Source organism: Glaciibacter sp. 2TAF33 (assembly GCF_052114945.1).
In the GTDB taxonomy this organism is placed as follows: domain Bacteria; phylum Actinomycetota; class Actinomycetes; order Actinomycetales; family Microbacteriaceae; genus Cryobacterium.
Map to the genome: position 1 here is coordinate 1 of NZ_JBFRFS010000017.1, position 57671 is coordinate 57671.

Consider the following 57671-nt stretch of genomic DNA (forward strand, 5'->3'; position numbering starts at 1 on the left):
GCGACGGGATCCTCGACTGGACCTCCCCGACCGGGAAGACCTACACCACCTACCCGGCCACCACCATGCCCCACCCGCCGCCACCGCGAGCCACACCAGAGGCGACCAGCGCGCCACCCGATCCGCTCGACCAAGCAGCACAATTCTGATCTGGAGACATTGTTCTCCGATCCGAAGGCCATTGTTTGCAGGCTGCGTCCACCTCAGCCGTAGCCGCCGACCCGGGGTGCCTTCTCCGACCAAACCGTGAGCGCGCCGCGCCCGCGGGGCGCCGGAGCGACCACCGTCATCCCGCCCCGGTCGGTGCCAAGCGCCGCGGTGCCCGCCGCAGCAAGGATGCCGAGCAACCGCCCGGTGGGGTGGCCATAGCCGTTGTCCACACCGACCGAGATCAGGCCGACGCTGGCGTGGAGTCGCTGGTACAGTTGCGCACTCTGGTCGGCCGACCCGTGGTGGGCTACCTTGACTACGTCCACCGACCGTGGGTGGGACACGCCCAGCATGGCGTTCTGCGCCTCTTCGCCGAGGTCCCCGAGGAACAGGGAACTGATGCCCCGGCCGTCGAACCCGATCGTCACGCTGCCCGGATTCCCGACCTGCATCACCGTCCATCCCCGTACCGGCCAGAGGATGTCCCATCGCAACGCCCCGAGGGTGCCGTTATCGCCCGCGTATGCCAGCCGCACGCGGGCGCCGCCCGCCGTGAGGCGGTCGTGGAGGCGCTGGTCCTGGGCGTTCTCCGGGTGGCCGACCAGGGCGGTGTCGACCACCCCGATGACCGCGTCGATCCCTCCGATATGGTCCATGTCGTAGTGGGTGAGCACGAGCAGGTCGATCCGGGTGATGCCGAGGGTCCGCAGGCAGGCGGCCAACGGCTTCGGGTCCGGACCAACATCGACGAGGGCGTGCAGGTCCCCGTCGCGCACCACGACGGCATCACCCTGGCCGATGTCACAGGCGGCGATCTGCCAATCGGCGGGAAAGCTGAGCGCCCGGCCGAGTCCCGCGCCGACCAGCGTCCCGGCGTAAGCGCCGGTGAAGCCGATCAGCAACACGGCGGCAGCGAGCCGCGCGATCGCGCGCGGCGAAGGAACGGCACCCGAGCCCTCGCGGCGCGGCCGCCGGATCACGCGGCGCGCAGCACCGGCATCCGCACGGGCACCGGCATCCGCACGGGCACCGGCACCCGCACCAGCGCCGGCGCCGGAGTTCGCGGCCACGGCGCTCGAATCGCCGGGTCGAGACCATCCGGGCAGCAGCAGGGCAAGGGCCGCAGCGGTGAGAACCACGAGACCGAGGACTCCGACGCCGCCGGACAGCCACGGCAGCTGACTGCCGGGCAGATCGGCGCACGCCGTGGCGACCATGGCGATCCAGGCGGACGGCAGCCACGCCAGTTGGAGGCATCCGGCAGCCACGCCGGGCAACCACGGCAACAACAAGCAGCCGACCAGACCGACAATGGTCGCCACCGGGGCGGCCGGCGCTGCCAGCAGGTTCGCCGGGACCCCGTAGAGCGGAAGCGACGGGTTGAGCAGCAGCAGCACCGGCTGGCACGCCAGCTGGGCTGCCAGCGGGATGGCGATGACCAGCGCCAGCCAGGCCGGCATCCATCGCGCGAGCGTGCGCCCGAGCGGGCCGGCCAGCAGCAGCAGGCCAGCGGTCGCGAGCACCGACAGCGCGAATCCGTAGTTGCGCGCGAGCCAGGGGTCGGTCACGAGCAGCACCAGGACGGCGAGGGAGAGAGCCGGCACTCCGCGGCCCGGGCGGCCGGCCCCGAACGAGAGCATCACGATGACCGCCATCACTGCCGCGCGAAGGACGCTCGGGTCCGGCGTCACGAGCACGACGAAACCGGCCAGCACCCCCAGGGAGACGGCGATCCGCACCCCTCTCCGCAGCCGGAGGCGCCCGCCGAGCAGCATCACGGCGGCGATCACGATGGCGCAGTTCGCGCCGGACACCGCGGTCAGATGACTGAGCGAACTCAGCTTCATCGCGGAATCGAGGTCGCTGTCGACCGCGGCCGTGTCCCCGATCGCCAGGCCCGGCAACAGGTCACCTCCGGCTCCGGGCAGAGCGGATGCCGCAACGGCGAATTGGCCGCGCAGGTTCGCCGCCCAGCCCAGCCACCAGGGAGGAGGCTCGACGAGTTCGGGAGCGGACTGCCCGAAGAATTGCGCCGCCGCAGCGTCGCCAGGGACAGCCGCCCGGAGGGTGCCGCTGATTCTGAGCACGGAACCGATGGCGAGGTACGCCCGTGAACCGGCAGTTGCCCCGCCGCGTAAGACCCCGGAACCACCGGAACCACCGGAGTCGCCGGAGCCGCCGGGCGGCGCCTCGCTATAGACGATGACGGGGACCGACATGCCCGTCACTGCCCTGCCGCTGCCCTCCGGCCCCAGCGCCGTGACCGTGGCTCGATACCGCAGCCGGTTCGACGATCCGAACGAGGACGACCCGAAGGAGGCGGCCGACACCGGTGTCTGGCCCACGCTGAGCAACACCGTCACTGTGGTCCGCGCCTCGGCCGCCTCCCGGACGACCGGCGGGAAGCGATGCGACTCGGCGACGACGACCATGGTCGCCGCGAGGGCCGCCGCGGCGAGGCAGACGGCGGCCAGGCCGGCCCCGGCGCGACGGTGACGCACACGGTGGTCAGTGCGCCGTCGATCGCGCAACACCGCGAACGCGAGAAGCGCCGCGGCTGCCGGCCACAGCGCGACGGTCGTCGGCACCGCCGCTGCCGGCACACCGATCAGAATCCCGGCGCTCCCCCACGCCGCCAGGGCTGGCAGCGCCAGGCGCAGGTCGGGTGCGGCGCCGCTCACACCGTAACCAGGTCTTTCAGGCCGTCGAACGTCTTCTCGCCGATGCCGGTCACATTCCGCAATTCCTGGACGCTGGTGAACCTGCCGTTGGCCTCGCGGTAGTCGATGATCCGTTGCGCCATCGCCGGACCGATCCTCGGCAGCAATTCCAGCTCAGCCGCCGCGGCAGAATTGAGGTTGACCTTCGCGATCTCCGCCGCACCTCTACCGGCTGCGCCGCCCGTCCCGCCGCCCGGCACACCCGGCGCGGCCCCCGGAGGGGCACCCGGCTGGGCCTCGCCGAGTGCGGGCACATAGAGCTGCTCGCCGTCTGCAACCAGCCTGGCCAGGTTGACGCCTGCGGGGTCCGCCGTCTCGCTGAGGCCTCCGGCCGCGGCCACGGCGTCCATCACCCGGGCCCCCTCGCGGAGTTCGAACAGACCGCCCCGGCGCACCGCACCAAGCACGTGGACGAAGATGATCGCACCGGCGGCATTCGTGGCGTCGGCGGACGCTCCAGGGTTACCGGCCGCGCCCGGGTCGGCGCCGCCGAACCCCGGGCCGATCGTTGCGGCATCCGTTGCGGCATCCGTTGCGGCAGCGGCCGGAGCGATGACCTGTCGCCCGGCCTGTTGCCCGACGGCGGAGACGATGACCGCCGTGACCAGCGCCAGGATCAGCAGCACGACCGCGGCACCGACACCGAGTCGGAGCCGCGGCCGGCCACCCGGAGCACCGGCAGGCGTCAGCCGCGCGGCGGGATCGAGCCGCGCCAGTACGTCCTCCGGCGCCTCCATCCCAGCAGGCTAGGCAGGATCAGACGCCGGATGGGCGCGGTCCAGTGCGATCGGTGGACAACCTGTGCAACCACTCGGCTGTGAGGGAGCCGACGAATCCGCGTGACGCGGGACGCTACGCCTTGGTGACGAAGCTGACCAGGCGCGGCGCCCGCACGATCACGTTGACGATTTCCCGGTCCCCGATCGAGCGGATGACGGCGGCCGACGACCGGGCGAGCTTCTCGAGGTCGTCCGCGGCGATCTTCGGTGAGATGTCCAAGCGGTCGCGCACCTTGCCGTCGACCTGGACGACGGCGGTGACCGACTCCTCGACCAGCAGCGTCTGGTCCGGCTTCCGCCACGGCACCAGGGCGACGGTGGGTTCGTAGCCCAGTCGCGCCCACATGTCCTCCGCCGTGTACGGGGCGAACAGGTTGAGCGCCAGGGCCGTGGTTTCCGCGGCTTCACGCACTGCGGCATCCGCTGGGCCGGCACCGGTGTCGATCACCTTGCGGGTGGCGTTCACCAGTTCCATCAGGCGGGCAACGACCACGTTGAACTTGAACGACTCGGTCAGCGCCGGGGCGTCGGCGAGGAACCGGTGCGTGATCCGGCGGAGGCCGATGTCGCCGGTCGACCAGTCCACGTCAGGGCTGCTCGTGACATCCCTGGCGACCCGCCAGGCGCGGGCCAGGAACTTGGCCGAACCAACCGGTGACACGTCTGCCCAGTCGATGTCGTCCTCTGGCGGTCCGGCGAACGCCATCGTGAGGCGCACCGCGTCGACGCCGTGCCGGTCGACCTCCTCGGTGAAGTAGACCAGGTTGCCCTTGCTCTTGGACATCTTGGCGCCGTCCAGGATCACCATGCCCTGGTTGAGCAGTGCGGTGAACGGCTCAGTGAACGTCACATAGCCCAGGTCGAACAGGACCTTGGTGATGAACCGCGCGTAGAGCAGGTGGAGGATGGCGTGCTCGACTCCGCCCACGTACTGGTCGACCGGAGCCCACTTCTCGGCTTCCTTCGGGTCGAACGCCTGGGTGTCGTCGGTCGGGTTCAGGAACCGCAGGAAGTACCAGGAACTGTCGACGAACGTGTCCATGGTGTCGGCGTCGCGGCGCGCCGGGGTGCCGTCGACCGGGTTGGCGACGTTCACCCAGTCGGTGGCCCCGCCGAGCGGCGAGGTGCCCTTGGGCTTGAGGTCGAGGCCCTCGGTGGGCGGCAGCAGCACCGGCAGCTGGTCCTCGGGCACCGGGATCTCGCTGCCGTCCTCGCCGTGGATGATCGGGATCGGCGTGCCCCAGTAGCGCTGGCGGGAGATCAGCCAGTCCCGGAGCCGGTAGTTCTTGGCGGCCCGGCCGGTGCCGGCCGCTTCCAGTTGCTCGGTGATGCGCTTGATCGCGGTGCTCTTGCTCAGCCCGTTGAGCGCGCCGGAGTTGACCAGGCGGCCTTCCCCGGCCAGCGCGATGCCGGTGGATGCGGGGTCGAGTTCCGCGCTGTCGACCGGCGGGAGGTCGTCGGAACCGTCGATCATCGCATCCGTTATCACCGGAACGGTCCCCGTCACCGGAGCAGTGGTGTCGACGACGACGCGCACGGGCAGGTCGAAGGCGCGGGCGAAGTCGAGGTCGCGCTGGTCGTGCGCGGGGACGGCCATCACGGCGCCATGGCCGTAGTCGGCCAGCACGTAGTCGGCCGCCCAGATCGGGAGGCGCTCCCCGTTGACCGGGTTGACGGCGTAGCGGCCGAGGAAGACGCCGGTCTTCTCACGGTCGGTGGTCTGGCGTTCCATTTCGGTGCTCTTCTGCACCTGCACCAGGTAGGTCTGGAAGGCGTCCTTGATCTCCGGCGCGACGTCGGCGACGAGCTCGGCGGCCAGGTCGGCGTCGGGGGCGACGACCATGAAGGTGGCGCCGTGCAGGGTGTCCGGGCGGGTGGTGAACACGGTGACCGGTTCCTCACGGCCCTCGATCACGAAGTCGACGTCGGCGCCGATCGAGCGGCCGATCCAGTTGCGCTGCATGTTCAGCACCTTGGCCGGCCAGCGGCCCTCGAGCTGGTTCAGGTCGTCGAGCAGGCGGTCGGCGTAATCGGTGATCTTGAAGTACCACTGGGTGAGCTTCTTCTTGACCACGACGGCGCCGCTGCGGTCGCTGGTGCCGTCGGCGAGCACCTGCTCGTTGGCCAGCACCGTCTGGTCCACCGGGTCCCAGTTGACCCAGCTGTCCTTGCGGTAGGCCAGGCCCTTCTTGTACATCTGCAGGAACAGCCACTGGTTCCACTTGTAGTACTCGGGGTCGCTGGTGTGCAGTTCGCGGTCCCAGTCGAAGGAGGCCGCGTAGAGCTTCATGCTCTTCTTCTGCTGCGCGATGTTGTCGTAGGTCCAGCCGCGCGGGTCGATGCCGCGCTTGATGGCGGCGTTCTCGGCGGGCAGGCCGAAGGAGTCCCACCCGATCGGGTGCAGCACGTTGAAACCCTGGTGGCGCCAGTAACGGGCGACGATGTCGCCCAGCGCGTACACCTCGGCGTGGCCCATGTGCAGGTCGCCGGACGGGTACGGGAACATGTCGAGGATGTACTTGCGCGGCCGGGCGTCGTCGGGGTCGCCGGTCGCGAACGGGCGCAGGTCCTCCCAGATCGGCTGCCACTTGGCCTGCATGGACGCGAAATCGTAGACCTCCGCGTCGCCCGCGGTGGTGTCGGTAACAGAGGCGTCGCCCGTGGTTGCGGTCGGTGTGCTGTCGTGCTCGTGTGCCACGTGACTCTCATTCGGTGTGGTGTCGGGAGAGCGTCTCTGCTCGAGGCGGGCACCGAATGGCGCCGTCCAGACTTCTAGGGTACTAAAGCTTTCCGGCCGCCGGATTTTCGGCCGATGGGTCGAGCGCCGCCAGGAGCGCGGCAGCCTTCAGCCGGGTCTCCTCGACCTCGTCGAGCGGGTCGGAGAGCGCCGTGATGCCCCCGCCGGTGCCGATGCTCGCCCCGTCAGGCCCGAGGACGATGCTGCGGATGACCATGGCCAGGTCGACAGCGCCGTCCCGTCCGAGGTAACCGAATGCGCCCGAGTAGACGCCCCGGGGTCCGTCTTCCAGCCCGTCCAGGATGGTCATGGCGCTCATTTTCGGCGCTCCCGTCATCGACCCCGCCGGGAAACACGCGGCGATGGCCCGCACCGGGCTGGTGCCCTCGGCCAGTTGCGCCTGGATCGTGCTCACCAACTGGTGCACGTGACGGTAGCTCTCCACCGCGAGCAGGCTGGTGACTGCCACCGTGCCGGGGATGGCGATCCGGCCGAGGTCATTGCGCATCAGGTCGACGATCATCAGGTTCTCGGCGCGTTCCTTATCACTGCCGACCAGTTCGGCCCGGAGTTGCTCATCGCGCGCCGGGTCGCTCGACCGCGGCCGCGTGCCCTTGATCGGCTTGGTGACGATCCGGCGTCCAGGGGTGACCACGACGAACTGCTCCGGCGAGGCGCTGAGCAGCGAGTGGTCGCCGAAGCGCAGCAGCCCGCCGTGGTGGCTGGGGCTCCCGTTGCGGAGCGCCAGGTACGCGTCGAGCGGATGCGGGTGGGCGCCACCCGCGAACGCAACCCTGATCTCGTTGGTCAGGCAGACCTGATAGGCATCGCCGCGCCCGATGTACTCCTGGCAGCGCCGGACCAGGTCCGCGTAGTGCGCGCCTGGGTGACGCCAGGACACAGTGGCTGGAGGGACATGGAGCGGTGACGGGGACGGCGAGGTGCGCGCAGGACCGGCCCGGAGCATCCGCTCGACCGATGCGGCCCACTCCGCGACCTCACCCTGGTCGTCGCTGGACTCCAGCGCGAGGAGTGACACGGTGTGTGCCGCGTGATCAACGCGGATGGCGCGATCAACGTGCAGGAGGGCAGCGTCGGGGTAGCGCGACGGATGCGACGGGGTGCCAACGGTCTGCGCGCCGAGTTCGTAGCCGAGCCACCCCACCCAGCCCAGCCGGAAGCCGGTTTCGCCGTCCTCCGCGCTGGTATCGTCCGGGACGGCGGATGCCCGGAGATCGTCATCGAGAACGTCGAAGATCGTGCCGGCCACGGTCTCGGCGCCCCTGTTCCCTGGCTCCGATACGGTGACCGTGCCGTGTGCCACCGACGCCGTGAGGAACCGGGACCGATCGGTGCCGGCGCCGAGGTAGCTGGCACCCGAGTCGGCGTCGACACCGGCGTCCAGCCAGAACGCGTGGCTGCTGTCGCGGTAGAGGGTATCGAACAGGTACGCCGGGTCCCACCATTCCGTCAGCGGAATACATCGGAATCGCGAGGGCACAGGGACAGCCTAGGCCGCGCGGGATCCAGCGCTTAGGCTGTGCCCTGTGAACGACATCCTCAACTGGATCCTCGAGACTGTCTCGAGTGTGGATCCCATCGTTCGCACGGCACTCGCCGGGCTCGGCATCCTGCTGGAGACCTCGGTGCTGGTGGGCCTCATCGTTCCCGGTGACACCATTGTCATCGTCGCCAGCACCGCAGTGGAGAACCCGGTGCAATACGTTGCCCTCGTGCTCACCGTCATCGCGGGCGCGCTGGCGGGTGAGAGCATCGGCTTCGCCCTGGGGCACTACTTCGGCCCTCTCATCCGGCGGAGCCGCCTGGGCCGCTGGATCGGCGAACGCCAATGGGTGCGCGCCGAGAACTATCTGCGCAGACGGGGCGGCATCGCGGTATTCCTGTCCCGGTTCATCCCGGTGTTGCACTCGCTGATCCCGCTCACCGTGGGCATGAGCGCGATGCGCTATCGCCGGTTCATGAGGTGGACCGTTCCGGCCTGCGTGATCTGGGCGGTCGCCTACGTCAGCGTGGGTTCGGCCGCTGCGGGCGGGTACCGCGAACTCTCGCAGCAGTTGCACTTCGCCGGGTACGTGTTCGTCGGCGTGATCGCCCTGTTCCTCGTGCTCGTGCTCGTGGTGAAGAAGTGGCTGGCCCGGCGGGAGGCCAAGCACATGGAGCAGGAGGACCCGCCAGAGGTCCGGGCCGATTGAGATTGGACCCGGCTGGTTAGACTCGGCGCATGTCCCGATTCGTCGTCGTGCTGCCGCTCGCGCCGCTTCGCACCGGCGAGAGCTTTCTCGTGACGCACTGGCCGCTGCATGTCACGGTGCTGGCGCCTTTTTCAACGGATGCCGCCGCCTCCGAGATCACCGACGCCATCGCCCGCACGATCCACCACCAGCCAGCGCTGACCGCCGTGGCCGGGCCGCTGGAGATGTTCGGGCGCCGGGAGAACATCCCGGTGACCGTGCTGGCCGAGAACCCGGCAGTGACCCGGCTGCACCGGACCCTGGTGAATGCCATCCGGCCGTTCGCCACCGACCCGGACGAATCGGCGTTCACCGGCCGCGCCTTCCGGGCCCACGTCACCGTCAAGCACCACGCCCGGATCCACGACGGCGACGAGCTCTCCCTCAACCAGGTGGCCCTGGTCGACATGGCGCCGCGGTCGGCTCCGGGGGGACGGATGGTTCTCTCCACCCTGCCGCTCGGAGCGTTGCCGGGCGCCGAGGGCGCGGCGTAAGGTCACCGCATGGACATCATCCTGGTTCCCGGATTCTGGCTTCAGGCCTCGTCGTGGGCGAAGACCACGCCATCGCTGCGGGCCGCGGGGCACCGGGTGCATCCGCTGACCCTGCCCGGGCTGGAGGACGCCGACGCCCCGCGGGCCGGCATCGGCCTGCAGGACCATGTCGACGCGGTGGTGAAGGCGATCGACGCCATCGACGAGCGGGTGGTCCTGGTCGGGCATTCGGGCGGCGGGGCCATCATCTACGGGGCGCTCGACGCGCGCCCCGACTGGGTCGAACGCATGGTGTATGTGGACTGTGTTCCGGCCGGCGAGGGCGACTCGGTCTTCGGCGGGCAACCGCCGGACGGCGCCGACCTGCCGATGCCGCCGTGGGAGGAATTCGACGATGCCGACCTCACCGACCTGGACGACGAGCTGCGCGCCGAACTCCGCGCCCACGCCTTGCCTGAACCACGCGACGTGGCCTACGGGAAGCTGCACCTCCACGATGAGCGCCGCCTGGGCGTCCCATCGACGGTGATCGCGTGTGAGTACCCGGCGTCCCAGCTGCTCAGCTGGATCGCAGAAGGCCAGCCGTACGCGGCGGAGCTGGCACGCCTCCACGACGTGGAGTACGTGGACCTGCCGACGGGGCACTGGCCGCAGTTCACGAAACCGGCGGAGCTGGGCGACGCGATCCTCGCCGCGGTCGAGCGCACCCGGTAGCCCGGCGTCAGCCCCCCAGGCTCAGCCGGCCGGTGATCAGCTCCGGCGGCACCGGCGTGTGCGAGATCAGCAGCACCGCCCTGTCCGCGTCGGCCGCCGCGGCGAGGATGTCGCGCACCAGCGCCTCACCCTGCTGGGGGTCCACGTTCGCGGTCGGCTCGTCGACGACCAGCACCGGGAAATCGGCGAGCAGCGCCCGCGCCAGCGCGATCCGCTGCGCCTGCCCTCCGGAGACCAGCCCGCCGCGTTCACCGACCTGCGCGTCAAGGCCGCCGCGAGCCGCCACCCAGTCGGCGAGACCGACGCGGCCGAGCACCGCGGTGAGGTCGGCATCCGTCGCGTCCTCGCGGGCGAACAGCAGGTTCTGGCGGATGCTGTTGTCGAACAACCATGGGTCCTGCTCGCACAGTCCGACCGTGCGTCGCACCGCGTCCTGCGGCAGGTCGCGCGCCTCTCGCCCCCCGATCCGGTATGAGCCGCCGTACTCGAGGAAGCGCACCAGCGCGTAGGCGAGGGTGGTCTTGCCGGTGCCGCTTCCGCCCGACAGATGCACCCGGTCGCCGGGGGCGAGTCGCAGGGTGACCGCGGACACCGCGGGGGTGCCCGCGCCCGGCCAGGTGGCGGAGAGGTTGGAGAGCTCGACCACCGGGAACAGGGTCTCGACAGGCTCGACCACCGGGTCCACCGGGATTTCCGCCGGAACGGCGTCCGGCACTGCTGTCGCCACCCGCTCGGCGCTCGAGCGCACCTGCCGCCAGGCGGCCAGGGCCGCCGGAATCGCGCCGACGACCTCGAACACCGCCATCGGAACCAGCACGATCACGGCGAGGGCCGGCCCGGACAACCCGGTGAGAACGCCGGCGCCGGCACCATCGGCACCGAGCGCCGGGATGCCGACCCCCAGCGCGGCGACGGTGGCCGCCCCGGCGAACAGCGCGGTCACGGCGGTGTGCACCCCGGTCCCGAGTGATCGGCGCAGGGTCGCCCGGCGCAGCCGGTCGTCGACCTCCCGCAGCTCCCCCAGCCGCCGCTCGAGGGCGCCGAAGGCGATGAGGACGTCGAGGCTCTGCACGGTCTCGAACACCCGGTCCGCGAGCTGCCCGCGCAACGGTGCCAGCATCCGCTCGCTGCGTGCCGCCAGCGCACCGGAGCTGAGCGACCCGCCGACGACGGCGATGACCAGGCAGATCGCGAGGGTCACCGCGGCCGCCGGCAGTACCAGCCAGACGGCGGCGACGCTCAGCACCGCGACCGAAACCGCGGTCACCAGCGGCTGGACGACCCGCAGCGGCAGGTCCTGCAGGTCGTCGACGTCGCGCACCAGCCGGGTGAGCAGCTCTCCCCTGCCCGTGCTGCCGAGGCCGGCCGGCGCCAGCGGCAGGATGCGCCGGAACACGCCTTGCCGGAGCTCCGCGAGCTGACGGAACGCGGCATCGTGGCTGGCCAACCGCTCGAGGTAACGAAAGGCGGCCCGGGCGAGCGCGAACGCCCGCACCGCGACGACCGCCATCGACAGGAACATCACCGGCGGCTGCTCTGCCGCGCGGGCGATCAGCCAGGCCGAGGCCGCGAGCAGCGCCACAGTGGACATCGCTGAGAGCAGTCCGGCGGCGAGCCCAGGCGCGAACCGGCGGACCGGGGGCTGGGCGAGCCGCAGGATCTGCGGGGTGTCAGGCCGGGACATCCGCGAGCACCTCCCCCACCCGTAGGATCCGCGTTGCAGCGGCGAGCACCGCCGTGCGGTGGCTGACCACGACCACGATCCGGCCCTCGTCGGCGAGGGTGCGGAGGCCGCCGACCAGTGCCGCCTCCGTGGATCCGTCGAGCGCCGCGGACGGTTCGTCGAGCGCGATCACCGGGCAGCCATGGACCAGTGACCGATAGACCGCCCTGGCGACCGCGACGCGCTGGGCCTGGCCGCCCGACAAGCCGGCGCCGCCGACCCCGAGCGCGGTCGCCGGGTCGAGTTCGCCCGCACCGGCCAGGCTCAGCGCGCGCTCAAGCAGAAGCGGGTCGACGGATGCGTCGCCGAGCGCCACATTGTCAGCGATCGTTCCCGACAGCAGTCCGGGGCGCTGCCCGGACCAGGCCAGCCAGTCGCGCGGCCCGCCGGTGACATCGCGGCCGTCGAGGATGATCCTTCCGTCGAACCGGAGGAATCCGGCCAGGGCGCCCAGGAGCGTCGACTTGCCCGCGCCGCTCGGTCCGGACACCGCGACCACATCGCCGGGGCGCCAGCTCGCGCTCACGGCCGGCAGTCGCGGCGCCCCGGCATCCGTCGTCGGCACGGCGACGCCCTCGAGCCTCAGCACCCCGCGCTCGGTCGAGCCTGTCGAAACCGTCGAGCTTGTCGAGGCAGGGAGTGCGTGGCCTCGACGAGCCCGACCATCGAAGGACGGGCCGCCCGGTGAATCGTCGAGGATCCCGAACACCTCATCGGCGGCGGCGACGCCGTCCGCGGCAGCGTGGAACTGCGCACCGACCTGGCGCACCGGCAGGAACACCTCGGGGGCGAGCAGCAGCACGAACAGCCCGGTGGCGAACCCCAGGCTGCCGTCGACCAGGCGCAGTCCGATCGACACGGCGACCACAGCCACCGACAGGCTGGCCGCGAATTCCAGCACGAAGCCGCTGAGGAAGGAGACCCTGAGCACGCTCATGGTGCGGGTCCGGTACTCGTCCGTGATGGCGCGCAGCCGTTCCGGCTGGCGCCGCTCCCGGCCGAAGATCTTGAGGGTGGCCAGTCCGCCGACGACGTCGAGGAAGCCGGCGCCGAGCCGTTGCAGCGCATCCCACTGTCGCTGCTGCGCGGCGCGGGTGGCCCAGCCGATCAGCACCATGAACACCGGGATCAGCGGCAGCGCCAGGATCACCGTGATCCCGCTGGGCAGGTCCTGGCTGGTCATCACGAGGATGAGGACCGGTGTGGCGATCACGGTCAGCAGCAATTGCGGCAGATAACGGGCGAAGTAGGTGTCGAGCGCGTCGAGGCCGGAGGTGACGGTGGTGGTGAGCCGGGCCCGGTTGTGCCCGGCGGTCCAGTCCGGCCCCCTGGCGGCCAATGCGGCCAGCACCGCGGCGCGCAACTGGCTCTTGACGTGCGCGGCCCCCCGCGCCGCGTTGAGCTCCTGCAGCCACGACAGGGCCGCCCGGGCGATCACCGCACCGGCCAGCGCACCGACGGTCCCGGCCAGCTCCGGCAGCGGATGCCCTCCGATGGCCAGCACGATCCCCTGGCTCAGCAGCCAGGAGAATGCGATCACCACCAGGGTCTGGGCCAGTCCGATCGCCGCACCGGCCGCCAGGAACCGGCGCGCCGCCCTGGCGTGGCGCAGGAGCCGCGGATCGAGTGGTTTCACGGTCAGCCCGCCGCCGGTTCGAGCGCGGTCCCGGCGGCATCCGCTGCACCGTCGATGTGGCGGCGGGTCACGCGTTTCCGGAAGACCCAGTATGTCCAGCCCTGGTAGAGCAGGATCACCGGCATCGCGAACAGGGCGGTCCAGCTCATCACCTCGAGCGTGTACGGGGTCGACGACGCGTTCTCGATGGTCAGGCTGTTTGCCGGGTTGTTGCTGGCCGGCATCACATCGGGGAACAGCGACGCGAACAGCGCGAGGACCGCCAGCCCGATGGTGGCAGCCATGAACGTGAACGCCCAGCCCTCGGCTCCGCGCAGGTTGGCGAGGAAGGACAGCACCAGGGCAACGGCTGCACCCCCGGCGAGCACACCGGTGGCGACTGAGCCGTAGGCGAGGGTCGTCCAGGCCAGGAACCCCGCGGCGACCACGATGGTCACGACGCCGCTCCGGGTGGCCAGCCGGCGAGCCCGCCGGCGGATGTCCCCGGCGGTTTTCAGGGAGACGAAGACGACGCCGTGGGTGAAGAACAGCAGCAGGGTGGTGAGGCCGCCCAGCAGCGCGTACGGGTTCAGCAGGTCGAACAGGGTGCCGGTGTAATCGTGGTTCGCGTCCAGCGCGACACCCTGCGCGACGTTCGCGAAGGCGACCCCCCACAGGAACGCGGGCACCGCCGAGCCGATGACGATCATCCGGTCGAATCCGGCCTTCCATCTGGCGCCCGGCCGCTGGTGCCGGTACTCGAATGACACTCCGCGCAGGATCAGGGCCAGAAGGATGAGCAGCAGGGCGAGGTAGAAGCCGCTGAACATGGTGGCGTACCACTCCGGGAACGCCGCGAACAGGCTCGCCCCGGCCACGATCACCCAGGTCTCATTGAGGTCCCAGACCGGACCGATCGTGTTGATCAGCACCCGCCGGTCCACGTCGTCCTTGCCGAGGAACGGCAGGCTCATGCCCACACCGAAGTCGAAACCGTCGAGCACGAAGTAGCCGATGAAGAGCGCGGCGATGATCCAGAACCACAGCGTGTTGAGATCCATCATGTCCTCCTAGTAGACCGTGACCTGGTGTTGGATTTCGCCGCCGCGTTGATTCGACCCAGCCGTGTTGGCCGGCGGCGGGGCATCCGGTCCCTTCTTCACGGCCCCCAGGATCAGGCGGAACTCCACCACGGCGAGGCTGCCGTAGATGAGGGTGAAGGCGATAAGGGAGATCAGAACCTCCACGCCGCTGACCCCGGGCGAGACGCCGTCTTCGGTCTTCAGCAGCCCGAACACCAGCCACGGCTGCCGGCCCATCTCGGTGAACACCCAACCGACGATCATCGCGGCCAGCGACAGCGGGAAGGACCAGATCGCGGCCTTCCAGACCCACGTGTTGCGGGGCATCCGTCCCTTGCGGGTCAGCCACAGGCCGACAACGGCGACCATGATGTGCAGGATGCCGAGGGCGATCATCCAGCGGAACGACCAATAGGTGACCCAGATGATCGGCGTGTAGTCGCCGGGCCCGTACAGCTGCACGTACTGCGCCTGCAGGTCGTTGATGCCCTCGACGGTGCCGTCCAAACTGTGCGTGGAGAGGAACGAGAGCAGGTACGGGATGCGGATGGAGAACAGCTCGTGCACACCGTCCGGGGTGCCGAGGGTGAAAATCGAGAAGGACGCGTTCGCCCCGGTGGCGGTGTGGTACAGCGCTTCGGCCGCAGCCATCTTCATGGGCTGTGCGTCCACCATGGCCAGGCTCAGCTGGTCGCCCATCAGCGTGGTGCCGATGCCGGCGATGACCATCATCCACAATCCGAACTTCAGCGCCGGCCGCATGGTGTCCAGGTGCTGGTTGCGGGACAGGTGCCAGGCGGCGACCGAGATGATCAGGCCGGCCGAGACCATGAAGCAGGCGAAGATCGTGTGCGGGAAGGCAGCGACGGCGATCGGGTTCGACAGCAGTTCGCCGATGGAGGTGAGTTCGGCGCGGCCCTTGGCCTCGTTGATGCGGAACGCCACCGGGTTCTGCATGAAGGCGTTGGCGGCGATGATGAAGTAGGCCGAGGCGGTGCTGCCGATCGCGACCAGCCAGATGGTGGCGAGGTGCACCTTCTGCGGCAGCTTGTCCCAGCCGAAGATCCACAGGCCGATGAACGTGGCCTCGAGGAAGAACGCGACGATCCCCTCGAACGCGAGCGGCGCCCCGAACACGTCGCCGACGAAGCGCGAGTAGTCCGACCAGTTCATGCCGAACTGGAACTCCTGCACGATCCCGGTGACGACCCCCATCGCGAAGTTGATCAGGAAGATCTTGCCGAAGAAGTGGGTGAGCTGGAGGTACTTCGCCCGGCCGGTGCGCACCCACGCGGTCTGGAACAGTGCCACAGTGAGCGAGAGGCCGATGGTCAGCGGAACGAACAGGAAGTGGTAGATCGTGGTCAGGCCGAACTGCCACCGGGACAGCAGCAGCGGATCCAGCCAGTCGTTCATCGTACCTCCCGTGCGGTTTTCTACGTCACGTAGAACACTACTCTTCTACGACACGTAGAACGCAATCCGGAATTCGGATAGGCTGGCCCCATGGCAAGTTTGGGCGAACTGGAACGATCCCTGATGGATGTCCTCTGGGACACCAGCGGGGCGCTGTCGGCCAACGAACTGCGCGACCGCCTGGCCGCCGCCGGCGCGGAGACCGGACGGAAAGAACTCGCCACGACGACCGTGCTGACCGTGCTCTCCCGGCTGGAGAACAAGGGGTTCGTCTCCCGCGACCGGGGTGCCCGCCCGCACCTGTACCGCGCGGTCACCTCCCGCGCCGAACACACCGCCGAGCTGATGCACGAGGTCCTCGGCTCCTCCCCCGACCGGGAGGCGGCGCTGGCCCGCTTCATCGGCAACGTGAGCCCCGACGAAGCGCAGACGCTGCGTGAGCTCCTCGGCAACGCTCCCGTCACGTCCTCCTGACCGTCCGGATGCGGCAACGGTAACGACGTGTTGATCGCCGCGTGGGCCCTGCTCGTCGTCGCGGTCGCCCTGGCCTGGCCGGTCCCGATCCTGCTCTCCCGTGCCCATTGGCCCACGCGAGCCCCCGGCACCGCACTCGTGCTCTGGCAGTCCATCGCCCTCACCGGCGGGCTGTCGATGATCGGCGCCCTCCTGGTGTACGGGCTGATCCCCTTCGGGAGCACCCTCCCCACCGCGGTCGTCGCTCTCGCGCGCACCCTGCTCGGCGAACCGCTGCCGACCGGCACCGGCATCGACCACGTCTTCGGGCTGAGCTCGGCGTTCGTGCTCGGGGTGCACCTGGTGCTCAACCTGATGGCGACGATCGTGCGCTCCGAGCGGCAACGCCGCCGGCACCGCAACCTGGTCGAGCTGCTCAGCCGGCCGCTGCACGGCCGGCCGGACACCCGGGTGATCGACCACGCCGCCCCGGTCGCCTACTGCCTGCCCGGGGCTGCCCGCTCGGTGACCGTGCTCTCCAACGGCATGCTCGACCTGCTCGACGCGGACGAGTTGCGCGGCGTGATCGCGCACGAGACGGCGCACCTGCGGCAACAGCACCATGTGGTGCTGCTGGCGTTCAAATCCTGGCACAGCGCCCTGCCCTGGTTCCCGATCGCGAACCGGGCCGAGAACGCGGTGGCGTTGCTGGTGGAGATGCTGGCCGACGACCAGGCCAGGCACGTCGTCGACGATCGCACCCTGGCGCGCGCGATCGTGTTGGTCGGAACCGCGGGCGAGCCGCCTCTCGATCCGCCCAGCGAGCCGGACGTCGACGCGCCCGACGGCGCAGTTCGGGCTGCCCTGGGCGACCGCCCCTTCGACATGGTCACGCCGCGGGTGCAGCGATTGCTCGGGCATCCGTCGCCCATCCCGCTGCCCGCGCGCGTCGGCCTGCTGCTCGGTGCGCTCGGGTTACTCGCCCTGCCCACTGTGCTGCTCCTTATCACCTGAGCGCGACCCGAACGCGGCCGGAGCGCGGCCAGCCAAACGGCCAAGACGCCACGCCCGAGGCACCCCTTTCCGTGCCCGGCGCACCCCAATTTCCCCTGCGCGGGTTGAACGCCGCTACGCGGGTCGAATTCAACGCGCGCAGCTGCGTTCAACCCGCGCCACGCGATTCGGCCCGTCGGCGCCACGCGAGACGCGGGTTGAGCGCCGTGACGCGCGGCGAACGCGCCCGAGGCATCCGTCGCCCGCTCCGACTCCGGCCCGCGTTGGGGCCTTGCCGGTCTGGGGCCTTACCGGTCGCGCTGGCGCTCCGGGCCGTCCCGACCCTGTCCCTGCTCCTGATCGGTGCCTGGCGCCCCCGCGAACCCGCACTTGTTGGGGTTATCAGGGCCTCTTAGCCCCAACAAGTGCGGGTTCGCGGGGTGGTGGGGGTTAGAAGAGGTTGGCCTGCTTGAGCCAGGCGGCGGCGATCTTGTCTGCCGATTCCTTGTCGTTGACGCTCTTCGCGTTCAGGTCGACGAGGTCCTTGGCGGAGAGCGCACGCTGCACCTTGTTGATCACGCCGGCCGCCTTGTCGTCGACCTTCTTCGAGACGACGGGCACGACGTTGTCCGGGAAGAACAACCCGTCCGGGTCGTCGAGGGCGACGAGGTCGTTCGACTTGATGTTGGGGTCGGCGGTGTAGATGTTTGCCAGCTGGATCTGGTTGTCGACCAGCGCCTTGACCGTCAGCGGTCCGCCGCTGTCCTCCACCGGCGTGAAGCCGGCGATGGTGACGCCGTACTTGTCCTTGAGCGCGGTCGGGCCGTACGGCCGCGTCTCGAGCTCGGAGTTCCCGCCGACCGTGATCGGCTCGGTCACGTTCTTGAGCGAGGCGATGTCGGTGAGGTTGTACTTCTTCGCGAACGCCTGGGTGACCGTCCAGGAGTTCTGGTCGGTGGCATCCGCTTTGTCGAGCACGCTGAGGTTGTCGGGCAGCGCGTCCTTCAGCTCCGCGTAGGTCTCGTCGGCGGTGCCGCCCTTTGCGCTCTTGTCGAGCGCCTGCAGCAGGCTTCCGGTGTACTCCGGGAACACGTCGATCTTGCCGTCCTTGATGTCGGGCAGGTAGACCTCGCGCTGGCCGATCCGGAACTGTCGGTCAACGGTGAAACCGTTGGACTCCAGCGCCTGGGAGTAGATCTCGGCGATGATCTCGTTCGAGTAGTAGTCCTGCGACCCGACCACCAGGGTCTTCGAACCGCTGGACGCGGTACTGCCGCCGCCACCCAGCGGGTCACCGGATGCGCACCCTGCCAGGGCTACGACGGCCCCGACCGCGACCACGCCGATAAGCGCGAGCCGGCCTCTTTTCGCTGCGAACATTATTTTCTTCCTTCCTCGATGGGGGATCCCATCACCGGGCGAGATCTGGTTGACCTCACCCGGACATCGTCGGGGCGCCCGGCCAGGACGCCGCGTGGCACTACGAAGCGCTGGACCAGCGCGAAGATGCCCTCAAGCACGAGGGCGAGCAGGATCACCAGGATCGATCCACCGAGCATCTCGCCGTAGTCGCGGATCTTCAGGCCCTCGAACAGGTACCGGCCGAGGCCGAAGTCGGCGATGTAGGCGGCGAGCGTCGCGGTGGCGACCACCTGCAGGGTCGCCGAGCGGATGCCGCCGATCAGGAGCGGCAGGCCCAGCGGGATCTCGACTTTGGTGACGATCTGCCATTCCGACATGCCCACCGCCCGCGCGGCGTCGACGGTGGCACGGTCGATCGCTTCAAAGCCGGTGTACGCCCCGGCCAGGATGGGCGGGATCGCCAGGATCGTGAGCGCGACGTACGGGGCGCCGAGGCCGATACCGATCCACAGGCCGACCAGCGTCAACAGGCCGAGCGTTGGCAGTGCGCGCAGTCCCCCGGCCGTCGCCACCGCAACCACTCGGCCGCGGCCGGAATGCCCGATGAAGAATCCGAACGGGATGGCGATGACCGACGCCAGCACCAACGTGACGAAGGTGAACAGCAGGTGTTCCGCCACCCGGGCGGGGATGCTGCCGGGTCCACCGTAGTGGGCCGGGTCGAAGATCCAGTTGATCGCCTCGATGAGGAAGTTCATGCTGCAACCTCCGAGCGGAGCACTGCCGCGCCGGGAGCCTGGGCCCGTCCGAGCCGGGTCCACGGCATCAGCAGGCGGCCGAGTTGCACCAGCACCGCATCGAAGACGAGGGCCAGCGCCACGGTGACCACGATCCCGGTGACGATCTCCTCCTGGATGTTGCGCTGGAATCCGTCGGTGAACAGGCTGCCGAGGCTCTGCACGCCGATCACGGCGCCCACCGTCGCGAGGCTCACCGTGCTGACGGCGACCACCCGCAGTCCGGCGAGCAGCACCGGGCCGGCCAGCGGCAGGTCCACCTGCCAGAAGGCGCTCCATGCGGAGAACCCGACCGCGCTGGCCGATTGTCGCACGTCAGGGTCGACGGAGGCCAGCGCATCCGCCACCACTCGCACCATCAGCGCGATGCCGTACAGGGTCAGTGCGATGATCAGGTTCGCCGGTGACCTCGTGCTGGTGCCGACCAGGATCGGCAGCACGATGAACAGGGGCAGCGATGGGATGGCATAAAGCAAGCCGCCGAGGGTGAGAATGACGCCCCGGGTGAACCGGTAGCGGTTTGCCAGCCAGCCCAGCGGGAGGGCGATCAGGAAGCTGAGGATGATCGGCGGCACGCTGAGGACCAGGTGATCGACCGTGCGATCCCAGATCAGGTCGAGGTTCGACCAGATCCAGTTCACGCTGTGACCTCACCCTGCGCCGAAGCGCCAGCACCCGCGGGGTGTGCCTCATCCAGGACGCCGGCGAGCCGCCCCGCGCTGTCGACCAGGATGCTCGAGCCGCCCCGGCTCTCCAGGTGCAGTGATCGCTTGCCGCGCTCGGCGCCGACGAAGCTGGCGACGAAGTCATCGGCGGGGTTGGCCAGGATGTCGGAGGGAGTGCCGACCTGCGCGATCCGTCCGCCGGTGCGGAAGATCACCACCTGGTCGCCGAGTAGGAACGCCTCTTCGATGTCGTGGGTGACGAAGACGACGGTCTTGTCCAGCTCCTTCTGCAACCGGATCAGTTCCTGCTGGAGTTCGGCGCGCACGATCGGGTCGACGGCGCCGAACGGCTCGTCCATCAGCAGGATGTTGGGGTCGACCGCGAGTCCGCGCGCCACGCCGACGCGCTGTTGCTGGCCGCCGGAGAGCTGGCTGGGGTAGCGGTCGGCGAGTTTCCGATCGAGGCCCACCGTGTCCAGGAGCGCGAGCGCATTGGCCCTGGCGGTGCGTTTGGGCACCCCGCGGAGCAGGGGCACGGTGGCCACATTGTCGATGACCTTGCGGTGCGGCAACAGCCCCGAGTTCTGCATGACGTAGCCGATGCTGCGGCGGAGCTTCACCGGTTCGAGCGTCGAGATGTCGACTCCGTCGATCTCGATCGTGCCTCGGCTGGGGTCGACCATCCGGTTGATCATCCGCAGGAGCGTGGTCTTGCCGGAGCCGGAGGTGCCGACGAACACGGTGGTCTTGCGGGACGGCAGGGCCAGGCTGAAATCGTCGACCGCCAGAGTACCGTCGGGGAACTGCTTGGAGACCTCGCGGAACTCGATCATAGGGGTGGCTCATTCCTCGAATGGGGTCGGATCAACACGTGCCAGATGACAACCCAATCACTGTTCGGAGCCGCAGGCAAAGTGGATTGCAAAATAATACGAGACCGTGATCTCGATCCCGGGGTAGGCTCCCGCGCATGGATAACCTCGCACCGGTCGGCGTCGGCCGGCTCGACCTGGTCGTACTGGACTGCCCGGAACCACGGGACCTGGCCGCGTTCTACGCCACCATCCTCGGCTGGCTGCTCGAACCGGACTCGGATGATTCCTGGGCGACCATCCGGCCGCCGGGAGACGACCGCCGCCGGAGCACCGGGATGGCGTTCCAGCGGGCGCCGGACTTCATCCCGCCGACCTGGCCGGACAATACGGTGCCGCAGCAGTCGCACCTCGACATCGACGTACCGGTGCTGGACACCGCTGAGACGGCTGTGCTCGCGGCCGGGGCCACGAAGACCGGACTGCCGCGACCGGACACACCCGACGGGCTGCGGGACAGCTTCCGCGTCTACCTCGACCCGGTGGGGCATCCGTTCTGCCTCTGCCGGGAAGCCTGAGCCAGACCGCGCAGGCGAGGACCGCGCAGGACCATACCGCTCAGGCTCGTTCTGGCGCGGTGGGGCTGGAACTCGGGCCGTAATAGCCGACGAGGTAGTCGTGCACGATGTGGCGGCACTCGGTGATGAACCGCTCGTCGCCCCGCGGGTCGGAGTAGAACGCCCGCGACAGCAGCGCGTCCGCCATCTCGACGGCCACTTCCAGGCGGAACGCGAGGTCAGGACCGCCGGGGAGGCCGAATTCCTCGGCCAGTACGTCGGCCATCCGCTTCGCGAAGAAGCCGTACTCGAGCTCGTTCGATGCATCAAGCCCGCCGGTTTCATCCAACGCGGTGCGCTCGCGATCGGCGAAATGCATGATGCGGAAACCGGGCTCCGAGCGGTAGAGGCCGACGAAGGCCGTGACGGCGCAGTCGACGGCGTCCCACCAGTTCTCCGGTGCGCGGGCCTTCAGCTCATCGGAGACCCGGGCGCGGAAACGCTGGACCGCCCGCTCCCGGAGCCCGTGCAGCACGGCAACGCGGTCAGGGTAGTAGCGGTAGACGGTGCCGATGGATGCGCCCGCCCGCTCGGCGATCATCGCTGTGGTGATCCGGTCGAATCCGACTTCATCGACCACCGCGGCAGCGGCGTCAAGCAGGGTCGTCAACCTGTCAGCACTGCGCTGCTGGACGGGTTCGGTGCGAATCTGTCCCGAGGCGTCAGAATCGGACCCGAATACATCGTCAAGCGACAAAGTTCCTCCTGAAGTCAAGTGTCGATTCTATCGGGCGGCGGGCCATCCGCCGCCACCGGACGGCGCTCCGGCCAGGGCGTGACAGACTGGGGGGGTGCCAGAGTCCGCAGACGTTTCGCCGACCGGGGCCGCTCCCGCGCGAATCATGCACCGTGCGGCGCGTATCGAAGACTGGCTGCATGACCGTCGGGAGCGTTTCGCCCGCCGCCGCGGCCACGTGCCGGTGATCATTCCCTACGCCGGATACGGGTCCACCGAGTGGGTGCGCATCCTCTGTCGCGTCCTGCTGACCAAGCCCGACAAACCGGGCGGCTCGGCGCGCACGAAGGCGAAAGCCGCGGCGCGCGACGCCGGGATCCGGGGATGGCGCAGCTTCACCAGCGTCCCGGTGAACGACGTCACCGTCACCATCGAGATCAACGGCCGGCAACACCGGGTGCAGGCAGACCGCGGAGGCGTCGTCGACACCGTCGTGAGCGCGTCCATGCAACCCGGCCGGCACGTCATCCGCTTGCACACCGAGAACTCCGACCCGGTCGACGCGCCGATCTTCGTGGTCCCGCCCGGGGTTCAACGGGGCATCATCTCCGACGTCGACGACACCGTCATGGTCACGGCCCTCCCCCGCCCGCTGCTGGCGGCCTGGAATACGTTCGTGCTCGACGAGCATGCCAGGGTGCCGACCCCCGGGATGGCGGTGCTGCTCGAGCGCCTTGCCTCCACCGTGCCCGGTGCGCCGATGATCTACCTCTCCACCGGAGCCTGGAATGTGGCACCCACCCTGACCCGGTTCCTGTCCCGCAACCTCTATCCGGACGGCGCCCTCCTGCTCACCGACTGGGGGCCCACCCATGACCGCTGGTTCCGCAGCGGGCTCGACCACAAGCGGGCGAACCTGCGGCGCCTCGCCGAGGAGTTCCCCGACGTGCGCTGGATCCTCATCGGAGACGACGGCCAGCACGATGAAGCCATCTACAGCGAGTTCCAGGCCGACTACCCGGGGAGCGTGGCCGCCGTCGCGATCCGGCAGTTGTCTCCCGGGGAGGCCGTCCTGGCCGGCGGGCGGTCCAAGGATGAGGCCCGCGGCACGCCGGACTCGCCCTGGGTCTACGGGCCGGACGGTTCCGTGATCGCCGACCAGCTGGCGGCGCTCGGCATTCTCTGACCGCGAGACAGCGGATGCCACTCGCCGGTTGCCGACTCCGTCCGGGTCAGGCGGCGCGGCGGGCGAGCAGGCGGTCGAGGCCGCGGTTCACCTGCCGGGCCCAGAGCGGCCCGAGGTAGAGGAACGCGGTGTAGCCCTGCACCAGGGTGGCGCCGGCGGCAAGGCGCTCGGCGACCTGTTCGGCGGTTTCGACGCCGCCGACCGAGATGACGCACAGGTCCGGCGGCACGCTCGCGCGGATGAGCCGCAGGACGGCGAGGGAACGCGCGGCCAGTGGCGCCCCGGAGAGCCCGCCGGCGCCGGCGGCGTCGATGGTGGCGGCATCCGTCGCCAGGTCGGAGCGCGAGAGGGTGGTGTTGGTGGCGATGATCCCGTCCAGCCCGAGTCGCACGACCAGCTCGGCGATGCGGCTCACCTGCTCGTCGCTGAGGTCGGGGGCGATCTTCACCAGCAGTGGCGTCGTGCCGGCCGCGCGCTTGACCGATTCGAGCAACGGCGCGAGCTGGTCGAGTTCCTGCAGGCCGCGGAGGCCGGGGGTGTTCGGCGAGCTGACGTTGACGACCAGGTAGTCGGCCAGCGGGGCGAGGACCGCCGTGCTGGCGAGGTAGTCGGCGGCCGCGTCGGCGACGTCGACGACCCGGCTCTTGCCGATGTTGATGCCGAGCACCGGCCGGTCCGGTACCTCGCGCACCCGTGCCAGCCGGGCCACGGCGGCGGCGGCACCGCCATTGTTGAATCCCATCCGGTTGATCACCGCGCGGTCCGGTACCAGCCGGAACAGTCGCGGCTTCGGGTTGCCGGGCTGGCTGAGCGCGGTGAGGGTGCCGACCTCGACATGGCCGAAGCCGAGCCGCCCGAGGCCGATCACGGCCTTGCCGTCCTTGTCGAATCCGGCGGCCAGGCCGAACGGCGACGGGAAGGTGAGTCCCAGCGCCCGCACGCTGAGGTCGGTGCGGGGCCGGGTGACGCGGTGCACCAGGCGGCCGACGCCGAGCGCGGGCAGGGCCCGGATCACATCGAAGGCGAGGTGGTGGGCGCGCTCCGGGTCTAGCCGGGACAGCACGGTGGTGAAGAAGAAGCGGTACATCCCGGCGGGCTACAGCTCTGACCTGGTGGAGGCCGATGATTCCGCGGTGCGCCCGGAGCGCAGTTGCGTGATCGCGGTCTCGAAGTCCTCCAGCGAGTCGAACGCCTGGTAGACGCTGGCGAAACGGAGGAACGCGACCTCGTCGAGTTCCCGCAGCGGCGACAGGATGGCCAGTCCGATGTCATTGGCGTCGACCTGGGAGGCGCCGGTCTGGCGGATGGTCTCCTCGACTTTTTGGGCGAGCAGGGCGAGATCGGCGTCGCTGACCGGCCGGCCCTGGCAGGCTTTCCGCACACCGGAGACGATCTTCTCCCGGCTGAACGGTTCGACCACGCCGCTGCGCTTGATGATGTTCAGGCTCGCGGTCTCCGTGGTGCTGAACCGGCGTCCGCATTCCGGGCACTGCCGGCGGCGGCGAATCGAGAGGCCGTCGTCGCTGGTGCGCGAATCGATGACCCGCGAGTCCGGGTGGCGGCAGAACGGGCAGAACATTGTGGCTCCAGCCTACCGTGCGGGGTTGTCGAACCGGGCCGTGACAGCGTCGCCGTGGGCCGGCAGCGCCTCCGCAGCGGACAGGGCAGCGATGTGGCCGGCCACCTCCTGCAGCGCGTCCCTGCTGTACCGGACCACCTGCTGCGGGCGGAGGAAGGTGTACGCGCCGAGACCGGAGGAGAATCGCGCCTGTCCCCCGGTGGGCAGCACGTGGTTCGACCCCGCCGCATAGTCGCCGAGGCTCACCGGCGCGTATGGGCCGAGGAAGATGGCGCCGGCGTTCTCGATCGACGCGAGCACGGCATCCGGTTGATCGGTCTGGATCTCGAGGTGTTCAGGGCCGAACGCGTTGCTGAACGCCGCGGCCTGGGCGAGGTCGTCGACGAGCACGATGGCGGACTGGGTGCCGCCGAGCGATGCGCTCACACGGATGCTGTGGGTGGTCGATGCGGCAAGCTCGCCCAGGCGTGATTCCACCGCGTCGGCGAGCTGCTGCGAATCGGTGACCAAAACCGCGGCGGCCAGTTCGTCGTGTTCGGCCTGGCTGACCAGGTCAGCGGCGACCAACACCGGGTCGGCCGCGGCATCCGCGATCACCAGGATGTCTGTCGGCCCGGCCTCGGCGTCGATGCCGGTCACCCCGCGGACCAGGCGCTTGGCCGCCGCGACGTAGACGTTGCCGGGGCCGGTCACCAACTGCACCGGGTCGAGGCCGATACCGGCCACCCCGTATGCGAAGGCGCCGATGGCGCCGGCGCCGCCCATGGCGTAGATCTCGTCGACGCCGAGGAGCCCGGCCACGGCCAGGATGGTGGGGTGCACCCGGCCGCCGAATTGACTCTGCGGCGGCGAGGCCAGGGCGATCGAGGTGACGCCGGCGACCTGGGCCGGCACCACGTTCATCACGACACTGGAGGGGTAGACGGCCTTGCCGCCCGGAACGTACAGGCCGACCCGGTTGATCGGCTGCCAGCGCTGGGTGATCTCGGCGCCGTCGGCGACCGTCGTGGTGACGCGCGGCGGAACCTGGGCGGCGCTGGCCAGCCGCACCCGGCGGATGGTCTCCTCGATCGCCGTGCGCACGGCCGGGTCCAGCTTCTCAACCGCCTCCGCGATGTCGCCGGCGGGCACCCTCAGGTGCTCGGGCCGAACCCGGTCGAGGCGCTCGGACTGGTCGAGCAGGGCGAGTTCCCCCCGCGCGCGCACGTCGGCGATCAGCTCGGCCGCGACGTCGCTGGCCACTCGGACGTCGGTGCGGGCGCGGGGAACAGTGGCAAGGAGTTCGGCCGGGCTGAGCCGGCTGCCCCTGAGGTCTATGGTCTGGATCATCGCCAGACCAGCCTAGCCGTCACGCCTCCCCCGCCGTGTAGGGCAACCCGGCGGCCGCGACGGGTCCCCTCCGGCCCCTACTCCCAGCCGAGCGCGAAGACCGTCGCCGGGCCCGTTCCGTCGTGGGTGTCCAGGTCAGGCCGTCGTTCCAGCCCCGCTTTGAGCGCGGTGCGCTGGGAGGGAACGTTGTCGGGGGTGGTGTACGCCACGATGGGGTCGGCGGTGAGCCCGGCCGCCCACAGGTCGACGGCCTCCCTGGCCGCCTCGGCTGCGAAGCCGCGGCACCACACCGACGGCGTGAACCGGTAGTACAGGTTCAGCACGGTGCGCTGTCGCCAGCCGCCGTAGCGGATGCCGGCGAACCCGATCACCGGACCGTCGGCATCCGTGATCTCGACGACCGCCCAGTAGCCGAAGCCGTGGCCCTGCCACTGGTGGTCCCAGTCGCGGAACCGGCGCGCGGCCTGCTCGATGCCCGTCATGGGCCCCCCGGCGTTGAACACGTTGGTGGCAGGGTCGGCGTGGATGGCGAACAGGGCGTCAATGTCGCCGGGGGTCGGGCGCCGGAGGATCAGCCGTGCGGTGCGGCGCTCGGCTCGGGGAACCAGGTCGGTCATGGCACCAGAATGGCACCGGAACCGACTTTCCGCGCGGATATCCCCGCCGGCGCCATCCTCATGCTCAGCTCAGGCAGTACGGCCCGAGGAGGCTTTTCAGTTCGCCGAACAGGTCGGCGCTCACCCTGACCTGGTACGGCAGCTCGAACACCCGCGCCGAGTCGCCCTTCACCAGTTTCAGCCGCACCTCGGACGAGCCGCTGTGGCGGATCAGCACATCACCCAGGGCCTGGACGGTGTTGGTCGTGGCCCGGGACTCGAACAGCGTGATCGCCAGGGTCCCGGTGTCAGACGCCTGGCCGAGCTCCGGCGCGAAGACGCTGAAGGCGTGCAGGTTCATCCCGTCGTCGCGCAGGCTCACCCGGCCGCGCACCACCACGATGGAGTCGTTGACCAGCGCCGGGGCGAACTCGGTGTACGCCTTCCCCATGAACATGGCGGTGATCTCGCCGCTGAAGTCCTCGACCTGGATCATCCCGTACTGGTTGCCCGACTTCTTCGCCACCCGGTGCTGCACGCTCGTGATCAGTCCGGCGATGGTGACGGTGTCGCCGTCCTGGGTCGACTCGGAGGCGATCAGGTCGGCGATGGTGGTGCTGGCGTGTTTGGCCAGCGGGATCTCCAGCCCGGCCAGCGGGTGATCGGAGACGTAGAGCCCGAGCATGTCGCGCTCGAATGCGAGCTTCTCTTTCTTCGACCACTCCGGCCGGTCCGGCACCCGCTCGGCTCCCTGTGGCTCGTCGAACAGGCTGTCGAAGTCGAAGCCGACGTTGCCGTGGGCCTCGTCGCGCTTGATCTTCACGGCCGAATCGACGGCGCCCTCGTGGATCTCCACCATCGCCCGCCGGGTGGCGCCGAGGGAGTCGAACGCCCCGGCCTTGACCAGGGACTCGATGGTGCGCTTGTTGGTGACCTGCAGCGGTACCTTGCGCAGGAAGTCGTGGAAGGACTCGAAGCGTCCCTTCGCCTCGCGCGCGGCGCGGATCGCGTCCACCACGTTGAAGCCCACGTTCCGCACCGCGCCCAGGCCGAAGCGGATGTCGGTGCCGACGGCCGCGAAGAAGCCGATGGACTCGTTCACGTCGGGCGGCAGCACCTGGATACCCATTCTGCGGCACTCGTTGAGGTAGATCGCGAGCTTGTCCCTGGCGTCGCCGACGCTGGTCAGGAGTGCCGCCATGTACTCGGACGGGTAGTGGGCCTTGAGGTAGGCGGTCCAGTACGACAGCACACCGTACGCGGCGGAGTGCGCCTTGTTGAACGCGTAGTCGGAGAAGGGAAGCAGGATGTCCCAGATCGTCTTCACGGCCTCCGCAGAGTAGCCGTTGGCGTGCATGCCCGCCGAGAAGCCCTCGAACTGCTTGTCGAGCTCCGATTTCTTTTTCTTGCCCATCGCGCGGCGCAGCAGGTCGGCCTGGCCGAGCGAGAAGCCGGCCAGCTTCTGCGCGATCGACATCACCTGCTCCTGGTACACGATCAGGCCGTAGGTGCCGCCGATGATGTCTTTCAGCGGTTCCTCGAGCTCGGCGTGGATCGGCGTGATCTCCTGCTGGCCGGTCTTCCGCAGCGCGTAGTTGGTGTGCGAGTTCGCGCCCATCGGGCCGGGCCGGTACAGCGCGATGACGGCGGAGATGTCTTCGAAATTGTCGGGCTTCATCGAGCGCAGCAGCGCGCGCATCGGCCCGCCGTCGAGCTGGAACACGCCGAGGGTGTCGCCGCGGGCGAGCAGCTCGTAGGCGAGCGGGTCGTCGAGCTCGAGGTCTTCCAGTATCGGCCGGTGGCCGCGGTTGGCCTCGATGTTGTCGAGGGCGTCGTCGATGATGGTGAGGTTTCGAAGCCCGAGGAAGTCCATCTTGATCAGCCCGAGTGCCTCGCAGGCCGGGTAGTCGAACTGGGTGACGATCTGGCCGTCCTGCTCCCGCTTCATGATCGGGATGATGTCGATCAGCGGGTCGCTGGACATGATCACGCCGGCGGCGTGGACGCCCCACTGCCGCTTGAGGTTCTCGATGCCCAGGGCGGTGTCGAAAACCGTGCGCGCCTCGGCATCCGTTTCGATCACGGCCCGGAAGTCGACCGCCTCGCGGTAGCGCGGGTGGTCCTTGTCGAACATGCCGGTGAGCGGCACGTCCTTGCCCATGATCGCCGGCGGCATCGCCTTGGTGAGCTTGTCGCCCATGCCGAAGGGGAAGCCGAGCACCCGCGAGGAGTCCTTGAGCGCCTGCTTGGCCTTGATCGTGCCGTAGGTGACGATCTGGGCCACCCGCTCGTCGCCGTACTTGTCGGTGACGTAGCGGATGACTTCGCCGCGCCGACGCTCGTCGAAGTCGACGTCGAAGTCGGGCATGGAGACCCGGTCCGGGTTGAGGAAACGCTCGAAGATGAGGCCGTGGCGGAGCGGGTCGAGGTCGGTGATGCCCATCGCGTACGCGGCCATCGATCCGGCGCCGGAGCCGCGGCCGGGACCGACCCGGATGCCGTTCGCCTTCGACCAGTTGATGAAGTCGGCGACGACGAGGAAGTAGCCGGGGAAGCCCATCTGGGTGATCACGCCGACTTCGTAGTCCGCCTGTTTGCGGACGTCCGCCGAGATGCCGTTGGGGTAGCGCTTGACCAGGCCGGCCTCGACCTCCTTGATGAACCAGGTCTCCTCGTTCTCCCCCTCCGGCACGGGGAAACGCGGCATGTAGTTGGCATGGGTGTTGAACGCGACCTCGCAGCGCTCGGCGATGAGGAGGGTGTTGTCGCATGCCTCCGGGTGGTCGCGGAACAGGTGGCGCATCTGGGCCGCGGTCTTCAGGTAGAACTCGTCGGAGTCGAACTTGAACCGGTTGGGGTCGTCGAGGGTGGACGCGGACTGCACGCACAACAGCGCCGCGTGGGCGGTGGCGTCGTGGGCGTGGGTGTAGTGCAGGTCGTTGGTGGCGACCAGCGGCAGGCCCAGCTCCTTCGCCAGCCGCAGCAGGTCGCTCATGGTGCGGCGCTCCACGTCGATGCCGTGGTCCATGACTTCGCAGAAGTAGTTCTCGGCGCCGAAGATATCGCGGAACTCGGCCGCGGCCTTCTTCGCCTCGTCGTACTGCCCGAGCCGCAGCCGCGTCTGCACCTCGCCGCCGGCGCACCCGGTGGTGGCGATCAGGCCGGTGGAGTACTGGGCCAGCAGTTCGCGGTCCATCCGCGGCTTGAAGTAGTATCCCTCGAGCGAGGCCCGGGAGGACAGCCGGAACAGGTTGTGCATGCCCTCGGTGTTCTCCGAGAGCAGCGTCATGTGGGTGTATGCGCCGCTGCCGCCGACGTCGTCGCGGCCCTCGCCGCTGGTCCCCCAGCGCACCCGGGTCTTGTCGCCCCGGTGGGTGCCGGGGGTGATGTATGCCTCGGTGCCGATGATCGGCTTGATCCCGGCATCCGTCGCGGTTTTCCAGAAGTCGAACGCCCCGAAAACGTTCCCGTGGTCGGTCACCGCGACCGCGGGCATCCCCTGTTCCACCGCCGCAGCGATCAGGGGTTTCACTCGTGCCGCACCGTCGAGCATGGAGTACTCGCTGTGCACGTGCAGGTGGACGAACGAATCAGTCGATGTGGACGAGGACGGTGTGGACAACGACTGCTCCGATGGTGCGAGGGACGGACAGAACCAGCCTAATCGCCGCGGAGGACATTCAAGGCGTGCGCGAGGTCTGTCGGGTATTCAGTGGTGAACGTGACCCAGGCCCCGGTGTCCGGGTGCGCGAACGCCAGCTGTTTGGCGTGCAGCCACTGCCGGGTGAGGCCGAGCCGGGCGGAGATGGTGGGGTCGGCGCCGTACATGGCGTCCCCGACGCACGGATGCCGCTGGGCGGCCATGTGCACCCGGATCTGGTGGGTGCGCCCGGTCTCCAGGTGCACCTCCAGCAGGGAGGCGTACGGGAACGCTTCCAGTGTTTCGTAGTGGGTGACCGAGTGCTTGCCGTCCGCGATCACCGCGAACTTCCAGTCCGCGCGGGGGTGCCGTCCGATCGGCGCGTCAATGGTGCCGGCCAGCGGGTCGGGGTGCCCCTGCACGACCGCGTGGTAGATCTTCTCCACTTCCCGGTCGTGGAAGGCGCGTTTGAGCGCGGTGTACGCCGTCTCGGACTTCGCAACGACCATCAGGCCGCTGGTGCCGACGTCGAGCCGGTGGACGACGCCCGCGCGTTCCGCAGCGCCGGAGGTGGCGATGCGGTACCCGGAGGCGGCGAGGGCGCCGACCACGGTGGGGCCGGTCCAGCCGACGCTCGGGTGAGCGGCGACGCCAGCCGGTTTGTCGACCACGACGATGCTCTCGTCGTCGTGCACGATCGCGAGGTCCGGAACCGGGATCGGGACGATCCGCACCTCTTCCTTGGGCTGCCAGCTCACTTCGAGCCAGCCGCCGGCGCGCAGCCGGTCGCTCTTGCCGGCCGGAGCGCCGTCGAGGGTCACGCCGCCGCCTTCGGCGACCTCTGCGGCGAAACTGCGGGAGAAGCCGAGCAGCTTGGCGATGCCGGCGTCGACGCGAACGCCGTCGAGCCCGTCGGGCAGCGGGAGGGAACGGGTCTCCATGCTCAGCCGGCCGGCGGGGTCGGTGCGGGCGGTGTGCCTGCCGACGATTCGCCGGGCCCGGCGTCGGCGGTCTCGGGAACCGGCTTGCCGGTGGTGCGCTTGCCGTCCAGTCCGATGCCCCGGATGGTGAGGATCATGAAGATCACCATGCTCGACACGATGCACATGTCCGACACGTTGTAGATAGCCGGGATCAGCCACGGCGTCGAGATGAAGTCCACCACGTGCCCCAGGCCGAAACTCGGCTCCCGCACGAACCGGTCGGTGAGGTTGCCGAGCACGCCGCCCAGGAGCAGTCCGAAGACCGTGGCCCAGGCCAGTGAGCGGATGCGACGCGCAAACCAGATGATGAACACCACCACCGCGGTGGCGATGATCGAGAAGATCCAGGTCATGCCGCTCGCGAGCGAGAACGCGGCGCCCGGGTTCCGAACGAAGTGCAACTGAAGCACATCGTCCAGAACCCGGACCACGTCACCCTCGGTCAGGTTGCTGACGACGAGGAATTTGCTGAGTTGGTCAAGCGCGTACACGCCCAGGGCGACAAAGGCCAGAACGAGAAGCGCGCCAGTGCGGACCTTCGTTCGTGCCCTACGCGCCAAAGCCCTGGAAGCTCGACTTCGGGGAGTTCCCCGAGCCGGACCCTGCACCGACCGGCGACGCGGCGTCGAGGTCGCGCAACTGGCCTTCAATGTAGCTCTTCAGCTTCTGGCGGTATTCGCGCTCGAAGGTGCGGAGCTCCTCGATCTTCTTCTCGAGTCCCGATCGCTCGGCGTCGAGGGCGTTGATCTGCGCACGCTGCTTCGCCTCGGCCTCGGCGACGACACGGGCTGCCGTGGCGTGGCCTTCCGCGATCAGGGCGTCGCGCTTCTCAGCGCCTTCCTTGACGTGCTCTTCGTGCAGGCGGCGAGCCAGCTGCAGCAGGTTCGTGGTGCCGGCGGTCTCGTCGGCCGACTCCACGACGGGGGCTGCGACCGGCGCGGGGGCCGCTGCAACGGGTGCTGCGGGCTCCGGGGCGGCGACGACCTCGGGGGTCTTCACCGTTTCCGCCACGGCGGCCGGCTCTGCGGCGCGGGACGACTCGGCTGACGCGGTGCCGCCGGAGGCGAGCTGTGCGCGCAGTTCCTCGTTTTCCTGGTTCAGGCGACGCAGTTCGACAACGACCTCATCGAGGAAGTCATCGACTTCATCCTGATCGTATCCCTCACGGAACTTGGTCGACTGGAACCGCTTGTTGACTACATCTTCCGGAGTTAGCGCCATGGCTTTCCACCCTTAGAACTCGAGTTATGAACAGAGATAAACGTTCAGCTAACGCTAGCAAAGCCAGACTGGTGTTCTGACCTGCGTGCCCAGCAGCGTTATCGGTCAAGGATACATGCCGACCTGGGGCGAAGCGGCGGGCGCTACCTGAAAAGTGCGGTGATCCACAGGCCGATGATGACGCACAGCATGGTGAGGCTCCAGCCGAAGTCGAACGCGACCGGGCCGATCGACAACCGCGGCATGACCCGTCGGAAGAACCTCACCGGCGGGTCGGTGAGGCTGTACACGGCGGATGCCGCGACCAGCCCGGCACCGCTCGGGCGCCAGGAGCGATTCACCGATTGCACCAGGTCGAGGATGAATCGCCCCCACATGACAAAGAAATAAAGCAGGAGGGCGTAATAGAGGATGCTTGCGATCAGCGAGACGAGGAACACGCTATCGATTATGACTGAGCGAAGAACGAAGCCTCAGCATCGGATTCACCGTCACCGTTCTCCCCGGACACCACGACGTGGGACGGCGAGAGGAGGAATACCTTTGCGGTGACCCGCTCGATCTTGCCGTACAGGCCCTGCGACAGGCCGCTGGCGAAGTCGATCAGGCGGCGCGCATCGGCGTCGCTCATCTGGGACAGGTTGATGATGACCGGGATCCCGTCGCGGAACGACTCGGCGATCACCTGGGCGTCGCGGTACTGGCGGGGGTGAACCGTGAGGATTTCATTCATGTCTGAAGCAGCCACATTCTTCGGGGTAGCGGTCTTCCGCAGCGGCGTCACCGGCGCGGGTCCATTGGAGTGCGACGGCGCACTGTGAGCGGAGGCGGGCGACGCTGCGCGGCCCTGGTGGTCCCCGCCGCGCTCGGCGGCCGGCGCTGCCTCAGCGGGAACCTCGTACTCCAGCTCTTCGTCTGCCAGACCCAGGTAGACCATGGTTTTCTTGAGCGGGTTGGACATCTCGACCTCCGTGTTGGTGATGCTTCTCTTTGAGATTAACTGCGCACCGGGCGATTCCCGGTGATTGCGGTGCCAATTCGTAGGTGTGTCGCCCCTTCGAGGACGGCAGCCGGGTAATCCTGCGACATCCCCATCGACAGCGCGGTGGACGACGGTGACAGCCGACGGATGCCGTCGGAGAGTCCGCGTACCCGGGCGAAGGCCGCGCGCGGTTCCTCGCCGAGGGGCGCAACAGCCATCAGGCCGAGCAGCCGGAGCCCTGCTGTGGCCAGGACGCTCTCCACCAGCGGCTCCAGCAGGTCGGGGCGTACTCCCCCGCGCTCCGGGTCGTCGGTGAGGTTGACCTGGACGAAGCAGTCGATGACCGACTGCTCAGAGCCGAGCGCGCTCACCAGCGATTCGCGGTCCACCGAGTGGATCACGTTCGCGTAGCCGCGCACCGCCCTGGCCTTCTTACCCTGCACCTGGCCGACGAAATGCCAGGTGAGGTCGAGGTCGGCCAGTTCGGCGGCTTTGGACTGCGCCTCCTGGTGCCGGTTCTCCCCGATGTCGCGCACGCCGAGGTCGGCCAAGTCCCTGACCAGCGACGCCGGGTGGAATTTCGTCACCACAACGGTTGTGATCGCGCCGGGGTCGCGGTCGGCTCGCCGTGCGGCGTCGGCAATGCCGGTGCGCACGAATTCGAGGCGCTCGGCCAGGCTCGGGGAGGTCGTCGTCATAGCTGTCAGCGCTCGGGCGCGCGGCCTTCTACTTGAGGAAGTCGGGGATGTCGAGGTCGTCAGACTCGTCTTCGAAGGCGGGGTCGGCCACGATGGCGTCTCCGGCTCCGGAGTCAACGGACTGCCAGACCGAGGTGTCGGTCGCTGCCGGAGCCTCGTACGCCCCGACGCCCGGATCGCTCAGGCTGCCGAGAGACGAGCCACCGGCTGATGAGCCACCGACTGGTGAGCCACCGAGCGATGCAGCGGCAGAGCTGGCGCCCGCGGCGATTCCCGCTGCCACCAGGTCGGCACGGCGCACCTCGACCGGCTTGGCGCCGGGTTCCCCGCCGTCGAAGCCGGCGGCGATCACGGTCACGCGAACCTCGTCGCCGAGGGTGTCGTCGATCACAGCACCGAAGATGATGTTCGCCTCCGGGTGCACCGCTTCCTGCACCAGGCGTGCCGCGTCGTTGATCTCGAAGATTCCGAGGTTCGACCCGCCCTGGATCGAGAGCAGCACACCGTGCGCACCGTCGATCGACGCTTCCAGCAGCGGGGAGGCCACGGCCAGTTCGGCCGCCTTGATGGCACGGTCGGCGCCACGCGACGAGCCGATGCCCATCAGCGCGGATCCGGCGCCCTGCATGACCGACTTGACGTCGGCGAAGTCGAGGTTGATCAGGCCGGGGGTGGTGATCAGGTCCGTGATGCCCTGGACACCGGCGAGCAGCACCTGGTCGGCGGTGGAGAATGCCTCGAGCATGCTGATTCCGCGGTCGCTGATTTCCAGCAGACGGTCGTTCGGCACGACGATGAGGGTGTCGACCTCGTTCTTCAGGGTCGCCACGCCGGTCTCGGCCTGGGCCTGGCGACGCTTGCCTTCGAAGCCGAACGGCTTGGTGACCACACCGATGGTGAGGGCGCCGATGGACTTGGCGATCCGGGCGACGACGGGTGCGCCACCGGTCCCGGTGCCACCCCCCTCGCCGGCGGTGACGAAGACCATGTCGGCCCCGGCCAGCGCTTCTTCGATCTCTTCGGCGTGGTCCTCGGCGGCGCGACGGCCCACTTCGGGGTCCGCACCGGCGCCGAGGCCCCGGGTGAGATCACGGCCGACGTCGAGCTTGACGTCGGCATCGCTCATCAACAGTGCCTGGGCATCCGTATTGATGGCGATGAACTCGACTCCGCGGAGACCGAGTTCAATCATTCGGTTGACGGCATTGACGCCGCCGCCGCCGATTCCGACGACCTTGATCACGGCTAGGTAGTTCTGGTTAGTTGACACGTCCGGCCTCCGGTGGAACCCTAAACCTCTAGTTGAGGTATAAAGTTATGCTGAGTATGCAATTCCTGATTCCGAAGTTAGGCGCGACTGCCCATCGCTTGGGGAGGCGCGCCCGCGTGTCGCGAAGAACGCCCCCAGTTCACGCGATCAGGGGGCTAGCGGAGTACGGCGCTGTCGGGCGACGAGACGTCGTATTCGTCGACGCTGCCGACCGGGTGCCCGACCATCAGCGCGCCGAGGACGACCGCCTTGTAGTCCGACTTCTCCGCACTCCCCCACACCACCCGGGCGCCACCGGTGAGACTCAGCGTGACGTCGTCGGTCGTGGCGGCGGTCACGCTGGCCAGCTGTGAGCGGATGCTGTCCGGCAGCGCGCTGACGACCTCGGCGGCCGCGCGGAATCCCGGGCTGCCGACTCCTCCGGCGTCGAGCGCCGGGTAGCCCTCCGGGCGCTCAGGGGTGCTCTGGATGACCACGCCTGCGGCGTCGACGAGATCGAAGCCCGCCGGTGAGGGGATGACACCGACCGGCTGGCGTTCGACGATCCGCACCACGAGGGTACCGGGCGGCCGGGCCTCGGTGACGAAGCTTTGGATCAGGGTGAACCGGGCCAGCTCGGACTTGATCGCTCCGGCGTCCAGCAGCGGCAGCGGCGTCCCGAGCTGGTCGGCCAGTGCGGCCTGCACCTGTTCGGCCGGGATCCGGCTGGCGCCGGTGACCTCGATGGTGCGGAGCGCCATCAACGGCGAGAAGGCCCCGACGGCGGTGAACAGGGCCAGTGCGGCCGCGACCCCGATGCCGGCCAGCCAGGCCCGGCGCCGCCGGCGGGCGCGCCAGGTGAACCGGCGAACCTCGTCGCGTTCGTAGCGTTTGCGGGCGCGCCGGGCGGCGCGGAACTGGGCCCTGGCCTCGCCGGCGGCGCGGGCGGGCGTCGGTCGGTCGGCCCCGCCGAACGGGTCGGAGAGCGGCGCGCCGGCGGCCGGGTCGGTGTCCGGCGTGGCGGCGCCCCGGCCGGACGACGACGCAGCGGCGCTCGCCCCGGCACCGGACACACCGGGCCGAAGCGGTGACACCGGCGCGATGGTGCCGGGCAGGCGTGCCGGGGAGCCCAGCACCGGAATCGGCTCGGTGGTCGGCTCGGTGTTCGCTCCCCGGGTTGGATTCGTGGCCGCTTGGGAGCCGCGAACGGATGCGCCGGGCTTCTGCTGCCGCTTGCCCGGCCTCCCCGCCGGTGGTCGTTCCTCCGCCGGAACCGGGCGCGCCGGGCGGTCGAATCCCTGTGGCCGCTTCATGACCTGCTGCGGGTCATCCGCGCGCCCTGGTGAGCGATTCGAGCAGCTGGGGAACAATCCGGTAGACGTCACCGCAGCCGAGGGTGACTACGAAGTCGCCCTCGCGGGCGATCGTGGCCAGGTAGTCTGCGGCCTCCTGCCAGTCGGGAACGAATGCGACGTGCGACGCGTCGGTGAACTTGTCGGCCACGATCGCGCCGGTCACGCCCGGCTCCGGGTCTTCCCGGGCGCCGTAGACGTCGAGCACGATGGTCTGGTCGGCGTATTTCTCCAGCGTGTCGGCGAATTCGCGGGCGAACAGCCGCGTCCGGCTGTACAGGTGCGGCTGGTGCACGGCGATGATCCGGCCGTTCCCGACGACCGTGCGCGCGGCGGCGAGGGCGGCAGCCACCTCGGTCGGGTGATGGGCGTAGTCGTCGTAGACGCTGACGCCGCCGACAGTGCCGTGCAGTTCGAATCGTCGCTGCGTGCCGCCGAAGGCGGCGATCGCCGTGAGCGAGTCCTGCGGGTCGAAGCCCAGCCCCACCAGCACGGCGAAGGCGCCCGCCGCATTGATGGCGTTGTGCCGGCCGGGGATCCGGAGGCGGGTGGAGTAGTCGTGCCCCTGCCAGCTGACGCTGAAGCCCACCGGGCCGTCCGTGACGACGGAGTGCAGCCGTACGTCGGCTGCGGGATCCTCGCCGAACGTCAGCACCCGGGTGCCGGTGGTTGCGGCGTCCAGCTTGCCGGTCACCGTCACCGCGCCGGGGTCGTCGGAGGAGATGACCACGAGGTCGCCGGCGTTCCGGGCGAATTCGACGAAGGCCGCTTCGAAGGCTTCGAGGGATCCGTAGTGGTCGAGGTGGTCGGGGTCCACGTTGGTGACCAGCGCAACCGCGGTGTTGTAGAGCAGGAAGGAGCCGTCGGATTCGTCGGCTTCGACCACGAACAGGTCGTCGCTCCCGCTGGCGGCGCTGACCCCGAGCGACTCGATCACTCCGCCGTTGACGAAGCTGGGGTCCTGGCCGAGCCCGAGCAGGCCGGTGATGATCATGCCGGTGGAGGTGGTCTTGCCGTGTGCGCCGGCGACGGCGACCAGGCGGTGAGTCCGCACCAGCCAGGCCAGGGCCTGTGCGCGGTGCAGCACCGGGATGCCGCGCTGCAGGGCGAGCACGTACTCGGGGTTGTCCTGCCAGAGCGCCCCGGTGACGATCAGCGCATCCGCGTCACCGACGTTGGCGGCGTCGTGGCCGATCGCGATGCGGGCGCCGAGCTTCCGCAGGGCGTCGATGTTGCCGGACTCCCGCACATCGGAGCCGGTCACGGTGTGCCCGGCGTCGATGAACAGCCGGGCGATTCCGCTCATTCCTGACCCGCCGATGCCCACGAAGTGCACCGCTCCGAGCTGGTCGGGAACGGTCATGGTGAGGTCGGGCTTGATCACGGTGGGCTCTTCTCGGTAGTTCAGAATCTTGGTGTCGGTGCGGTCGATCTACGCATGCTGGAACAACGTTACGCGTTCACGGCTCGCCTGATGAGCCCGGCCATCCGGGCCGAGCCGTCGAGCACGCCGATGGATGCCGCGGCGTCGGCCATCCGCTGCACCCGTGCGGCGTCGGCCAGCAGCGGGACCAGTTCGTCGGCGACCCAGGCCGGCAGGAACTCGGCGTCGTCGACCAGGACGCCACCGCCAGCGGCCACCACATCGGCGGCGTTGAAGCGTTGCTCGCCGTTGCCGACCGGGTACGGCACGTAGACCGCCGGGATGCCGAGGGCGCTGAACTCGCTGACGGTGGCCGATCCCGCGCGGGCGACGGCGAAGTCGGCCGCGGCCAGGGCCAGGTCCATCCGGTCGCAGTACGCGACCATGACATAGTGCGGCAGGCGCGGATCGGCGACCTCCGACTTCTCGCCGGTGATGTGCAGGACCTGCCAGCCCGCGTCGATCAGGGCGCCGGCGGACTGCACCAACGTGCTGTTCAGCCGGCGCGCACCGAGCGACCCGCCGGTGACCAGCAGCGTCGGCCGGTCGGCGTCGAGGCCGAAGAAGGCGAGGGCTACCGGGCGGGCGGCGCGGCGGTCGAGTTCTTCGATCTCCCGGCGGAGCGGCATGCCGACGAAATGGGCGTGCCGGATCGGAGTCTTGTCGAACGCGACGCCGACGTGCCGGGTGGCGCGGGCGCCGAGCTTGTTGGCCAGGCCCGGCCGGGCGTTGGCTTCATGGATGGCCACCGGGATTCCGGCGCGGGAGGCGGCGATATAGGCGGGTGTGGCGACATACCCGCCGAAACCGACGACCACGTCGACCCCGCGGTCCCGGATGATGGCGCGGGTGCGGGCGATGGCCTGCCGCATCAGCGGCAGGAAGGCCAGCGCCTGCCGGTTCGGGCGGCGCGGGAACGGGACCCGCGGGATGACCAGCAGCTCGTACCCGCGGGCGGGGACCAGACGGGCCTCCAGACCCTCAGCGGTGCCGAGGACCAGCACCGTGGCATCCGGATCGTGCTCGGTCAGGTAGTCCGCGACGGCCAGCAGCGGATTGACGTGCCCGGCGGTGCCGCCGCCGGCCAGGAGATAGGTGGTCATCGGGCCGCTGCCCCGGTGTCAGCACGCTGGCCGGAATCGACGCCGGGCCGGCTGCCGCGGGTGAACGAGAGGACGATACCGATGGCGATCAAGGTGCTGAGCAGGGCGGTGCCGCCGGCGGAGATCAGTGGGAGCGGGACCCCGAGGACCGGGAACACCCCGAGCACCACCCCGATGTTGACCAGGGCCTGGCCGATGACCCAGACCATCACTGTCGCCGTGGAGACCCGCACCTGGAGGTTGCCGGTGGAGCGCATGACGCGGATGAACGCGAAGGCCAGCAGGATGAACATGCACAGCACGACGATGGCACCGATCAGGCCGAGTTCTTCGCCGATGATGGCGAAGATGTAGTCGTTGTCGGCGGCGGGGAGCCAGGACCATTTGGCCTTCGAGTTGCCGAGTCCCACCCCGAATACGCCGCCGTTCGCCAGCGCCCAGGTTCCGTGCAGCGGCTGCCAGCAGGCCGCGGAGATGGTGCCGCTGATCTCGTCGCACCCGGTGCCCAGGAAGCTCATGATGCGGGTGAGCCGGTTCGAGCTGGACAACGCGACCACCAGTGCGCCGACACCGCCGATGACGAGCGGGAGCGCCAGCATCCGCAATTTCACACCGGCGAAGAACAGCGCGCCGAACAGGATGCCGGCCATGATCATCACCGTGCCGAGGTCACCGCCGATCATCACCAGCATCACCGCGCCGCCGCCCACCCCGAACACCGGGATCAGCACGTGGCGCCAGTCGTCGAGCCGGTCCCGCTTGAGCGAGAGGATCATGCCGAGCCAGATCACGAGCGCCATCTTGATCAGCTCGGAGGGCTGGAACTGGACACCGCCGATCGAGAGCCAGTTGGTGTTGCCGGCCACCTCGATGCCGAGCGGGGTGAAGATCACCAGGCACTGCAGGAAGCAGGAGCCGATCAGGGCCGGCCAGGCGATGCGTTGCCAGAACTTCAGCGGGAACCGGCTGACCACGAGCATCAGCGGAATCCCGACCAGCGCGAAGACGCCCTGGCGGAGGATGCCGCCGAAGAAGCCGGCGTTCTCCAGGTACGAGTCGACCGATGACGAGGACAGCACCATCACCAGGCCGAAGACCACGAGGAACAGGGTGGTGCCGAGGAGGAGGAAGTAGTTGGCCGATTCGGCCTTGAACACCCGTCCGAGTGAGATCCGGGCCGCTGCGCCGGCGCCGTGGGAAACCGCGTCGCCGGTTTCGGACGGACGTGGCGCCTGCGACTCGCGCGGCCCGTGCTCTCCGGCGACCGGCCTAGGAGTCCTGATCCGAGGCGGATTCGTGGTCACCCGCCCCACCTCCCAAATAGTCTCGAACTGCTTCCGCGAACAACCGGCCGCGCTCGGCGTAGTCGGTGAACTGGTCCATTGATGCCGCCGCGGGGGCGAGCAAAACCGTGTCGCCCGCCTCGGCCAGCCCGGCGGCCAGCCTGACCGCGTTCGGCATTACCTGTTCAGTGTCATCCGCATCGATCTCGAAGACCGGCAACGCGGGCGCGTGTCGCGCGAATGCCTCCCGCACTGCGGCCCGGTCGACGCCGATAATGATCGCGCCGCGCAGCCGGCTCACGTGGCTGGCGACGAGGCCGTCGATGTCGACGCCTTTCAGCAGGCCCCCGACGAGCCACACCACAGAGTCGAAGGCCTTCAACGACGCGTCGGCCGCGTGCGGGTTGGTGGCTTTGGAATCGTCGATCCAGCGGATGTCCGCGCTCCTGCCGACCACCTGGATCCGGTGCGCGTCGAGTGCGAACGTCTCCAGGGCGGCCCGGATCACGCCGGCTTCCACCCCGAAGGAGCGCGCCAGGGCCGACGCGGCGAGGATGTTGGCCAGGATGTGGGGCGCGGCGAGGCCGCGGTCGACCAGCTCGGCCACCGTGGTCAATTCGATGGCGTGGTCGCGGCGCTCCGCCAGGAACGCCCGGTCGCACAGGATTCCGTCGACGATGCCGAAGTCGCTGGGGCCGGGAACGCCGAGGCCGAAGCCGATGGCACGGGCGCCGTCCTGGACGTCGGCGTCCTGCACCATCGCCGAGGTTGCGGCATCCGCTTTGTTGTAGACGCAGGCGACCTTGGTGTTGGCGTAGACGGTGGCTTTGGCGTCGCGGTAGGCCTCGGCCGAGCCGTGCCAGTCGATGTGGTCGTCGGCCAGGTTGAGGCAGACGCTCGACCATGGCACCAGGGCGCCGGGACCGGTGCGCTTCAGGTGGTGCAACTGGTAGCTGGAGAGTTCGACCACCAGGGCGTCCCAGCCCTGCGGGTCACGGATGGCGTCCAGAACCGGGATGCCGATGTTGCCGCACGGGGCGACCCGGTGTCCGGCGGCGGCGAGCAGCGTCGCGGTGAGCTGCACCGTGGTGGTCTTGCCGTTGGTGCCGGTGACCAGGATCCACTCGGCGGGCGTTCCGTCGGCGCGCACGACCTTGTCGCGCAGGCGCCAGGCCAGCTCGATGTCGCCCCAGACCGGGATCGACTGCGATGCCGCCCAGGCGAGGAGCGGGTGGTCCGGGTGGAAGCCGGGCGACACGATGATCAGCTCGGGGTGGTGGGCGGCCAGCTCGGCCGGTGCCGCGGTGGCCGGGTGGGGCGCGCCGCGGGCCGGATCGAGGTCCGCCTGCAGCAGCCGGGCGCCGATCACGGGGAGCAGGGATGCGCGTTCTGACGCCGCGGAACCGGCCGCCGGCGCCGGGGCGACGACGAGCACGTCGGCGCCGAGTTCGGCCAGGGTGTCGGCGGCCGCGAACCCGGTGACGCCGAGCCCGAGCACCGCGACGCGGAGGGTGGCCCAGTCGGCGTGCCAGCTGGTGAGGGTGTCGAGCCGGCTCATGGTGTTCTGGTCAGCCATTCCAGGTAGAAGGTGCCGACGCCGGCGGCGACCAGCAGGCCGCCGATGATCCAGAAGCGCACCACCACTGTCACCTCGGCCCAGCCCTTGAGTTCGAAGTGGTGGTGGATGGGGCTCATCAGGAAGATCCGCTTGCCCCGGGTCACCTTGAAGTAGGCGCGTTGCACGATCACGGAGCCGGCTTCGATCACGAACAGGCCGCCGATCAGGACTAGCAGCAGTTCGGTGTGGCTGAGGATCGCCAGGGCCGCCAGGGCGCCGCCGATGCCGAGGGAACCGGTGTCACCGAGGAAGATCTTGGCCGGCGAGGTGTTCCACCAGAGAAAGCCGATCAGGCCGCCGACAATGGCCGCCGCAACGATGGCCAGGTCCAGCGGGTCGCGCACGTCGTAGCACTTGTACAGGTCGGCGACGTCGGCGCCGTTGACACAGGACTGGTTGGACTGCCAGAACCCGATCACGATGAACGACCCGATGGCGAGGATCGACGCCCCGGTGGCGAGCCCGTCGAGCCCGTCTGCCACGTTCACACCGTTGGAGGTGGCGGTGACGATCAGGCAGATCCAGATGATGAAGACGGCGATGCCGATGTAGGTGCCGAGCTTCAGGAAGTCGATCGGCAGGTCGCGCAGCAGCGACACGCTGGTGGTCGCAGGAGTCTGGCCGTGGGTGTTGGGGAACTGGATCGACAACACGGCAAAGGCCGCGGAAACGACCACCTGGCCGCCCACCTTGGCCCAGCCGCCGAGGCCGAGGCTGCGCTGGTTCCGGGTCTTCAGGAAGTCGTCGATGAAGCCGACAAAACCGAGCCCGACCATCATGAACAGCACCAGCAGCGGCGACGCGGGGATGTGCTCCCCTGCGATCCACATGGCGCTGAAATAGCTGATCACAGCGCCGAGGATGATGATGATGCCGCCCATCGTGGCGGTCCCGCGCTTGGAGTGGTGGCTCTTGGGCCCGTCGTCACGGATGAACTGTCCCCAGCCGAGCTTCTTGAACAGCCTGATGAACAGCGGGGTTAAAAAGAGCGTAAAGGCGAGCGACATTGCGCCGGCGATCAGGAGTGCTCTCACGAGAACAATTCTCCCAGCCGGTCGCCGAGGAATCGTAAGCCGGCGGAATTGGACGACTTCACCAGCAGCGTGTCCCCCGGTTTGACGGCGGACTGGAGCAGTTCGAGGGCGTCGTCCGGCGTGTCGACGATCGTCGCCTCGCCGTCCCAGGAGCCCTCGCGGATGGCACTGATGTACATCCGGCGGGCGCCCTGGCCCACCACCACCAGCTGGGAGATGTTGAGCCGCACCACAAGCAACCCGATCCGGTCGTGTTCTTCACCGGAGAGCTCGCCGAGTTCGCTCATCTCGCCCAGCACCGCGATGGTGCGCTGTCCGGGTTCGCGGATCTGGGCGAGGGTTTTGAGTGCCGCGGTCATCGAATCCGGGCTGGCGTTGTACGCGTCGTTGATGACGGTGATGTCGTCACGGCCGCCCATGACCTCCATCCGCCAGCGTTCGGCCACCCGCACGGCCTGCAGCGCCGAGACGATGTCGTCGATGGGCACCCCGAGTTGTTCGGCCGTGGCCGCCGCGGCCAGCGCGTTCATCACGTGGTGTTCGCCGAGCACCCGGAATGTGACGGGCCGGCTCTCCCCCGAGGCGAGATGGAGGCTGAACGTGGTTCCGCGGGCGGTGGAGCGCACGTCCGTGCCCCGGACCACGGGAGCGCCGTCCGGCGCGTCGCCCTGGCCGAACCAGACGATCCGGGCCGCGGTCGCCGCGGCCATCCCGGCTACGCGGGGGTCGTCGGCGTTCAGCACCGCGACATCCGTGGCTTCCAGGTCGGTGACCATTTCGGTTTTGGCGCGCACGGTGGCTTCGATGCCGCCGAATTCCCCGGCGTGGGCAAGGCCCACCTTGAGCACGATGCCGATGTCGGGCTTGGCCATGCGCACCAGGCGGGCGATCTCGCCGACCGCGCTTGCGCCCATTTCGGCGACCAGGAATCGGGTGTCCTCGGTGACTTCAAGCATGGTCAGCGGCGCGCCGACCTCGTTGTTGAACGAAGCGCGGGCGGCGACAGTGGGACCGACCCGTTCCAGGATTCCGCGGAGGAGGTTCTTGGTGGTGGTCTTGCCGTTGGACCCGGTGACTCCGACGATCTTCAGCCGGCCGAGCGAACGCACCCGGGCGATGACGTCGGTGGCGAGGTCGCCGAGGGCGGTGACGGCGTCGGCGACCACGATCTGGGCGACCGGGAGGTCGAGCTCCCGTTCCACGATGAGGAGTGCCGCGCCCTGGTCTGCTGCCACCGGAGCGTAGAGGTGGCCGTCGGTGAACTCGCCCGGCTTGGCGACGAAGATGTCGCCGGGCTTCACATCCCGGGAATCGGTGTGCACGGCGCCGTCGACGAGGGACTCGGCGGTGAGCCGGCCGCCGCCGGTTTCCGGTCCATCCAGGCGCAGCGTTCCGCCGACGGCGGTGGCGATTTCGGAGAGGGTCAGCGCTATCATCACAGCCATCCGGCTTCGTGGAGGGCCTGGCGGGAGTCGTCCCGCGCGGAGTAGGGAATCTTCACGCCGGCGACTTCGTGGTAGTCCTCGTGGCCGGGGCCGGCGTAGAGGATGACGTCGCCCTCACCGGCCAGAGACAACGCGGTGCGGAAGGCGGTGCGCGGGTCTGCGACCTCGTGGAACTCGCCGCCGGGCACGGCTTCGCGGGCGGCCGCCAGCAGGGTGGCACGAATCCGGGCCGGGTCTTCGAAGCGCGGGTGGAAGTCGGTGACCACGAGCACGTCGGCGCCACGGGCGGCGATGGCGCCCATGTCGGAGCGCTTGGTGGCGTCGCGGTCGCCGTCGGCGCCGAAGACCATGATCACTCGGCCGTCGGTGATGCTGCGGATGGCGGCCAGGGTGTTGAGGAACGCGTCGGGGCTGTGGCCGTAGTCGATGTAGACCAGCGGACCGCGGTCACCGGAGATGCGCTCGGCTCGGCCAGGGATGTACGCGTCGATGCCGCCGTCACGGTCGAGCGTGTGTGCGATCGCGTCCAGGTCGTAGCCGGACTCGACCAGCATCACGATCGCCAGCGCGGCGTTGGCGGCCATGAACCAGCCGAGCAGCGGCACCCGGGTGGTGAGCGAGCGGTTGTCAGGCCCGGAGAGCAGGAATTCGGTGTACTCGGCCTTTTCGGCCAGCACCGTCATACGCCAGTCGGCGTCGCCGTCCCGGCGGGTGGTCAGGGTGGTGACCGGGATCCGGCACTCGTCGACCATCCGGCGTCCCCAGTCGGAGTCGACGGTGATCACGCCCCGGCGGCTGCGGTCGGGCTGGAACAGCTCGAGCTTGGACTGGAAGTACTCGTCCATGTCGGCGTAGTCGTCGAGGTGGTCGTGGCTGAGGTTGGTGAATCCGGCGATATCGAAGACCAGTCCGTCGACCCGGTGCCGGGACAACGCCTGCGCGGAGACCTCGACGCCGACCGCGCGGACTTCGGCCTCCCGCATCCGTGCGAGCAGCGCGTGCAGTTCGCTGGCCTCTGGGGTGGTCAGCGAGCTGGTGACGGCCACGTCGCCGATCCGGCGTTCCGCGGTCGAGGTGAGCCCGGACACGACACCCAGCTGGCGGAGGATGGCGAACAGCAGGTAGACCACGCTGGTCTTGCCGTTGGTGCCGGTCACGGCGAACAGGGTGGCGGGGTTCTCGTCGGTGCGATAGATCCAGGCGGCGACAGCGCCGAGCGCCGCACGGGCGTCGGGCGTGACGAGCACCGGGAGGCCACTGGCCGCTGCGGCTGCGGCACCGGCCTCGTCGGTCAGCAGCGCCACGGCTCCGGCTTCGGCCGCGGCGGCCGCGTAGGCCGCGCCGTGGCTGTTGCGGCCGGGTACGCCGACATAGAGGTCGCCGGGCTGGATGGCACGGGAACTGAGGCTCACACCGGTGACTTCGAGGCCGTCGATGTCACCACGCAGTTCAAGGTTGAATTCTTCGACAAGCCCTGACAACGACCGAGGGACCGGATGCTGAGGACGAAGAGCCGAGGGCACCAAATCGGTCACAATCGCTTTCTTACCAGTTGGCAGGGAGGACAGGCGCGGGATTGCCTGATGGAACTGCCCGGTACTTCTTCAACACCTGGCTCATGACCTTTTGGAAGACCGGAGCCGGTGCGGCAGACGTATTCATGTTAACAGGATCCGCGAGGCTCACCGAAACGACGTACTGCGGATCGTCGGCGGGGGCGAAGCCGGAAACGGACACCAGGTAGCCGTGCGAGTATCCGCCGTGGCCGTCCGGCATCTGCGCCGTCGAGGTCTTCGAGGCGACCCGGTATCCCGGAATCTTCCACTTGTCGGCCAGCCACGCGTTGGCGTACACGTTCTCCAGCATGTCGGCCGTTGAGCGTGCCGCGGCGGCGGAGATGACCTGCCGGCCTGCCGCCACCGGCTGGTGCGTTTCGGTGCCGTCGGCCTGCCGGCATCCTTCGACCAGTTGCACCGGCAGCCGCACCCCGCTGTTGGCGATGGTCTGGTAGACGCTCGCCATCTGGATCGCCGTGGCGGTCAGGCCCTGCCCGAACATGGTGGCGTATTTGGTCTGCGGGTCCCAGTCCTCCCACGGGTGCAGGATGCCGGAGTCCTCGGAGGGGAATCCCACTTCCGACTCCGATCCGATGCCGAACTTGGTCATGTAGTCGTAACGTTCATGGTCGCTCAGCCGCTCGCCGAATTTCGACATGCCGGTGTTCGAGGACTCGATCAGCACGCCGGTGAGGGTGAGGTTGAGGTCGGGGTGCTGGGTGCTGTCGTTGATGTTCGCGCCGTTGTCGGGAAGGTAGCGGTAGGGGGCGACGACCTCGCTTCCCGGGTTCGCCTTGCCGGCGTCCACGACGGATGCCGCGGTGAGCGCCTTGAAGTTCGATCCCGGTTCGAACGAGGCGGTGAACGCGCGCGAGCCCCGGTTCTCCGGGTCGGTGCCGTTGACATTGTTCGGGTCGACGCTCGGGTAGTCGGCGACTGCGACGAGCTTGCCGGTCTTCACTTCCTGCACCACGGCGGTTCCCCAGGCTGCCCCGGTCGACTGGGCCTGGGCAGCGAGGGTCTGCTGCGCGTACCACTGCAGGTCGGAGTCGATCGTACTGAGCACGTCGCCGCCGTCACTGGCCTGTTTGGTCACGACGCTCGAGCCGGGGATCGGAATTCCGTCGCCGCCTTTTTCGTAGGTCTCGGTGCCGTTGGTGCCGGCCAGGCAGGAGTCCTGGCCGAGTTCAAGGCCGGCCTGCGCCTCCCCGGATGAGGAGACGAAGCCGATCAGGTTACCGGCGACTGCCCCGTTGGGGTAGACCCGGCTGGGGCTCTTCTTGAAATAGAGCCAGGGGATGTCCAGTTTGTCGAGGGCGCGATACACGTCGACGCCGACGCCCTTGACCACGTAGGCAAAGTCGGAGTCGGGGTTGTCGGCGAGGGCCTTCGAGATGATGCCCAGGATCCCGTCGCCGGTCTGGCCGGTGACGGCGCCGATTTCGGCGGCAGCCTGGGCGAGGGTCACTTTCGATTTCTTGCCGTCTGCCGTGGTTCGGGTGAAGCCCTTGGCGTTCTTGGGCGACAGGGTCACGTGGTAGCGCATGACGGCCCCGGCGAGCACGGTGCCGTCGGCGGCGAGGATGTCGCCGCGGGAGCCGTATACCGGGTCTTCGACCGAGCGGTTGCCGAGTGACTCCGCGTTCAGCGTGTCGGCGCGCACCACCTGGATGTCGACGAGTTTCACCACGAACACGGCGATGATCACGAAGAGAACGACGATGCTGGCGGCGGTGCGGCGCCTGCCGGAGGCGCTACTGCCGTTCCTGCGCGGTTTCGCCTGGCCGTTCTGGTGCACCGGTGTTCCTTACTGCGGCGGTGGCCGCTGTGACGCGTTGTTCTAGCGGGTGGTGGGCGTCGGCAGACCGTTACTGGCCGTCGGCGCGACGGGCGTCGCCGCTACCGGCGAAGCTACCGAAGAGTCGGCCTTCCGGGGCGCGGCCACGCCGGTGCCCTGGGCACCCGCAGGTTTCAGGTCCGTGACCAGGGGCACGCCGGCCAGCAGGGCGTTGGGTACCAGCTCGGCGGCGGGCGGTGCGCCGGGTGCTGAGGCCGGCGCACCGAGCACCGCTCCGTCGGAGAGGCGGAGGTAGACCGGATTCGCGTTTGCCACCATGCCCAGCGCTTCGGCGTTGGCGGCCAGGTTCTGGGGCGAGGAGGCGCGCACCAGGTCCTCGCTCACACCCTCGGCGGTGCGGCCCAGTTCGACCTTGGCCGACTGGAGGCTGGAGATCTCGTAGGCGCCCTGGGAGATGCCCACGCTCAGCAGCAGCTGGGCGACGACGATGGCCGCCATCCCGGCGACCGCGCCGAGGGCATAGACGGTTCGCGGCCTGGCCCGACGCTGGGTGCGAGTGGAGACGATCTCGATGTGCCGGCGCTCGGTCCGGTGATCGGCGCTCCGGTGATCGGCGCTCCGGTGATCGGCGCTCCGGTGATCGAGCCTGTCGAGATCCGGCCTCATCACGCGTGCCAGGTTGTCGCTCATGCGGCCCTCCTCGGGTTGTCTGACGTGGGCTTCCCTGGGCGGCGGAGCCGCTCAGCAGCACGGAGCCGCACCGGTGTCGCCCGCGGGTTGCGTGCCTTCTCCTCGTCCGAGGCGAGTTCGGCGCCCCGGATCAGCAGCTTGAACAGCGGCTTGTGCTCCGGCAGTTCCACCGGAAGCCCGGCGGGGGCGCTGGAGCTTGAGACGGAGGCCAGGGCCCGCTTCACGATGCGGTCTTCGAGCGACTGGTACGCCATTGACACGATGCGACCGCCGACGGCGATCACATCGAGGGCAGCGGGAACGGCCCGCTCGAGTACGGCGAGTTCCTGGTTGACTTCGATGCGCAACGCCTGGAACACGCGCTTGGCGGGGTGACCGGTGCGTTGGATCGCGACCGGGGTCGCGGCGGTGATGACCTCCACCAGCTGCGCGGAGCGCACGAACGGCGTGTGTTCGCGGGCAGCGACGATCGCCCTGGCGTAGCGGGAGGCGAGCTTCTCTTCGCCGTAGTCCTGGAAGATGCGGCGAAGATCGTGCTCGCTGTATGTGGCGAGGATGTGTTCGGCGGTTTCCGCGGACGTGTGGTCCATGCGCATGTCGAGCGGCGCATCCTTCGAGTAGGAGAAACCGCGTTCCACCCGGTCGAGTTGCAGAGACGAGACGCCGAGGTCGAACAAGACGCCCTGGACCTCGTTGATGCCGAGGTCGGCCACGGCCCGGTCGATGCCGTCGTAGACGGTGTGAACCAGCTGCACCCGGCCGTGGAACGGCTTCAGCCGCTCTTCGGCGATGGCGAGGGCCTCGAGGTCTCGATCGAGTCCCACCAGCACCAGTTCGGGGAAACGCTGGAGGAACGCCTCGGCGTGCCCGGCCATGCCGAGGGTCGCGTCGACGAGCACCGCTCCGGGCGCCTCGAGCGCCGGGGCGAGCAACTCGATACACCGCTCAAGCAGGACCGGGGTGTGGATGTCGTTGATGGCCATGTAGTGCCGGGACGGCCCTGGAGCCTGATCCCCATCCGTTCTTGCCTGCCACCGGGGAAGTGTGTCAGGAGTGAACGGCTGGGAGTCAGGCGCCAGGATCAGAAGAGTCCCGGGATCACCTCCTCCGTGGTGTTGGCGAACGAGGCTTCCTGCTCGGTCAGGTAGGTCTCCCAGGCTTCGCTGTCCCAGATCTCGACGCGGCTGCCCGCTCCGATCACGGTGAGTTCACGGTCGAGTCCTGCGTAGCTGCGAAGGTTGGCCGGGATGGTCACCCGGTTCTGCTTGTCGGGCGTCTCGGAACTGGCGCCGGAGAGGAAGACGCGCAGGTAGTCCCTGGCCTGCTTGCTGGTGACCGGGGCCTGGCGGATCTTGTCGTGCAGGTCCTCGAACTCGCGAGTGCTGAACACGTAGATGCAGTGTTCCTGGCCACGGGTCATGACGACGCCGGTGGAGAGTTCGTCCCTGAACTTCGCCGGAAGGATGATTCGCCCTTTTTCGTCGAGCTTGGGGGCATAGGTCCCGAGGAACATCATCACCCCTTTCATCCGGCCAGGTCAGGTGTCGCTCCACTTTACTCCACTCCGTACCACAAAGTCTCTAGCGGATGCCAAATCCGCCCGAATGGGGCGCAGGATTCCGCTCTACGTAAGGCATGTAGCCGGTGGAGGGAAATGGAGCAGGAGGGCCTAGCCGGGGGCGCAAAAAAGGGCCGATCGGGATGATCGGCCCTGGTTGCTGGTGGGGCGCCCTCAGGCGACGCGCCAGCCGGCTCTCTGGTGGGTGATGGTGGGGAGACGTGGATGCCCCGGCAATGACGGCATCCGGACCCGGCGGCGCCGCGTGCGGCCACGCCGGTGGACCAGCGCTGGTGGACCAGCGCTGGTGGATCAGCGCTGCCCGTCCTGGCGACGGTCCCAGCGCTCGTTCAGACGGTCCATGAACCCCTGTCCGGACGCGGCCGAGGACGCACGGCCCTGCCTCGGCATCCGACCGGCCGATGCTGCCGCCGAGCGACGAACGGCCTTCGACGGCGTGATCGCGACGAGCACTCCCCCGAACATCACGACGAAACCAAGGATGCCGAGCCACAACTGCTGGATGGCGACGCCGGCAATCAATGCCGCGATTCCTGCCACCGCCATCAACACACCCACGGCGATCGAGCGATAGTTCGGTCGCAGCCTCGATGCCCCGACGGTCGCCACAAAATCGGCATCGTTGTGATAGAGGCTGCGCTCCATCTCTTCAAGGAGTCGCTGCTCCTGTTCCGAAAGCGGCATCTCATTCCCTCCAATGACGGGATCGAGCGGGTTAGCTCCCAATTCTAGTCCAGCTGCGGTAGCTAGGCTAGGCACGTGGCTGAAAGCAATCGCGTGGTCGACCTGGTTCAATCTCGCATCAACGAATTCCTAGTGGCCCGTCAACCAATTCTGGTCTCAGTTAGCCCTGATCTGGCTCCACTGGCGGACTTCTCACGGCAATTTCTCAGCGCTGGCAAGCGATTCAGGGCCACGTTCTGTTACTGGGGCGCCACCAGCGTCGGCCCGCTCTCTGAGGGTGCCCTGGCCGCCACGATCAGCGCCGCCGGGGCGCTCGAAGTCTTCCACGCTGCCGCGCTGGTGCACGACGACATCATCGACAATTCGGACACCCGCCGGGGGGCCGCATCCGCTCACAAATTGTTCGAGGGCATGCACCGGCAGAGCGGATGGGCGGGCAGCGATGAGGGGTACGGCCGCGCGGCCGCCACGCTGCTCGGTGACCTCATGCTGGGCTGGAGCGATGAGCTGCTCGATGAGGGGCTCGAGCTGGTCGCCGACCGGGATGCGGCACGCCGGGCGCGCGACGAGTTCAACCGGATGCGCACCGAGGTCACCGCCGGGCAGTACCTCGACATCCTCGAGGAGCAGGCCTGGCTGGTGCAGCCGGAGGCGGAGCTGCAGGACCGGGCGATGCGTGTGATCACCTTCAAGTCCGCCAAGTACAGCGTGCAGGCACCGCTGCAGATCGGCGCCGCCCTGGCCGGCGGCACCGACGAGCAGCTGGCCGCGCTCGGGGCGTTCGGCCTGCCGCTCGGGATCGCCTACCAGCTCAGGGACGACCTGCTCGGCGTCTTCGGCGACAGCGAGGTCACCGGCAAGCCCAGCGGTGACGACCTTCGGGAGGGCAAACGCACCGTCCTGGTCGCGCTTGCGCGGCGCGCGCTCGATGCGCGCGCCCGGGCGCGGCTCGACGGCGAGCTCGGCGATCCCGCGCTCACCGCGTCCCAGATCAGCGCGCTGCAGGACGTGATCGCGGGCAGCGGCGCGGTCGAGCGCACCGAGGAACTCATCACCGGACACGTGCGCGAGGCGATGGCCGCGCTCCGGGACGCGCCAATGGACGCGGGCGCCAAACAAGAGCTTGCCGCCCTCACCGAGAAGGTGACGCGCCGCGACTTCTAGCGCCCCTTCTCGCCGAACCCGCACTTGTTGGGGTTATCAGGCTCGTTTAGGCCCAACAAGTGCGTTCTCGCGGGCCAAGGCGAGGGCTTAGGGTTCACGCAAAGGGGGGAGGAGTCAGGCGAGCGCCTGGGCGACCCGGCGCACCTCGGCCTTGCGGCCGGCGCGCAGCGCCGTGATCGGTGCGACACCCAGGCTGTCGTCCGTCTCGAGCAGCCATTCCATCGCCAGGTCGTCGGTGAACCCGTCGTCGGCGAGGACGAACAGCGTGCCCCGGAGGTCGCTGAGAGGTCCTTCACTGTCCAGGAAGATCTCGGGCACCTGGAGCACGCCGTTGCGGCGAACGGCCAGCAGGTGCCGGTCCTCGATCAACCTGCGCACCCGGCCCTGTGTGATGCCGAGTCGTTCAACCAGGTCGGGGATGGTCAGCCACTGATGCTCTTCGAACGCGTCCGTCACGGGTCAAGTCTGCCATGACCGGCAGCGCCGTGTCGCCCTCCGGCCGCCCGCCGACTCCACAGCCGGTGCCACGGCCGCCGCACAGCGGGCGCGGGTCGGGGCACCGGGGCAACCATGTGTCCAACAGATCGACTAGAACCCCACCAGCCCCATTGGCCACATTGGTTGACTCCTCTATATTTCTGTGTCAGCGTGGGGGTTGGCACACGTACCCGACGGGAGGTCTCATGCCGTCTTACGTCTCACTTCCGCTCGACACCGAGCAGGCCGCACACGCAACGGCGGCAGCGGATGTCGTCCCACCGGCCCGCCGGAGCGACGAACCGAAACACTCGGCTCCCCGCACGGGCAAGCGCCGCCGCCTGCTGTTCGGCACGATGCCGATCGTGTTCGCCAGCACCATCGCGATGACGCTGAACCTGGCCGCGCCCGCCCATGCCGACTCCCTGCAGAAGCGCCAGCCCAAGCCGAAGGACAGCCTCCCCGGCCAGGCACTCACGAAGGGCCTGGCGGCCGCCACCGCCGCGACCGAGATCGCACCCGCGCAGTACACCGTGGTCGATGGCGACACCGTCAGCGGCATCGCCGGCCGGTTCGGCCTGTCGACGGCATCCGTGCTCGCCCTGAACGGCCTCGGCTGGTCGGCGCTGATCTTCCCGGGCCAGGTGCTGACACTGAGCACCCAGGCGGCTCCCCTGGTTGCGGCGCCCGCGCCCACACCGGTGGCAGCCGAGCTCACGCGGCACACCGTCGTCTCCGGTGACACCATCAGCGGAATCGCCGCCGCCCACGGGCTGCCGGCCTCCGCCGTGCTGGCCGCGAACGGGCTCGACCGCACCAGCATCATCTTCCCCGGACAGGCCATCGTGATTCCGGATGCCCACGCCTGGGCGCCCGCCGCCGCTCCCGTCGCCGCGGCACCGGCTCCCGCAGCCCCCGCCGCGGCCACCCACACCATTGCCAGCGGTGACACCATCAGCGGCGTCGCCGCAGCCGCCGGGGTCTCCGTGCAGGCCGTCCTCGAGGCGAACGGCCTCGGCTGGTCCAGCATCATCTACCCGGGCCAGGTACTCCGGATGCCACCGGACGCGCCGGTGCCGGTCCCCGCGCCGGTGCTGGCCAGCTACGTCACGCCGATTGTGCCGACCGTGCTCACCGACGAGATGCGGGCCAACGCGTCGATCATCGTTTCCACCGGCCGCGCCGCCGGGGTCAACGACTACGGGCTGGTCATCGCCCTGGCCGCGGCCGCCCAGGAATCGGGGCTCCGCAACGTGCAGTACGGTGACCGCGATTCGCTGGGCCTGTTCCAGCAGCGGCCGAGCGCCGGCTGGGGCGCCCCGGAGCAGGTCCTTGACCCGGCACGGGCCAGCCGGGCGTTCTTCGGCGGGGCCGGCAACCCCAATCGGGGTGTCACCCGCGGCCTCCTCGACATTCCGGGCTGGGAGTCGATGACCGTGACGCAGGCCGCGCAGGCCGTGCAGATCTCGGCGTACCCGGACTTCTACGCCAAGTGGGAGGCGCCCGCGCGCGCCTGGCTCGCGGAGCTCGGCTGACGCCCCAGGTTAAAGGTCGGTAACATCCCGCCGCCGTACGGGGTGTTAGCGGTTTGTTTGCCGTCCGCTTCCTTAGAGTAGACAGGTGACCGATACGCCGTCAGACCCGATGATCGGCCGTCTCATCGACGGCCGATATCAGGTGCGCTCGCGAATCGCGCGCGGCGGGATGGCCACCGTCTACCTGGCCACCGACCTGCGCCTCGAACGGCGCGTCGCGATCAAGATCATGCACGGCCACCTGGCCGACGACAACACCTTCAAAAGCCGTTTCGTGCAGGAGGCCCGTTCCGCTGCGCGACTTGCCCATCCGAACGTCGTGAACGTCTTCGACCAGGGCCAGGACGCCGACATGGCGTACCTGGTCATGGAGTACCTCCCCGGCATCACGCTCCGTGACCTGCTGAAGGACTACGGCAAGCTCACGCCGGAGCAGACCATCGACATCCTCGAGGCGGTGCTCAGCGGGCTGGCCGCCGCGCACAAGGCCGGTATCGTGCACCGCGACCTCAAGCCGGAGAACGTCTTGCTGGCCGACGACGGCCGCATCAAGCTCGGTGACTTCGGCCTGGCCCGCGCGGCGAGCAATAACACCGCCACCGGCCAGGCCCTCCTCGGGACGATCGCGTACCTCTCCCCCGAGCTCGTCACCCGGGGTGTGGCGGACGCCAGGAGCGACATCTACGCGCTCGGCATCATGACCTACGAGATGCTCACCGGCGAGCAGCCGTACGTGGGTGAAGCGCCGATGCAGATCGCCTACCAGCATGCCAACGACACGGTACCGATGCCGAGCACCCGCGTCTCGTCGACCCCTCGGGAACTCGATGATCTCGTGCTGTGGGCCACCGCCCGCGATCCGGAGCAGCGCCCGCGTGACGCGCGGGTGATGTTGGACCAGCTGCTGGATGTCGAGCACATTGTGCGGCCGATGGTTCCCAGTTCCACCACCATGCAGCAGACCATGGTCATGCCCGGTGCCGTGAACTCGATGGTCGCCGACGCTGAGACCCAGGTCCTCGGTGCCGGGCCGCTGGCCATGGTCGCCACCGGAGAGCCGCTGGTGTCCACCAGCACGAGCGCGCTCGCCACCAAGGCGCAGAAACGCAAGCGCCGCGGCTACTGGCTGTTCGCGCTGGTCATCCTGCTGGCCGGCCTGGCCGGCGGCACCGGCTGGTACTTCGGCGCCGGGCCCGGCTCCCAGGTGGCAGTGCCGCAGCTGGCATCCGCCTCACCCGACGCGGCAACGGCCCAGCTCGCCGAGCTCGGGCTGAAGACCACGCTCGGCACGGAGTACAGCAGCACGATCGAAGCGGGCCTGGTCACCAGCACCCACCCCGGCGCGGGGGCACGGGTGGCCAAGGGCAGCGTGGTCACCGTGAACGTCTCCCAGGGCCGGCAACCGATCACGCTCCCCCCGCTCGCCGGCCTCAGCCAGGACGCTGCCACGAAGGCGATCACCGACCTCGGCGCCGCCGTCGGCACGACGGATGCCCAATTCACCGACACCGTGGACGCCGGCACCGTGGTCGCCGCGTCGCTGGAGACCGACGGCACCGATGTTTCGGCCGGCGGCCCCTCCTTCGTCGGCCTGAACGTGAACCTCGTCGTCTCCCTCGGCGCCATCCCGGACGTGTCGGGCAAGACGGTGGACGACGCGACCACCATCCTCGGCGACAAACACCTCGTGGTGCAGGCCGGCGAGAGCAGCTACAACGACACGGTTCCGGAAGGCGACGTGATCTCCGCGTCCCCGGCGAAGGACGGCCCCGTGCGCGAGGGCGACACCATGGTGCTCTCCATCTCGCGGGGGCCGGAGCCGGTCGTGGTCCCCAATGTCGTCGGGATGAACTGGAACGACGGCAAGCAGAAACTTCTCGACCTCGGCTTCAAGCTCAAGTACAACCCAGGAGCGGATGCGATCGCGCCCGTCCTCAAGGTTCAGTCCACCGACCCTGCTGCCGGCCAGACGGTGCCCAAGGGCGCGACCATCACCCTCACCCCGCAGTTCTGACCGGGCGGCGCCGCCTCCGTCGCGGCCCACAAGCGGGCCGCGGTCAGCGGACCGCGAGCTCCTCAGCAACCAGGAACGCGAGCTCCAGCGACTGCATGTGGTTCAGGCGCGGGTCGCAGAGCGACTCGTACCGGGTGGCCAGGCTGGCCTCGTCGATGTGCTCCGAGCCGCCCAGGCACTCGGTGACGTCGTCGCCGGTCAGTTCGACGTGGATGCCGCCCGGGTGCGTCCCGACGGCGCGGTGCGCCTCAAAGAAGCCCTTGACCTCGTCCACGACGTCGTCGAAACGACGCGTCTTGTACCCGGTGGGCGTTGTCATGCCGTTGCCGTGCATCGGGTCGGTGACCCAGAGCGGGGTCGCGTCGCTGTCCTTGATCACCTCGAGCAGCGGTGGCAGGGCGTCCCGGATCTTGCCGGCGCCCATCCGGGTGATGAAGGTGAGGCGGCCGGGTTCGCGGTGCGGGTCGAGGGTGTCGACCAGTCGCATCATGTCGTCCGGGGTGGTCGTCGGGCCGAGCTTGACGCCGATCGGGTTTCGCACCCGGGAGAGGAAGTCGACGTGGGCGCCGTCCAGGTCGCGGGTGCGTTCGCCGATCCAGATGAAGTGCGCCGACGTGTTGTACGGCGTCCCGGTGCGGGAGTCGATTCGCGTCATCGGGCGCTCGTAGTCCATCAGCAGGCCCTCGTGGCTGGTGTAGAACTCGGTGCGCTTCATCGCGTCGAAGTCGGCGCCGCAGGCGATCATGAACTTGATCGCCCGGTCGATCTCCTTGGCCAGGCCTTCGTAGCGCTGGTTCGCCGGGTTGGCGGCGAAGCCCTGGTTCCAGCTGTGCACCTGGCGGAGGTCGGCGAACCCGCCCTGGGTGAACGCCCGGATCAGGTTCAGCGTTGAGGCGGCAGTGTGGTACCCCTTGACCAGGCGGGCCGGGTCGGCCTCGCGGGACTCGGGGGTGAAGTCGTAGCCGTTCACGATGTCGCCGCGGTAGGCGGGCAGCGTCACGTCGCCGCGGGTCTCGAAGTCGCTCGAGCGCGGCTTGGCGAACTGGCCGGCCATCCGGCCCATCTTGACCACGGGCATCGAGGCACCGTAGGTCAGCACGACCGCCATCTGGAGCACCGTCTTGACCCGGTTGCGGATCTGGTCGGCGGTGGCGCCGGCGAACGTCTCGGCGCAGTCACCGCCCTGCAGCAGGAACGCCTCGCCGCGTGCGGCCTCGGCGAGCCGGGTGCGGAGGATGTCGACCTCGCCGGCGAACACCAGCGGCGGCATCGTCGCCAGTTCAGCGGATGCCGCGGCCACGGCGTCGGCGTCTGGCCAGGTCGGCTGCTGCTTGACGGGCAGCGTGCGCCAATAGTCCAGACCAGCAATCACCGAGTCATCCGCTGTTACAACTGG

50 protein-coding genes are annotated in these 57671 nt (G+C 69.1%); 10 read left to right on the top strand and 40 right to left on the bottom strand.

Going from position 1 to position 57671, the window contains the following annotated elements; genetic code table 11:
- Window positions 1-203: 203 nt before the first annotated feature.
- The 4 genes from AB4Y94_RS16075 to AB4Y94_RS16090 form a co-directional block, all read right to left on the bottom strand.
- Complete coding sequence (locus AB4Y94_RS16075) at window positions 204-2831, bottom strand: ComEC/Rec2 family competence protein (protein ID WP_441729003.1); 2628 nt, start codon at window positions 2829-2831, stop codon at window positions 204-206.
- Window positions 2828-3607, bottom strand: coding sequence for a helix-hairpin-helix domain-containing protein (locus tag AB4Y94_RS16080; RefSeq protein WP_441729005.1), 780 nt, complete (start codon window positions 3605-3607; stop codon window positions 2828-2830). The genes AB4Y94_RS16075 and AB4Y94_RS16080 overlap by 4 nt, the downstream gene beginning before the upstream one ends.
- Before the next feature lie 115 nt (window positions 3608-3722).
- Complete coding sequence (gene leuS, locus AB4Y94_RS16085; protein ID WP_441729007.1) at window positions 3723-6347, bottom strand: leucine--tRNA ligase; 2625 nt, start codon at window positions 6345-6347, stop codon at window positions 3723-3725.
- Between the two features lie 82 nt (window positions 6348-6429).
- The gene (locus AB4Y94_RS16090; RefSeq protein ID WP_441729009.1) at window positions 6430-7887 is read right to left on the bottom strand and encodes an anthranilate synthase component I family protein; all 1458 of its coding nucleotides are present in this window, start codon (window positions 7885-7887) and stop codon (window positions 6430-6432) included.
- Between the two features lie 46 nt (window positions 7888-7933).
- Here AB4Y94_RS16090 and AB4Y94_RS16095 point away from each other — a divergent pair, with 46 nt between their 5' ends.
- Genes AB4Y94_RS16095 through AB4Y94_RS16105 form a run of 3 tightly spaced genes read left to right on the top strand, consistent with a single transcriptional unit; the run spans window position 7934 to window position 9846 of the window.
- Complete coding sequence (locus AB4Y94_RS16095) at window positions 7934-8599, top strand: DedA family protein (RefSeq protein WP_441729010.1); 666 nt, start codon at window positions 7934-7936, stop codon at window positions 8597-8599.
- A 29-nt stretch (window positions 8600-8628) separates the two neighbouring features.
- Window positions 8629-9132 carry a 2'-5' RNA ligase family protein gene (locus tag AB4Y94_RS16100; RefSeq protein ID WP_441729011.1) on the top strand — a complete coding sequence of 168 codons (504 nt, stop codon included), beginning with the start codon at window positions 8629-8631 and terminating at the stop codon, window positions 9130-9132.
- Window positions 9133-9141: 9 nt separating this feature from the next.
- The gene (locus AB4Y94_RS16105) at window positions 9142-9846 is read left to right on the top strand and encodes an alpha/beta fold hydrolase (RefSeq protein WP_441729012.1); all 705 of its coding nucleotides are present in this window, start codon (window positions 9142-9144) and stop codon (window positions 9844-9846) included.
- A 7-nt stretch (window positions 9847-9853) separates the two neighbouring features.
- Here AB4Y94_RS16105 and cydC read toward each other — a convergent pair whose 3' ends face one another.
- The 4 genes from cydC to AB4Y94_RS16125 are packed head-to-tail and all read right to left on the bottom strand — an operon-like array spanning window position 9854 to window position 15682.
- Entirely contained in the window at window positions 9854-11530 is a 1677-nt protein-coding gene (cydC, locus tag AB4Y94_RS16110) for a thiol reductant ABC exporter subunit CydC (protein WP_441729013.1), read from the bottom strand.
- The gene (gene cydD / locus AB4Y94_RS16115; protein ID WP_441729014.1) at window positions 11517-13205 is read right to left on the bottom strand and encodes a thiol reductant ABC exporter subunit CydD; all 1689 of its coding nucleotides are present in this window, start codon (window positions 13203-13205) and stop codon (window positions 11517-11519) included. Before cydD ends, cydC begins: the two co-directional genes overlap by 14 nt.
- 2 nt (window positions 13206-13207) lie before the next feature.
- Entirely contained in the window at window positions 13208-14245 is a 1038-nt protein-coding gene (cydB, locus tag AB4Y94_RS16120) for a cytochrome d ubiquinol oxidase subunit II (RefSeq protein WP_441729015.1), read from the bottom strand.
- A gap of 9 nt (window positions 14246-14254) precedes the next feature.
- Window positions 14255-15682, bottom strand: a complete 1428-nt coding sequence (locus tag AB4Y94_RS16125; protein ID WP_441729016.1) for a cytochrome ubiquinol oxidase subunit I — start codon at window positions 15680-15682, stop codon at window positions 14255-14257.
- 90 nt (window positions 15683-15772) lie between these two features.
- Between AB4Y94_RS16125 and AB4Y94_RS16130 the strand changes: the two genes are divergently transcribed.
- Both AB4Y94_RS16130 and AB4Y94_RS16135 read left to right on the top strand, forming a co-directional pair.
- On the top strand, window positions 15773-16156 hold the full coding sequence (locus AB4Y94_RS16130) for a BlaI/MecI/CopY family transcriptional regulator (protein ID WP_441729017.1): 384 nt from the start codon (window positions 15773-15775) through the stop codon (window positions 16154-16156).
- A gap of 27 nt (window positions 16157-16183) precedes the next feature.
- A complete protein-coding gene (locus AB4Y94_RS16135; RefSeq protein WP_441729018.1) occupies window positions 16184-17149 on the top strand; it encodes a M56 family metallopeptidase in 966 nt (321 codons plus the stop codon).
- Between the two features lie 429 nt (window positions 17150-17578).
- On the opposite strand, the gene AB4Y94_RS16140 is transcribed toward AB4Y94_RS16135, so the two are convergent.
- The 4 genes from AB4Y94_RS16140 to AB4Y94_RS16155 are packed head-to-tail and all read right to left on the bottom strand — an operon-like array spanning window position 17579 to window position 20785.
- Window positions 17579-18508 carry an ABC transporter substrate-binding protein gene (locus AB4Y94_RS16140; protein ID WP_441729020.1) on the bottom strand — a complete coding sequence of 310 codons (930 nt, stop codon included), beginning with the start codon at window positions 18506-18508 and terminating at the stop codon, window positions 17579-17581.
- Entirely contained in the window at window positions 18508-19248 is a 741-nt protein-coding gene (locus tag AB4Y94_RS16145) for an ABC transporter permease (RefSeq protein WP_441729021.1), read from the bottom strand. The genes AB4Y94_RS16140 and AB4Y94_RS16145 overlap by 1 nt, the downstream gene beginning before the upstream one ends.
- The gene (locus AB4Y94_RS16150) at window positions 19245-19928 is read right to left on the bottom strand and encodes an ABC transporter permease (RefSeq protein WP_441729022.1); all 684 of its coding nucleotides are present in this window, start codon (window positions 19926-19928) and stop codon (window positions 19245-19247) included. The genes AB4Y94_RS16145 and AB4Y94_RS16150 overlap by 4 nt, the downstream gene beginning before the upstream one ends.
- Window positions 19925-20785, bottom strand: coding sequence for an ABC transporter ATP-binding protein (locus AB4Y94_RS16155; protein ID WP_441729023.1), 861 nt, complete (start codon window positions 20783-20785; stop codon window positions 19925-19927). The genes AB4Y94_RS16150 and AB4Y94_RS16155 overlap by 4 nt, the downstream gene beginning before the upstream one ends.
- Before the next feature lie 137 nt (window positions 20786-20922).
- Here AB4Y94_RS16155 and AB4Y94_RS16160 point away from each other — a divergent pair, with 137 nt between their 5' ends.
- Complete coding sequence (locus tag AB4Y94_RS16160) at window positions 20923-21342, top strand: VOC family protein (protein ID WP_441729024.1); 420 nt, start codon at window positions 20923-20925, stop codon at window positions 21340-21342.
- Between the two features lie 40 nt (window positions 21343-21382).
- On the opposite strand, the gene AB4Y94_RS16165 is transcribed toward AB4Y94_RS16160, so the two are convergent.
- Window positions 21383-22096 carry a TetR family transcriptional regulator gene (locus AB4Y94_RS16165; RefSeq protein ID WP_441729025.1) on the bottom strand — a complete coding sequence of 238 codons (714 nt, stop codon included), beginning with the start codon at window positions 22094-22096 and terminating at the stop codon, window positions 21383-21385.
- A 127-nt stretch (window positions 22097-22223) separates the two neighbouring features.
- Here AB4Y94_RS16165 and AB4Y94_RS16170 point away from each other — a divergent pair, with 127 nt between their 5' ends.
- A complete protein-coding gene (locus AB4Y94_RS16170; RefSeq protein ID WP_441729061.1) occupies window positions 22224-23243 on the top strand; it encodes an App1 family protein in 1020 nt (339 codons plus the stop codon).
- A 46-nt stretch (window positions 23244-23289) separates the two neighbouring features.
- Here AB4Y94_RS16170 and AB4Y94_RS16175 read toward each other — a convergent pair whose 3' ends face one another.
- From AB4Y94_RS16175 to AB4Y94_RS16295, 25 genes are all read right to left on the bottom strand, one after another.
- Window positions 23290-24330, bottom strand: a complete 1041-nt coding sequence (locus AB4Y94_RS16175) for a quinone-dependent dihydroorotate dehydrogenase (RefSeq protein ID WP_441729026.1) — start codon at window positions 24328-24330, stop codon at window positions 23290-23292.
- 9 nt (window positions 24331-24339) lie between these two features.
- Window positions 24340-24822: a transcriptional regulator NrdR gene (gene nrdR, locus AB4Y94_RS16180; RefSeq protein WP_441729028.1), complete on the bottom strand. Its 483-nt coding sequence runs from the start codon at window positions 24820-24822 to the stop codon at window positions 24340-24342.
- A 12-nt stretch (window positions 24823-24834) separates the two neighbouring features.
- Window positions 24835-26151 (bottom strand): histidinol dehydrogenase, encoded by a 1317-nt coding sequence (gene hisD / locus AB4Y94_RS16185; RefSeq protein ID WP_441729029.1) that lies wholly within the window; start codon window positions 26149-26151, stop codon window positions 24835-24837.
- A gap of 77 nt (window positions 26152-26228) precedes the next feature.
- Complete coding sequence (locus AB4Y94_RS16190) at window positions 26229-26768, bottom strand: GNAT family N-acetyltransferase (protein ID WP_441729030.1); 540 nt, start codon at window positions 26766-26768, stop codon at window positions 26229-26231.
- 64 nt (window positions 26769-26832) lie between these two features.
- On the bottom strand, window positions 26833-30300 hold the full coding sequence (gene dnaE / locus AB4Y94_RS16195) for a DNA polymerase III subunit alpha (protein ID WP_441729062.1): 3468 nt from the start codon (window positions 30298-30300) through the stop codon (window positions 26833-26835).
- A 107-nt stretch (window positions 30301-30407) separates the two neighbouring features.
- Window positions 30408-31328: an RluA family pseudouridine synthase gene (locus tag AB4Y94_RS16200; RefSeq protein WP_441729031.1), complete on the bottom strand. Its 921-nt coding sequence runs from the start codon at window positions 31326-31328 to the stop codon at window positions 30408-30410.
- A 2-nt stretch (window positions 31329-31330) separates the two neighbouring features.
- A complete protein-coding gene (lspA, locus tag AB4Y94_RS16205) occupies window positions 31331-31978 on the bottom strand; it encodes a signal peptidase II (RefSeq protein ID WP_441729032.1) in 648 nt (215 codons plus the stop codon).
- Complete coding sequence (locus tag AB4Y94_RS16210; protein ID WP_441729033.1) at window positions 31920-32591, bottom strand: DivIVA domain-containing protein; 672 nt, start codon at window positions 32589-32591, stop codon at window positions 31920-31922. The genes lspA and AB4Y94_RS16210 overlap by 59 nt, the downstream gene beginning before the upstream one ends.
- A 143-nt stretch (window positions 32592-32734) precedes the next feature.
- Complete coding sequence (locus AB4Y94_RS16215) at window positions 32735-33031, bottom strand: YggT family protein (protein ID WP_441729034.1); 297 nt, start codon at window positions 33029-33031, stop codon at window positions 32735-32737.
- A gap of 8 nt (window positions 33032-33039) precedes the next feature.
- Window positions 33040-33552, bottom strand: coding sequence for a cell division protein SepF (locus AB4Y94_RS16220; protein ID WP_441729035.1), 513 nt, complete (start codon window positions 33550-33552; stop codon window positions 33040-33042).
- A 35-nt stretch (window positions 33553-33587) separates the two neighbouring features.
- Entirely contained in the window at window positions 33588-34271 is a 684-nt protein-coding gene (locus AB4Y94_RS16225) for a YggS family pyridoxal phosphate-dependent enzyme (protein ID WP_441729036.1), read from the bottom strand.
- Between the two features lie 28 nt (window positions 34272-34299).
- Window positions 34300-35541, bottom strand: a complete 1242-nt coding sequence (gene ftsZ, locus AB4Y94_RS16230; RefSeq protein WP_441729037.1) for a cell division protein FtsZ — start codon at window positions 35539-35541, stop codon at window positions 34300-34302.
- Between the two features lie 155 nt (window positions 35542-35696).
- Window positions 35697-36833: an FtsQ-type POTRA domain-containing protein gene (locus tag AB4Y94_RS16235; RefSeq protein ID WP_441729038.1), complete on the bottom strand. Its 1137-nt coding sequence runs from the start codon at window positions 36831-36833 to the stop codon at window positions 35697-35699.
- A gap of 13 nt (window positions 36834-36846) precedes the next feature.
- Window positions 36847-38256 carry a UDP-N-acetylmuramate--L-alanine ligase gene (gene murC / locus AB4Y94_RS16240; RefSeq protein ID WP_441729039.1) on the bottom strand — a complete coding sequence of 470 codons (1410 nt, stop codon included), beginning with the start codon at window positions 38254-38256 and terminating at the stop codon, window positions 36847-36849.
- Between the two features lie 68 nt (window positions 38257-38324).
- Window positions 38325-39398: a UDP-N-acetylglucosamine--N-acetylmuramyl-(pentapeptide) pyrophosphoryl-undecaprenol N-acetylglucosamine transferase gene (locus AB4Y94_RS16245; protein ID WP_441729040.1), complete on the bottom strand. Its 1074-nt coding sequence runs from the start codon at window positions 39396-39398 to the stop codon at window positions 38325-38327.
- Entirely contained in the window at window positions 39395-40702 is a 1308-nt protein-coding gene (ftsW, locus tag AB4Y94_RS16250) for a putative lipid II flippase FtsW (protein WP_441729041.1), read from the bottom strand. The genes AB4Y94_RS16245 and ftsW overlap by 4 nt, the downstream gene beginning before the upstream one ends.
- Window positions 40668-42257, bottom strand: coding sequence for a UDP-N-acetylmuramoyl-L-alanine--D-glutamate ligase (gene murD / locus AB4Y94_RS16255; protein ID WP_441729042.1), 1590 nt, complete (start codon window positions 42255-42257; stop codon window positions 40668-40670). Before murD ends, ftsW begins: the two co-directional genes overlap by 35 nt.
- Window positions 42236-43333 carry a phospho-N-acetylmuramoyl-pentapeptide-transferase gene (gene mraY, locus AB4Y94_RS16260; RefSeq protein WP_441729043.1) on the bottom strand — a complete coding sequence of 366 codons (1098 nt, stop codon included), beginning with the start codon at window positions 43331-43333 and terminating at the stop codon, window positions 42236-42238. The genes murD and mraY overlap by 22 nt, the downstream gene beginning before the upstream one ends.
- The gene (locus AB4Y94_RS16265) at window positions 43330-44769 is read right to left on the bottom strand and encodes a UDP-N-acetylmuramoyl-tripeptide--D-alanyl-D-alanine ligase (RefSeq protein ID WP_441729063.1); all 1440 of its coding nucleotides are present in this window, start codon (window positions 44767-44769) and stop codon (window positions 43330-43332) included. Before AB4Y94_RS16265 ends, mraY begins: the two co-directional genes overlap by 4 nt.
- Window positions 44769-46313 (bottom strand): Mur ligase family protein, encoded by a 1545-nt coding sequence (locus tag AB4Y94_RS16270; protein WP_441729044.1) that lies wholly within the window; start codon window positions 46311-46313, stop codon window positions 44769-44771. The genes AB4Y94_RS16265 and AB4Y94_RS16270 overlap by 1 nt, the downstream gene beginning before the upstream one ends.
- A gap of 10 nt (window positions 46314-46323) precedes the next feature.
- The gene (locus AB4Y94_RS16275; protein WP_441729045.1) at window positions 46324-48132 is read right to left on the bottom strand and encodes a peptidoglycan D,D-transpeptidase FtsI family protein; all 1809 of its coding nucleotides are present in this window, start codon (window positions 48130-48132) and stop codon (window positions 46324-46326) included.
- Window positions 48133-48174: 42 nt separating this feature from the next.
- Window positions 48175-48822, bottom strand: coding sequence for a hypothetical protein (locus AB4Y94_RS16280; RefSeq protein WP_441729047.1), 648 nt, complete (start codon window positions 48820-48822; stop codon window positions 48175-48177).
- Complete coding sequence (gene rsmH / locus AB4Y94_RS16285) at window positions 48819-49805, bottom strand: 16S rRNA (cytosine(1402)-N(4))-methyltransferase RsmH (RefSeq protein ID WP_441729048.1); 987 nt, start codon at window positions 49803-49805, stop codon at window positions 48819-48821. The genes AB4Y94_RS16280 and rsmH overlap by 4 nt, the downstream gene beginning before the upstream one ends.
- 98 nt (window positions 49806-49903) lie before the next feature.
- Window positions 49904-50335: a division/cell wall cluster transcriptional repressor MraZ gene (gene mraZ / locus AB4Y94_RS16290; protein ID WP_441729064.1), complete on the bottom strand. Its 432-nt coding sequence runs from the start codon at window positions 50333-50335 to the stop codon at window positions 49904-49906.
- 357 nt (window positions 50336-50692) lie between these two features.
- On the bottom strand, window positions 50693-51085 hold the full coding sequence (locus AB4Y94_RS16295) for a DUF3040 domain-containing protein (protein ID WP_441729049.1): 393 nt from the start codon (window positions 51083-51085) through the stop codon (window positions 50693-50695).
- Window positions 51086-51160: 75 nt separating this feature from the next.
- On the opposite strand from AB4Y94_RS16295, the gene AB4Y94_RS16300 reads away from it, so the two are divergent.
- Window positions 51161-52249, top strand: a complete 1089-nt coding sequence (locus AB4Y94_RS16300) for a polyprenyl synthetase family protein (RefSeq protein WP_441729050.1) — start codon at window positions 51161-51163, stop codon at window positions 52247-52249.
- A 114-nt stretch (window positions 52250-52363) separates the two neighbouring features.
- On the opposite strand, the gene AB4Y94_RS16305 is transcribed toward AB4Y94_RS16300, so the two are convergent.
- Window positions 52364-52705 (bottom strand): Rv2175c family DNA-binding protein, encoded by a 342-nt coding sequence (locus AB4Y94_RS16305; protein ID WP_441729051.1) that lies wholly within the window; start codon window positions 52703-52705, stop codon window positions 52364-52366.
- 227 nt (window positions 52706-52932) lie between these two features.
- Here AB4Y94_RS16305 and AB4Y94_RS16310 point away from each other — a divergent pair, with 227 nt between their 5' ends.
- Window positions 52933-54261, top strand: a complete 1329-nt coding sequence (locus tag AB4Y94_RS16310; RefSeq protein WP_441729052.1) for a LysM peptidoglycan-binding domain-containing protein — start codon at window positions 52933-52935, stop codon at window positions 54259-54261.
- A gap of 85 nt (window positions 54262-54346) precedes the next feature.
- The gene (pknB, locus tag AB4Y94_RS16315; RefSeq protein ID WP_441729053.1) at window positions 54347-56275 is read left to right on the top strand and encodes a Stk1 family PASTA domain-containing Ser/Thr kinase; all 1929 of its coding nucleotides are present in this window, start codon (window positions 54347-54349) and stop codon (window positions 56273-56275) included.
- 43 nt (window positions 56276-56318) lie between these two features.
- On the opposite strand, the gene AB4Y94_RS16320 is transcribed toward pknB, so the two are convergent.
- Complete coding sequence (locus AB4Y94_RS16320; protein WP_441729054.1) at window positions 56319-57647, bottom strand: class II 3-deoxy-7-phosphoheptulonate synthase; 1329 nt, start codon at window positions 57645-57647, stop codon at window positions 56319-56321.
- Between the last annotated feature and the right edge of the window lie 24 nt (window positions 57648-57671).

Bases quoted from the DNA above. Each gene is read 5' to 3' on its own strand.
- AB4Y94_RS16080 (WP_441729005.1), bottom strand. From the start codon at position 3,607: ATGGAGGCGCCGGAGGACGTACTGGCGCGGCTCGATCCCGCCGCGCGG.
- AB4Y94_RS16100 (WP_441729011.1), top strand. From the start codon at position 8,629: ATGTCCCGATTCGTCGTCGTGCTGCCGCTCGCGCCGCTTCGCACCGGC.
- AB4Y94_RS16105 (WP_441729012.1), top strand. From the start codon at position 9,142: ATGGACATCATCCTGGTTCCCGGATTCTGGCTTCAGGCCTCGTCGTGG.
- cydC (WP_441729013.1), bottom strand. From the start codon at position 11,530: ATGTCCCGGCCTGACACCCCGCAGATCCTGCGGCTCGCCCAGCCCCCG.
- cydB (WP_441729015.1), bottom strand. From the start codon at position 14,245: ATGGATCTCAACACGCTGTGGTTCTGGATCATCGCCGCGCTCTTCATC.
- AB4Y94_RS16125 (WP_441729016.1), bottom strand. From the start codon at position 15,682: ATGAACGACTGGCTGGATCCGCTGCTGCTGTCCCGGTGGCAGTTCGGC.
- AB4Y94_RS16130 (WP_441729017.1), top strand. From the start codon at position 15,773: ATGGCAAGTTTGGGCGAACTGGAACGATCCCTGATGGATGTCCTCTGG.
- AB4Y94_RS16140 (WP_441729020.1), bottom strand. From the start codon at position 18,508: ATGTTCGCAGCGAAAAGAGGCCGGCTCGCGCTTATCGGCGTGGTCGCG.
- AB4Y94_RS16145 (WP_441729021.1), bottom strand. From the start codon at position 19,248: ATGAACTTCCTCATCGAGGCGATCAACTGGATCTTCGACCCGGCCCAC.
- AB4Y94_RS16155 (WP_441729023.1), bottom strand. From the start codon at position 20,785: ATGATCGAGTTCCGCGAGGTCTCCAAGCAGTTCCCCGACGGTACTCTG.
- AB4Y94_RS16160 (WP_441729024.1), top strand. From the start codon at position 20,923: ATGGATAACCTCGCACCGGTCGGCGTCGGCCGGCTCGACCTGGTCGTA.
- AB4Y94_RS16170 (WP_441729061.1), top strand. From the start codon at position 22,224: ATGCACCGTGCGGCGCGTATCGAAGACTGGCTGCATGACCGTCGGGAG.
- AB4Y94_RS16175 (WP_441729026.1), bottom strand. From the start codon at position 24,330: ATGTACCGCTTCTTCTTCACCACCGTGCTGTCCCGGCTAGACCCGGAG.
- nrdR (WP_441729028.1), bottom strand. From the start codon at position 24,822: ATGTTCTGCCCGTTCTGCCGCCACCCGGACTCGCGGGTCATCGATTCG.
- hisD (WP_441729029.1), bottom strand. From the start codon at position 26,151: ATGATCCAGACCATAGACCTCAGGGGCAGCCGGCTCAGCCCGGCCGAA.
- AB4Y94_RS16190 (WP_441729030.1), bottom strand. From the start codon at position 26,768: ATGACCGACCTGGTTCCCCGAGCCGAGCGCCGCACCGCACGGCTGATC.
- dnaE (WP_441729062.1), bottom strand. From the start codon at position 30,300: ATGCTCGACGGTGCGGCACGAGTGAAACCCCTGATCGCTGCGGCGGTG.
- AB4Y94_RS16200 (WP_441729031.1), bottom strand. From the start codon at position 31,328: ATGGAGACCCGTTCCCTCCCGCTGCCCGACGGGCTCGACGGCGTTCGC.
- AB4Y94_RS16210 (WP_441729033.1), bottom strand. From the start codon at position 32,591: ATGGCGCTAACTCCGGAAGATGTAGTCAACAAGCGGTTCCAGTCGACC.
- AB4Y94_RS16220 (WP_441729035.1), bottom strand. From the start codon at position 33,552: ATGTCCAACCCGCTCAAGAAAACCATGGTCTACCTGGGTCTGGCAGAC.
- AB4Y94_RS16225 (WP_441729036.1), bottom strand. From the start codon at position 34,271: ATGACGACGACCTCCCCGAGCCTGGCCGAGCGCCTCGAATTCGTGCGC.
- AB4Y94_RS16235 (WP_441729038.1), bottom strand. From the start codon at position 36,833: ATGAAGCGGCCACAGGGATTCGACCGCCCGGCGCGCCCGGTTCCGGCG.
- AB4Y94_RS16245 (WP_441729040.1), bottom strand. From the start codon at position 39,398: ATGACCACCTATCTCCTGGCCGGCGGCGGCACCGCCGGGCACGTCAAT.
- murD (WP_441729042.1), bottom strand. From the start codon at position 42,257: ATGGCTGACCAGAACACCATGAGCCGGCTCGACACCCTCACCAGCTGG.
- AB4Y94_RS16265 (WP_441729063.1), bottom strand. From the start codon at position 44,769: ATGATAGCGCTGACCCTCTCCGAAATCGCCACCGCCGTCGGCGGAACG.
- AB4Y94_RS16280 (WP_441729047.1), bottom strand. From the start codon at position 48,822: ATGAGCGACAACCTGGCACGCGTGATGAGGCCGGATCTCGACAGGCTC.
- rsmH (WP_441729048.1), bottom strand. From the start codon at position 49,805: ATGGCCATCAACGACATCCACACCCCGGTCCTGCTTGAGCGGTGTATC.
- mraZ (WP_441729064.1), bottom strand. From the start codon at position 50,335: ATGTTCCTCGGGACCTATGCCCCCAAGCTCGACGAAAAAGGGCGAATC.
- AB4Y94_RS16295 (WP_441729049.1), bottom strand. From the start codon at position 51,085: ATGCCGCTTTCGGAACAGGAGCAGCGACTCCTTGAAGAGATGGAGCGC.
- AB4Y94_RS16310 (WP_441729052.1), top strand. From the start codon at position 52,933: ATGCCGTCTTACGTCTCACTTCCGCTCGACACCGAGCAGGCCGCACAC.